43 protein-coding genes, 2 tRNA genes and 1 riboswitch are annotated in these 46,033 nt (G+C 70.8%); of the genes, 26 read left to right on the forward strand and 19 right to left on the reverse strand.

The features are described from left to right. From J7I94_RS18290 to J7I94_RS18300, 3 genes are all read left to right on the forward strand, one after another. Nucleotides 1–833 (forward strand): AIM24 family protein (locus tag J7I94_RS18290; protein ID WP_215168196.1); only part of this gene is annotated, 833 nt, incomplete at its 5' end. A gap of 13 nt (nt 834–846) precedes the next feature. Next, nucleotides 847–1,527: an AIM24 family protein gene (locus J7I94_RS18295; RefSeq protein ID WP_215168197.1), complete on the forward strand. Its 681-nt coding sequence runs from the start codon at nt 847–849 to the stop codon at nt 1,525–1,527. Nucleotides 1,528–1,544: 17 nt separating this feature from the next. Further along, the gene (locus J7I94_RS18300; protein WP_215168198.1) at nt 1,545–2,300 is read left to right on the forward strand and encodes an AIM24 family protein; all 756 of its coding nucleotides are present in this window, start codon (nt 1,545–1,547) and stop codon (nt 2,298–2,300) included. A 103-nt stretch (nt 2,301–2,403) separates the two neighbouring features. Here J7I94_RS18300 and J7I94_RS18305 read toward each other — a convergent pair whose 3' ends face one another. Both J7I94_RS18305 and J7I94_RS18310 read right to left on the reverse strand, forming a co-directional pair. Next, a complete protein-coding gene (locus tag J7I94_RS18305; RefSeq protein ID WP_215168199.1) occupies nt 2,404–2,931 on the reverse strand; it encodes an NUDIX hydrolase in 528 nt (175 codons plus the stop codon). Then, nucleotides 2,928–4,358: a zinc-dependent metalloprotease gene (locus tag J7I94_RS18310; RefSeq protein ID WP_215168200.1), complete on the reverse strand. Its 1,431-nt coding sequence runs from the start codon at nt 4,356–4,358 to the stop codon at nt 2,928–2,930. The genes J7I94_RS18305 and J7I94_RS18310 overlap by 4 nt, the downstream gene beginning before the upstream one ends. A gap of 193 nt (nt 4,359–4,551) precedes the next feature. On the opposite strand from J7I94_RS18310, the gene J7I94_RS18315 reads away from it, so the two are divergent. The 4 genes from J7I94_RS18315 (at nt 4,552) to J7I94_RS18330 (ending at nt 7,737) form a co-directional block, all read left to right on the forward strand. Then, a complete protein-coding gene (locus tag J7I94_RS18315; RefSeq protein WP_215168201.1) occupies nt 4,552–5,673 on the forward strand; it encodes an SDR family oxidoreductase in 1,122 nt (373 codons plus the stop codon). 131 nt (nt 5,674–5,804) lie between these two features. Continuing rightward, nucleotides 5,805–6,266, forward strand: coding sequence for a molybdenum cofactor biosynthesis protein MoaE (locus J7I94_RS18320; RefSeq protein WP_215168202.1), 462 nt, complete (start codon nt 5,805–5,807; stop codon nt 6,264–6,266). A 133-nt stretch (nt 6,267–6,399) separates the two neighbouring features. Further along, entirely contained in the window at nt 6,400–6,564 is a 165-nt protein-coding gene (locus J7I94_RS18325; RefSeq protein WP_215168203.1) for a hypothetical protein, read from the forward strand. Between the two features lie 78 nt (nt 6,565–6,642). After that, entirely contained in the window at nt 6,643–7,737 is a 1,095-nt protein-coding gene (locus tag J7I94_RS18330) for a PDZ domain-containing protein (RefSeq protein ID WP_215168204.1), read from the forward strand. Nucleotides 7,738–7,740: 3 nt separating this feature from the next. Here the strand turns inward: J7I94_RS18330 and J7I94_RS18335 are convergent, their stop codons facing one another. Continuing rightward, a complete protein-coding gene (locus J7I94_RS18335; protein ID WP_251075350.1) occupies nt 7,741–8,283 on the reverse strand; it encodes a PPA1309 family protein in 543 nt (180 codons plus the stop codon). A 167-nt stretch (nt 8,284–8,450) separates the two neighbouring features. On the opposite strand from J7I94_RS18335, the gene J7I94_RS18340 reads away from it, so the two are divergent. The 4 genes from J7I94_RS18340 (at nt 8,451) to J7I94_RS18355 (ending at nt 13,833) form a co-directional block, all read left to right on the forward strand. Next, nucleotides 8,451–11,417 carry a UPF0182 family protein gene (locus J7I94_RS18340; RefSeq protein ID WP_215168233.1) on the forward strand — a complete coding sequence of 989 codons (2,967 nt, stop codon included), beginning with the start codon at nt 8,451–8,453 and terminating at the stop codon, nt 11,415–11,417. Nucleotides 11,418–11,470: 53 nt separating this feature from the next. Further along, nucleotides 11,471–11,544 (forward strand) — tRNA-Met (locus J7I94_RS18345). Between the two features lie 226 nt (nt 11,545–11,770). Then, nucleotides 11,771–13,588, forward strand: a complete 1,818-nt coding sequence (locus J7I94_RS18350; protein WP_215168206.1) for a tetratricopeptide repeat protein — start codon at nt 11,771–11,773, stop codon at nt 13,586–13,588. Nucleotides 13,589–13,759: 171 nt separating this feature from the next. Then, nucleotides 13,760–13,833: transfer RNA gene (locus J7I94_RS18355), tRNA-Met, on the forward strand. 141 nt (nt 13,834–13,974) lie between these two features. Here the strand turns inward: J7I94_RS18355 and J7I94_RS18360 are convergent. Next, nucleotides 13,975–14,391: a Fur family transcriptional regulator gene (locus J7I94_RS18360; RefSeq protein ID WP_215168207.1), complete on the reverse strand. Its 417-nt coding sequence runs from the start codon at nt 14,389–14,391 to the stop codon at nt 13,975–13,977. A gap of 143 nt (nt 14,392–14,534) precedes the next feature. Between J7I94_RS18360 and J7I94_RS18365 the strand changes: the two genes are divergently transcribed. After that, nucleotides 14,535–15,986 (forward strand): catalase, encoded by a 1,452-nt coding sequence (locus J7I94_RS18365; protein ID WP_215168208.1) that lies wholly within the window; start codon nt 14,535–14,537, stop codon nt 15,984–15,986. A gap of 68 nt (nt 15,987–16,054) precedes the next feature. On the opposite strand, the gene J7I94_RS18370 is transcribed toward J7I94_RS18365, so the two are convergent. Together J7I94_RS18370 and hisN are read right to left on the reverse strand one after the other, a co-directional pair. Continuing rightward, nucleotides 16,055–16,441, reverse strand: coding sequence for a cyclic nucleotide-binding/CBS domain-containing protein (locus tag J7I94_RS18370; RefSeq protein WP_215168209.1), 387 nt, complete (start codon nt 16,439–16,441; stop codon nt 16,055–16,057). 147 nt (nt 16,442–16,588) lie between these two features. Beyond that, on the reverse strand, nt 16,589–17,389 hold the full coding sequence (gene hisN, locus J7I94_RS18375) for a histidinol-phosphatase (protein ID WP_215168210.1): 801 nt from the start codon (nt 17,387–17,389) through the stop codon (nt 16,589–16,591). A gap of 158 nt (nt 17,390–17,547) precedes the next feature. Here hisN and J7I94_RS18380 point away from each other — a divergent pair, with 158 nt between their 5' ends. Further along, nucleotides 17,548–18,162 (forward strand): TetR/AcrR family transcriptional regulator, encoded by a 615-nt coding sequence (locus J7I94_RS18380; RefSeq protein ID WP_215168211.1) that lies wholly within the window; start codon nt 17,548–17,550, stop codon nt 18,160–18,162. A gap of 21 nt (nt 18,163–18,183) precedes the next feature. Here J7I94_RS18380 and J7I94_RS18385 read toward each other — a convergent pair whose 3' ends face one another. The 4 genes from J7I94_RS18385 to J7I94_RS18400 form a co-directional block, all read right to left on the reverse strand. Beyond that, entirely contained in the window at nt 18,184–18,507 is a 324-nt protein-coding gene (locus J7I94_RS18385; RefSeq protein WP_215168212.1) for a multidrug efflux SMR transporter, read from the reverse strand. A gap of 128 nt (nt 18,508–18,635) precedes the next feature. Continuing rightward, complete coding sequence (gene rsgA / locus J7I94_RS18390; RefSeq protein WP_215168213.1) at nt 18,636–19,646, reverse strand: ribosome small subunit-dependent GTPase A; 1,011 nt, start codon at nt 19,644–19,646, stop codon at nt 18,636–18,638. A 17-nt stretch (nt 19,647–19,663) separates the two neighbouring features. Continuing rightward, entirely contained in the window at nt 19,664–20,980 is a 1,317-nt protein-coding gene (gene aroA, locus J7I94_RS18395; protein ID WP_215168214.1) for a 3-phosphoshikimate 1-carboxyvinyltransferase, read from the reverse strand. A 134-nt stretch (nt 20,981–21,114) separates the two neighbouring features. Beyond that, a complete protein-coding gene (locus J7I94_RS18400) occupies nt 21,115–21,828 on the reverse strand; it encodes a M50 family metallopeptidase (protein ID WP_215168215.1) in 714 nt (237 codons plus the stop codon). A 49-nt stretch (nt 21,829–21,877) separates the two neighbouring features. On the opposite strand from J7I94_RS18400, the gene J7I94_RS18405 reads away from it, so the two are divergent. From J7I94_RS18405 to J7I94_RS18440, 8 genes are all read left to right on the forward strand, one after another. Next, complete coding sequence (locus J7I94_RS18405) at nt 21,878–22,696, forward strand: SOS response-associated peptidase (RefSeq protein ID WP_215168216.1); 819 nt, start codon at nt 21,878–21,880, stop codon at nt 22,694–22,696. A 13-nt stretch (nt 22,697–22,709) separates the two neighbouring features. Next, nucleotides 22,710–23,345, forward strand: coding sequence for an alpha/beta family hydrolase (locus J7I94_RS18410; RefSeq protein WP_374198400.1), 636 nt, complete (start codon nt 22,710–22,712; stop codon nt 23,343–23,345). Between the two features lie 311 nt (nt 23,346–23,656). Further along, the gene (gene sigR / locus J7I94_RS18415) at nt 23,657–24,343 is read left to right on the forward strand and encodes an RNA polymerase sigma factor SigR (protein ID WP_215168234.1); all 687 of its coding nucleotides are present in this window, start codon (nt 23,657–23,659) and stop codon (nt 24,341–24,343) included. Beyond that, nucleotides 24,340–24,651 (forward strand): mycothiol system anti-sigma-R factor, encoded by a 312-nt coding sequence (gene rsrA / locus J7I94_RS18420; protein ID WP_215168218.1) that lies wholly within the window; start codon nt 24,340–24,342, stop codon nt 24,649–24,651. The genes sigR and rsrA overlap by 4 nt, the downstream gene beginning before the upstream one ends. A gap of 210 nt (nt 24,652–24,861) precedes the next feature. After that, entirely contained in the window at nt 24,862–25,842 is a 981-nt protein-coding gene (locus J7I94_RS18425) for a hypothetical protein (protein WP_215168219.1), read from the forward strand. A gap of 141 nt (nt 25,843–25,983) precedes the next feature. Beyond that, nucleotides 25,984–26,634: a peptide deformylase gene (gene def / locus J7I94_RS18430; RefSeq protein WP_215168220.1), complete on the forward strand. Its 651-nt coding sequence runs from the start codon at nt 25,984–25,986 to the stop codon at nt 26,632–26,634. Between the two features lie 311 nt (nt 26,635–26,945). Next, nucleotides 26,946–28,076: an epi-isozizaene synthase gene (gene cyc1, locus J7I94_RS18435; RefSeq protein WP_215168221.1), complete on the forward strand. Its 1,131-nt coding sequence runs from the start codon at nt 26,946–26,948 to the stop codon at nt 28,074–28,076. Continuing rightward, the gene (locus tag J7I94_RS18440; protein WP_215168222.1) at nt 28,073–29,437 is read left to right on the forward strand and encodes a cytochrome P450; all 1,365 of its coding nucleotides are present in this window, start codon (nt 28,073–28,075) and stop codon (nt 29,435–29,437) included. The genes cyc1 and J7I94_RS18440 overlap by 4 nt, the downstream gene beginning before the upstream one ends. A 110-nt stretch (nt 29,438–29,547) precedes the next feature. Here J7I94_RS18440 and J7I94_RS18445 read toward each other — a convergent pair whose 3' ends face one another. From J7I94_RS18445 to J7I94_RS18470, 6 genes are all read right to left on the reverse strand, one after another. After that, nucleotides 29,548–30,504 (reverse strand): ribonucleotide-diphosphate reductase subunit beta, encoded by a 957-nt coding sequence (locus J7I94_RS18445; RefSeq protein WP_251075353.1) that lies wholly within the window; start codon nt 30,502–30,504, stop codon nt 29,548–29,550. A gap of 65 nt (nt 30,505–30,569) precedes the next feature. Then, nucleotides 30,570–32,927 carry a ribonucleoside-diphosphate reductase subunit alpha gene (locus J7I94_RS18450; RefSeq protein ID WP_215168223.1) on the reverse strand — a complete coding sequence of 786 codons (2,358 nt, stop codon included), beginning with the start codon at nt 32,925–32,927 and terminating at the stop codon, nt 30,570–30,572. Between the two features lie 143 nt (nt 32,928–33,070). After that, a riboswitch (cobalamin riboswitch) is annotated at nt 33,071–33,146 on the reverse strand. 75 nt (nt 33,147–33,221) lie between these two features. Continuing rightward, nucleotides 33,222–33,728 (reverse strand): GNAT family N-acetyltransferase, encoded by a 507-nt coding sequence (locus tag J7I94_RS18455; protein WP_215168224.1) that lies wholly within the window; start codon nt 33,726–33,728, stop codon nt 33,222–33,224. 132 nt (nt 33,729–33,860) lie between these two features. Continuing rightward, complete coding sequence (mctP, locus tag J7I94_RS18460; protein ID WP_215168225.1) at nt 33,861–35,471, reverse strand: monocarboxylate uptake permease MctP; 1,611 nt, start codon at nt 35,469–35,471, stop codon at nt 33,861–33,863. After that, the gene (locus tag J7I94_RS18465; protein ID WP_215168226.1) at nt 35,468–35,734 is read right to left on the reverse strand and encodes a DUF3311 domain-containing protein; all 267 of its coding nucleotides are present in this window, start codon (nt 35,732–35,734) and stop codon (nt 35,468–35,470) included. The genes mctP and J7I94_RS18465 overlap by 4 nt, the downstream gene beginning before the upstream one ends. A 209-nt stretch (nt 35,735–35,943) precedes the next feature. After that, nucleotides 35,944–36,708 carry a GntR family transcriptional regulator gene (locus tag J7I94_RS18470; RefSeq protein ID WP_215168227.1) on the reverse strand — a complete coding sequence of 255 codons (765 nt, stop codon included), beginning with the start codon at nt 36,706–36,708 and terminating at the stop codon, nt 35,944–35,946. A 450-nt stretch (nt 36,709–37,158) separates the two neighbouring features. On the opposite strand from J7I94_RS18470, the gene J7I94_RS18475 reads away from it, so the two are divergent. From J7I94_RS18475 to J7I94_RS18490, 4 genes are all read left to right on the forward strand, one after another. Continuing rightward, nucleotides 37,159–38,424, forward strand: a complete 1,266-nt coding sequence (locus tag J7I94_RS18475) for an extracellular solute-binding protein (protein WP_215168228.1) — start codon at nt 37,159–37,161, stop codon at nt 38,422–38,424. A 104-nt stretch (nt 38,425–38,528) separates the two neighbouring features. Beyond that, a complete protein-coding gene (locus J7I94_RS18480; RefSeq protein ID WP_215168229.1) occupies nt 38,529–39,515 on the forward strand; it encodes a carbohydrate ABC transporter permease in 987 nt (328 codons plus the stop codon). Continuing rightward, the gene (locus J7I94_RS18485) at nt 39,512–40,342 is read left to right on the forward strand and encodes a carbohydrate ABC transporter permease (RefSeq protein WP_215168230.1); all 831 of its coding nucleotides are present in this window, start codon (nt 39,512–39,514) and stop codon (nt 40,340–40,342) included. Before J7I94_RS18480 ends, J7I94_RS18485 begins: the two co-directional genes overlap by 4 nt. 8 nt (nt 40,343–40,350) lie before the next feature. After that, entirely contained in the window at nt 40,351–41,844 is a 1,494-nt protein-coding gene (locus J7I94_RS18490) for a glycoside hydrolase family 3 protein (RefSeq protein ID WP_215168231.1), read from the forward strand. Between the two features lie 52 nt (nt 41,845–41,896). Here J7I94_RS18490 and nagB read toward each other — a convergent pair whose 3' ends face one another. After that, on the reverse strand, nt 41,897–42,682 hold the full coding sequence (gene nagB / locus J7I94_RS18495) for a glucosamine-6-phosphate deaminase (protein ID WP_215168232.1): 786 nt from the start codon (nt 42,680–42,682) through the stop codon (nt 41,897–41,899). A gap of 530 nt (nt 42,683–43,212) precedes the next feature. Here nagB and J7I94_RS18500 point away from each other — a divergent pair. Then, entirely contained in the window at nt 43,213–44,679 is a 1,467-nt protein-coding gene (locus tag J7I94_RS18500) for a sensor histidine kinase (RefSeq protein ID WP_215168236.1), read from the forward strand. A 151-nt stretch (nt 44,680–44,830) separates the two neighbouring features. On the opposite strand, the gene J7I94_RS18505 is transcribed toward J7I94_RS18500, so the two are convergent. Together J7I94_RS18505 and J7I94_RS18510 are read right to left on the reverse strand one after the other, a co-directional pair. Continuing rightward, nucleotides 44,831–45,088 carry a WhiB family transcriptional regulator gene (locus J7I94_RS18505; protein ID WP_003973730.1) on the reverse strand — a complete coding sequence of 86 codons (258 nt, stop codon included), beginning with the start codon at nt 45,086–45,088 and terminating at the stop codon, nt 44,831–44,833. A 318-nt stretch (nt 45,089–45,406) separates the two neighbouring features. After that, the coding region (locus J7I94_RS18510) for a diacylglycerol kinase family protein (RefSeq protein WP_374198401.1) at nt 45,407–46,033 on the reverse strand (627 nt) is incomplete at its 5' end.

The following is a 46,033-nucleotide window of genomic DNA, read 5'->3' on the forward strand; positions in this document are numbered from 1 at the left end:
CGCAGGCCCCGCAGGCCCCGCCTCCGCCGCCCGGGTACGGTCAGCAGGCCTCCTACGGCGCTCCGGGCGCCCCCCAAGGCGTACCGCCGCAGGGCGGCATGCAGCCGCCCCCGGGTGTGCCGCCCCAGGGTGTCCCCCAGACCCAGGGCATCCCCCAGAACCCGTCCCAGCCCGCCGGTGTGGCCGCCGCGCTGCAGAAGTTCCGGGAGACACCCACCGGTCAGCGCTGGACGCAGCAGAACGAGAAGCTCGTCCGGGTCGACCTCGGCCTCGGCGACCAGCCCGTACTGGCCCGGCAGGGCAGCATGGTGCTCTACCAGGGCAAGGTCGACTTCAGCTACAAGGGCGCCGGATTCACCGGCCGCATCGTCGGCAACGCCACCGGCCAGGAGATGCAGCTGATGCGCTGCACCGGAAAGGGGCAGGTCTTCTTCGCCGACCAGTCCACGATGCTGCACCCCATCGAGCTCCAGGGCGACGCGGTCTGCGTCTCCGCCGAGAACGTCCTGGCGTTCGACGAGGGCCTGCAGTACGAGATCCGCCGCATCGAGGGCCACGGCATTCCGGGCGGCGCGCTGTTCACGATGCAGTTCCGAGGCACCGGCACGATCGTCGTCAAGACGCACGGCACGCCCGTGGTCCTGCCGGTCACGCCCACCACGTTCGCGGACTGCAACGCGGTCGTCGCCTGGTCGGCCGCCGCCCAGGTCATCGTCTCCAGCCAGGTGCGGATGCGGCGCAACAGCTACCCCGGCGACACCGGCGAGAGCGTGAACCTCCAGTTCCGGGGAGCGCCCGGCAACTTCATCGTCGTCCAGCCGTACGAGATCTGAGGGAGAGCCCGACATGGACCAGCCGCTCGCGGGCTACGCCCCCGCCCCGGTCACCGCCCGTATGGAGAACCACGGCGACCACATGCTGAAGGTCGCCGTGCAGACCGGCAACGACCTCTTCGCGCGCGTGGGCTCGATGGTCGCCTACGAGGGCTTCGTGCAGTACGAGCCCAACCCGCCCGCGGTCCGCCAGATCGCCAAGGACTGGATGACCGGCGAGGGCGCGCCCCTGATGAAGTGCTCCGGCGACGGCCTGCTCTATCTCGCCGACTACGGCGCGGACGTCGTCGTCATCAACCTCGACGGTGAGGGGATCTCCGTCAACGCCACCAACCTGCTGGCCTTCGACGCGCATCTCACCTGGGGCGTGGAGCGGGTCAAGGGGCTGGCGAAGTTCGCCGGCCAGGGGCTGTGGAACACCAGGATCTCCGGACAGGGGTGGGTGGCGCTCACCTCGCGGGGCAAGCCGATCGTCGTCGACTGCGGTGGCGGCGAGGACGAGACCTACGTCGACCCGGACGCGCTCGTCGCCTGGTCGCCGAACCTGAAGGTGAAGGGCAAGCGCAGCTTCAAGGCGGGGTCGCTGATCGGCCGCGGCAGCGGCGAGGCCTACCAGATGGCCTTCTCCGGTCAGGGCATCGTCGTCGTCCAGCCCAGTGAGGACAGCACCGACCGCCTCCGGGTCCGGGGCTGAGGGGGAGCAGAAACACCATGCAGAGCCCGCTTTTCGCCTACAACGACCAGCAGACCCAGGAACGCTGGAGCCTGCAGAACCCGCAGATGCTCCGCGTCGCCCTGGAGGGACACGACGACATCCTCGCCCGCAAGGGCACGATGGTCGCCTACCAGGGGCTCGTCGAGTTCGACGCCGAGTTCCAGAGCCGCGGCCAGGCACGCGCGCGTGCGCACACGGGCGAGGGAGTGGACCTGATGCGCTGCCACGGACAGGGCACGGTCTACCTCGCCAACCTCGCCCAGCGGATCCACGTGATGGACGTCGAGCAGGAGGGGCTCACCGTCGACAGCTCCTACGTGCTGGCGATGGACTCCTCCCTGCACCACGAGGTCATCGCCGTGGACAGCCTCTACGGCATCTCCGGCTCGGGGAAGTACCAGCTCAACATCACCGGGCGCGGCCGGGTCGCGCTGATGACCTCCGGCGCCCCGCTGCTGATGCGGGTGACGCCCGACACGTACGTCAACTGCGACGCCGACGCGATCGTGGCCTGGTCCACGGGGCTGCGGGTGCAGATGCAGGCCCAGACGCACTCCTCGGGGGTGTTCCGGCGCCGCGGCAACACCGGTGAGGGCTGGGAGCTGAGCTTCATGGGCAACGGCTTCGCCCTCGTACAGCCCAGTGAGCTGCTGCCGCCACAGAACGCGGCGATCGGGTCGGGCCTGGGCGCGCAGTACGGCGTGGGCCAGCAGGGGGCGCGTGGTCAGAACCAGGGCAACGTCTGGAGTTGACCCCAGGCGCAGGCGCAGGCGTAAGGGGCGATCACCGTGGGTGCTCGCCCCTTACCTGTACGCCGTGCAGAGCACTCAGGAGCACTCGGAGTCCTCAAAGCCCTCAGAGCCTGGCCCGGGTGGCGGCCACCAGCCGGACGACCGACTCGTCCGCCACCTCCGCGACCTCGTCGTAGCCGAACCAGCGCAGGTCCAGGGACTCGTCGCTGATCGCCTCGACCGCGTCCGGCGGGGCCAGGGCCGCGTACTGGACGTCCAGGTGCCAGGCGCACGGCGTGTGGTGGCGGTCCAGCCGCACCGGGCCCCCGGGCAGTAGGGCGAGGCCGGCGATGCCGGACTCCTCGGTGCCCTCGCGCAGCGCGGACGCGGCGAGCGTGACGTCCTCGGGCTCGCAGTGGCCGCCCATCTGCAGCCACATGCGCAGCTTGCGGTGGAGGGTCAGCAGGACCCGGCCCCGCGACGGGTCGGCCACCAGGGCGCTCGCCGTGACGTGCCCGTCCGCGCAGGACTTCCACAGGCCGTCCGGGTGGGCCGCCAGATGGTCCAGATACCGCCCGCGCAGCTCGTCCTGGGCCTCGTCCTGGCCCTCGTACCCCTTGAGCACGAGGACCGCGTCGTCGTGAAGGCTCACTCGGCTCCGTCGCCCTCGTCCCGCTGGTCCCGCTTCTTCAGGTCCGGCTTGTCGGCGGCCTCGCCGAGCATCTTGTCCAGCTCGGAGAAGTCCAGCTGCTCGCGGTGGACGAAGCCGTCCGGGTCGTCCAGGTCGGTGGCGGTCGGCAGCATGTCCGGGTGGGCCCACAGGCCGTCCCGGCCGTCGACACCGCGCGCGTCCGTCAGCGACGCCCACAGCCGGGAGGCGTCCCGCAGCCGGCGGGGGCGCAGCTCCAGGCCGATCAGCGTGGCGAAGGTCTGCTCCGCCGGGCCACCGGAGGCACGGCGGCGGCGCAGCGTCTCGCGCAGCGCGTCGGCGGACGACAGCCGCGGCTTGGCGGCGGCGTGCACCACCGCGTCCACCCAGCCCTCGACGAGCGCCAGAGCCGTCTCCAGCCGGGCCAGGGCCGCCTTCTGCTCCGGGGTGTCCTCCGGCTGGAACATGCCCTGCTGGAGAGCCTCCTGCAGCTGCTCCGGGTTCTGCGGGTCGAACTGGCCGACCACGTCCTCCAGCTTCGCCGTGTCGACCTTGATGCCGCGCGCGTAGCCGTCGACCGCGCCGAACAGGTGCGAGCGCAGCCACGGGACGTGCGCGAAGAGACGCTGGTGGGCGGCCTCGCGCAGGGCGATGTACAGCCGCACCTCCTCCTGGGGCACGCCCAGGTCCTTGCCGAACCGCTCGACGTTGGCCGGCAGCAGGGCGGCCTTGCCGGCCGGGCCCAGCGGCAGGCCGATGTCGGACGAGCCGACGACCTCACCGGCGAGCACACCCACGGCCTGCCCGATCTGCGTGCCGAACATGGCGCCGCCCATGGAGCGCATCATGCCGATCAGCGGGCCGGCCATGGCCTGCATCTCCTCCGGCAGGACGTCGCCCATGGCGTTGCCGACGCGCTCGGCGACCGGGTCGACCAGCTCCTTCCAGGCGGGCAGGGTCGCCTCGACCCACTCCGCGCGGCTCCAGGCCACCGCGGTGCCCGCGCCGGAGGGCAGGGCGGTGGCGTCGTCGAGCCACAGGTCCGCCAGCCGCACGGCCTCCTGGACGGCACTGCGCTCGGCGGGGCCGACACTCGCGTCCTTGGTGCCGTCCGGGGCGCCCTGGGCGACCGTCTGGCGGGCGATCTGCTTGGCCATGTCCCAGTTCACCGGGCCGCCCTCGTAGGAGAGCATCTGGCCCAGCTGCTGGAAGGCGGCGCCCAGGTCGTTGGGGTTCATGGAACCGAACATGGCCGCGAACGGATTGTCCGCGCCGGGGCCGCCAAGGCCTCCGGCCCCGGGCAGGCCGCCGAAACCGAACGGGTTGGCCGGTCCCTGACCACCACCGCTCTGCTGGTCCTTCTTCTTGCCCTTGTCGCCGTCGTCCGGCTCCTCCGGCGGAAGGCCGAATCCGAATGGGGTGTCACTCACGGGGTTCCTCGGCTGGTAGGGCCGCCGGTTCTCTCCGGCGGCACGGCTGCCCGACATTCACCACCCAGCGTAGACACCCGGGGCGGATCGGGCCTCGGTGCTTCGCCGACTGACGGCCTGCGGCAGGATGGATGCCACCTGGTACGTACGCGTCACACGCGTCCGTACTGAAGACAACCGCTGGAGACGCCCGGTGAGTTCCCCAGATCCACAGGTTCGCGCAGCGCGAAACCAGTCAACCAGTCCCGCCGGCCCCGTGGCGCGGGGGCCCGTCGTCGCGGTGACCGGCGCCGCGTCCGGGACCGGCGCGCTGCTCACCGCGCGGCTCGCCGCGTCCGACGAGGTCAAGCGGGTCGTGGCGATCGACGAGCGGCGCGGCGAGTGCGCCGAGGCGCACTGGCACGTCCTGGACGTACGGGACCCGGCCATCGCCGACAAGCTGCGCGGCGCGGACGTCGTGGTGCACCTCGCGCTCGACCTCGACCTGGAGACCGATGCCGCCGCCCGGACGGCCTACAACGTCCGGGGGACGCAGACCGTCCTGACCGCCGCCGCGGCGGCCGGTGTGCACCGGGTGGTGCTGTGCACGTCCGCGATGGTCTACGGCGCGCTGCCGGACAACGAGCTGCCGCTGTCGGAGGACGCCGAGCTGCGCGCCACCGCCGAGGCCACCGGCGTCGGCGACCTGCTGGAGATCGAGCGCCTCGCCCGCCGCGCGCCCCGCGCGCACCCCGGTCTGAACGTCACCGTGGTCCGCCCCGCCGTCCTGGTCGGCGGCACCGACACCGCGCTGACCAGGTACTTCGAGTCGCCCCGGCTGCTCGTGGTGGCCGGGTCGCGGCCCGCCTGGCAGTTCTGCCACGTGGACGACCTGTGCGGGGCGCTGGAGTACGCCGCCCTGGAGAAGGTCGACGGCGAGCTGGCCGTCGGCTGCGACGGCTGGCTGGAGCAGGAGGAGGTCGAGGAGCTGAGCGGCATCCGGCGCATGGAGCTGCCCTCCGCGGTCGCCCTGGGCGCGGCGGCCCGGCTGCACCGCATCGGGCTCACCCCCTCCCCGGCCGGGGACCTCGCCTACACGATGTACCCGTGGGTGGTGAGCGGGAGCCGGCTGCACGACGCGGGGTGGCGGCCGAAGTACACGAACGAGGAGGTCCTCGCCGAGCTGCTGGACGAGGTGTCCGGCCGGCACACCGTCGCCGGCCGGCGGCTCGGCCGCAAGGACGCCACGGCGGCGGGCGCCGCGGGCGCGACGGTGGCCCTGCTGGGCGCCGCGGCGGTGGTACGGCGGGCCCGCAAGGCCCGTCGGCGGATCTGACCGCCGTAAGCCCTCTTCGGCTCCCGAGAGCCATCCTCGCCCCCGCATTCCCGGCCGCTCGGGCCGCCACGCGCGCGTACCGGCCGGCGGCACGGTTCCGCGCCGCCCGCGCCGTGCGGCACGATGGAGCCATGGCACCCATGAACGATCACCCCGGCGAGCAGGCCGCGCCGGACCCCGTGAAGCTGATCGCGATCAGGGACACCCCGCTCTCCGTGGACGAGGTCTTCCGGGCCGTCGGGGACACCTCGGCCGGCGGGACCGCCCTGTTCGTGGGCACCGTGCGCGACCACGACGGGGGAGCGGACGTCGACCGGCTCGGCTACTCCTGCCACCCCAGCGCCGAGGCCGAGATGCGGCGGATCGCCGAGAAGGTCGTCGCCGAGTACCCGGTGCGCGCCCTGGCCGCCGTGCACCGCGTGGGCGACCTCCAGGTCGGTGACCTCGCCGTCGTCGTGGCCGTCTCCTGCCCGCACCGGGGAGAGGCGTTCGACGCCTGCCGCAAGCTGATCGACGACCTCAAGCACGAGGTGCCCATCTGGAAGCACCAGACGTTCGCCGACGGCACGGAGGAGTGGGTGGGCGCCTGCTGAACCTCCTGAGCCGTCTGCCGAGGCTGCCGGGGGCCCGTCCGGTTGCGTAACCGCACCCCCGGCACGACCGTTGACACTGCGGATGGTTAATCTGCTGATCAGTCAGTCGCGTACATGGGGTCGGGAGGTCGGCATGGCTGCGCTCGCCTGGTTGCTCATTCCGCTGGTGGCCGCGATCGTCGCGGGGCTGTGGGGCAGTTGGGCCAACCGGACCCGCAAGATCCGCGGTGACGGCCCCGAGCTCGACGGGTACGCGCGCTTCCGTGAGGCCATGGAGAAGCAGCACTCACGCTCGTAGGCGACCCGCTCGCGGGCGGTGTGCCCTGCCCGGCTGCCCTGACGGTGCGCTGACAGGACCGTCCCGTACTGTCGTTCCATGCCACGCCGCACCGCGACGATGCTCGCCTCGACCCTGATGCTGATCGCACTCCTGTGCGCGGGGGTGTTCATCCCCGTGCCGTACTCGGAGATGTCCCCGGGGCCGACGGTGAACACGCTGGGTGACCACGACGGCGAGCCGGTGCTGCAGATCTCCGGGCGCAAGACGTACGAGGCGAGCGGGCACCTCAACATGACGACCGTCCGCGTCACCAGCGCCGACTACAAGATGAACCTCGTCGAGGCCGTCTACGGCTGGCTCGCCCACGACAACAAGGTCGTGCCGCACGACACGCTCTACCCGGACGGCAAGACGGAGGAGGAGTCCACGCAGGAGAACGCCGAGGAGTTCAGCCAGTCCCAGGAGAGCGCCAAGGTCGCGGCGCTGAAGGAGCTGGACATCCCGGTGCGGTCCTGGGTGGTGGTCTCCACCGTCGTCAAGGACTCCCCGGCCGAGGGCAAGCTGCACGCCGGTGACGTGATCAAGTCGGTCGACGGTACGACGGTGAAGCAGCCCGCCGACGTCGCCGAGCTGGTGACCGAGCACAAGCCCGGTGAGGACGTCGTCTTCACGGTGGTGCCCGCCAAGGAGCAGGCCGCCGCCGAGAAGGAGAACCGGACGGCGACCACCACCGAGAAGGTCACCATCACCACCACCTCCTCCGACGACACCGGCGAGAAGCGCGCCATCGTCGGCATCTCGGCGGGGACCGACCACACCTTCCCGTTCAGCATCGACATCAAGCTCGCGGACGTCGGCGGCCCCAGCGCCGGCCTGATGTTCGCGCTCGGCATCTACGACAAGCTGACGCCCGGCGACCTCACCGGCGGCGAGTTCGTCGCGGGCACCGGCACCATCGACGACGACGGCACGGTCGGCCCGATCGGCGGCATCGAGATGAAGACCGTCGGCGCCCGCGACAAGGGCGCCCGGTACTTCCTGACGCCCGCCGACAACTGCGCCGCCGCGGCCGAGGACACCCCCGACGGGCTCACCCTGGTCAAGGTGAAGACCATCGACGACGCCCTGGACGCGCTGAAGGACATCCGCTCGGGGGACACGGACGCCCTGCCCTCCTGCACCGCCGGATAGCGCCTACTCGGCGAAGGTCGCCGCCAGCGCCTCGGCCAGCCCCGGCACCAGGTCGGACCCGGTGAGCACCTCCGTCGGCGTGTCCTTCTCGCGCAGCCTGAGGGCCGACTCGCGGGCCCCGTCGCGCAGCACGGCCACCGTCATCCGCACCTCCTGCCGGTCCGGGTGGTCCGCCACCCACTTGGTCAGCTCGGCCTCGCCCAGCCCCTCCGGCACCTGCGCCTCGGCGGACGGCGGCAGCATCAGCCGCTCCACGGAGAGCGCGCAGCCGGCCACCGCGTCCGGCCAGGCGATGGTGCCCAGGAACTCGTCCAGCGGCCGGTCCGTTGGTACTTCGTCCTGCTCGATCGGAGTGAGGCCGGCCGACTCGCCCTCGTCCCCGAGACCGAGCCGGTCCGCGAGCGAGGGCTGTTCGGCCTGGAGCCGTGCGGTGTCTACGAGTGCGAAGAGGCGGGCGGGCTGGTCCCAGCCGAGACCGGCGACGTACTCGTCGATCTCGAGTACGGACCGGGTCAGCGGGCTGGCCGCCATGGGGGTGTTGGACATGGTCACAATCCTGCCTCGTTCGGGGCCGGAATCGGGAACCGAGTAAACGATGAGTAAGTTGCATAAGTGTGGGCCCACGGGCACGGGGGCGCACGAGGGGCCCGCGAACCCGAGGGCCTGACGGACCTACAACAGCGAACTTCGAGGTGCTCACCTTGGCTTTCCAGATGCCGGACCGCGGCGGAGGAGGCCCGACAGGGCCACGGATGAGAGTGGGACGCCCCTCCCGGCGTGTCCGGACCCTGCTGCTGACGCTGGGCGTCCTGGCCGTACTGGCCATGGCGTTCACCATGTTCGCGGGCTTCTGGACGGACTGGCTGTGGTACCGGTCGGTCGACTACTCGTCGGTGTTCACCACCACCCTGTGGACGAAGATCGGGCTCTTCTTCGTCTTCGGCCTGCTGATGGCGCTCGCCGTCGGGTTCAACATCTGGCTCGCCCACCGCATGCGCCCGCCGCTGAGCGCCATGTCGATGGAGCAGCAGAACCTCGACCGCTACCGGATGGGCATCGCGCCCTACAAGAAGTGGCTGCTGTTCGGCATCACCGCCCTGGTGGGCCTGATCGCCGGGGCCTCGGCGGCCGGCCAGTGGCGCACCTGGCTGATGTGGGTCAACGGCGTGCCGTTCGGCCAGAAGGACCCCCAGTTCAAGCTGGACGTCGCCTTCTACGCCTTCGACCTGCCCTGGTACCGGTTCCTGCTCGGCTTCGGCTTCGCCGCCGTGATCATCTCCGTGATCGCCGCCGCGCTCACCCACTACCTGTACGGCGGCCTGCGCGTCACCAGCCCGGGCGCCCGCGCCACGGGAGCGGCCACCGGCCACCTCTCCGTGCTGATCGGCATCTTCGTCGCCCTGAAGGCGGTCGCGTACTGGCTGGACCGGTACGGGCTGGCGGTGAAGTCCAGTGACTTCAAGGCCACGGACAACTGGACGGGCCTCAGGTACGTCGACGCCAACGCCTACCTGCCGGCCAAGACGATCCTGTTCTGCATCGCCGTCATCTGCGCCCTGCTGTTCTTCGCCACCCTGTGGCGGCGCACCTGGCAGCTCCCCGTCATCGGCTTCGGCCTGATGGTGCTCTCCGCGATCCTGATCGGCGGTCTCTACCCGGCGATCGTGCAGAAGTTCCAGGTCCAGCCGAACGAGCAGGCCAAGGAGGCGCCGTACGTCGAGAAGAACCTCGCGGCGACCCGCGACGCCTACGGCATCGACGGCACCCAGGTCACCGAGTACGACGGCAAGAGCGACACCGAGGACCTGACCCAGCTGCGCGACGACGTCTCCGACGCCGCCAGCATCCGGATCATGGACCCGAACATCGTCTCGCCGACGTTCCAGCAGCTCCAGCAGATGCGGAAGTACTACGCCTTCCCGACCAACCTGGACGTCGACCGCTACAGCACCGAGGACGGCGCCGACCAGGACACGGTGATCGGCCTGCGCGAGCTGAACCTGGCCGGCGTGGACAAGCAGAACTGGATCAACAACCACTTCCGCTACACCCACGGCTTCGGTGTGGTCGCCGCCAAGGGAACCGAGGTCGACGCCGAGGGGCGTCCGGTCTTCACCGAGTCCAACCTGCCCTCCGAGGGCGACCTCCCGGAGTACGAACAGCGGATCTACTACGGCGAGAAGACCGACACGTACTCCATCGTCGGCGGTCCCCAGAAGGAGATCGACTACTCCGACGACAGCGGTGAGAAGACCACCAGTTACAAGGGCGACGGCGGGGTCAACCTCTCCAACCCGGTCAACCGGGCCGCGTACGCGGTGGCGTTCAACGAGCCGCAGATCCTGTACTCGGGCGCGATCGGCGACGGTTCGCGCATCCTGTACAACCGCACGCCCAAGGACCGCGTCGAGGCCGTCGCGCCCTGGCTGACCATCGACGGCGACGCCTACCCGGCTGTGGTGGACGGCCGTATCCAGTGGATCGTGGACGCCTACACGACCACCAACGGCTATCCGTACGCCTCCCGCACCACGCTCGGCGACACCACGGCCGACTCGCTGACCGCGGCCAACGACAACCGCGCGGTGGTCGCCCAGCAGAACCAGGTCAACTACATCCGCAACTCGGTGAAGGCGACCGTCGACGCGTACACCGGCGACGTGAAGCTCTACCAGTGGGACACCCAGGACCCGGTCCTGAAGACCTGGATGAAGGCGTTCCCGGACACGGTGCAGCCCAAGGCGGAGATCTCCGACGCCCTGATGGCCCATCTGCGCTACCCGCAGGACCTGTTCAAGGTCCAGCGCGAGCTGCTCAGCCGCTACCACGTCGACGACGCGGAGACGTTCCTCAGCGGCAGCGAGGTGTGGCAGGTGCCGGAGGACCCGACCAACAAGTCGGGTGACGCGGTGCCGCCGTACTACCTGAGCATGAAGATGCCCGACCAGGACCAGCAGGCGTTCTCGCTGACGACCACGTTCACGCCCAACGGGCGGGACAACCTCAGCGCGTTCATGGCGGTCGACGCCGAGGCCGGCACCAGCGGCTACGGCAAGATCAGAATTTTGAAGCTGCCGACGAGCACGACCGTCGACGGTCCCAAACAGGTGCAGAGCCAGTTCAACTCCGAACAGGACATCGCCGAGTCCATCAGGCTGCTCAGAGGCGGCGACTCGGAAGTGGAGTACGGCAACCTGCTGACGGTGCCGCTGGACGGCGGACTGCTCTACGTGGAGCCGGTCTACGTACGCGGCGGCGGCCTCAAGTACCCGCTGCTGCGCAAGGTGCTGGTGACCTACGGAGGCCAGACCGCCTTCGAGGACACCCTGGAGGAGGCGCTCGACAAGGTCTTCGGTGACGGAGGCACGACGGCCGAGCCACCGGACGAGGGCGACGACGACAGCACCGATCCGCCGCCGACGTCGAGCGACCCCACGGTTCAGGAGGCGCTGAACGACGCCCAGGAAGCCTTCGAGGCCGGCCAGAAGGCCCTGAAGGAGAACGACTGGACGGCGTACGGCGAGGCCCAGAAGGACCTGGAGGAAGCGCTGACCCGGGCCGAGGAGGCCCAGGCGGAGGCCGACAAGAGCGGCAGCGGCGGCGCCGGCAAGAACGGGGACGAGGACAAGACCAGTCCGTCCCCGACCGCGAGCGACACCGCTTCCGCGGACAGCGGCTGACCGGCCGCTGGTCGGGCTCCCTCCCGCGCCGTGATAGGTTGAGAACACAACGGCGCGGGGTGGAGCAGCTCGGTAGCTCGCTGGGCTCATAACCCAGAGGTCGCAGGTTCAAATCCTGTCCCCGCTACTGACGGCGAAGGCCCGGATCCCATCAGGGATCCGGGCCTTCGTCATGTGCGGACACAGATCGACGCAGGCGGACGCGGGTAACGGTCCCGGTGACGGCCGTGTCTGCGGCGGGAGTTGAGTGATCTGTGTTTGACTTGTCTCTCTGTGGGCATGTCGACAAAACGCTGAAGTGACCTCACTGACTGCGGTATACCGGGTGTACGCAGGTTGCAGGTGGTGCGACGATGGACGTTATGGGGGACATGGCAACTCTGTTCGAGACGGGGCGATTTGCGCAGTCTTCCGGTCCCGATGGGGTCCGGGACGAGACCGTTGAGGCCGCCGACGAGGCGGCCGAGGAAGTGCGCCGGCGGTTCGCCGCCGAGGCCGGCGATGTCGAAGCGATGAGCGTTCTGGGGTCCATGCTGCTGCGCCGCGGTGATCTCGACGGGGCCGAGCCGCACCTGCGTGCCGCCACCGCGGCCGGTGACCGCGCCGCCGCCAACAACCTGGGCGTCCTGCTGCACCAGCGCGGGTACGCCGACGAGGCCGCCGGGTGGTGGCGGATCGCCGCCGTCGCCGGATCCGCCGCGGCGGCGCACGCGCTGGGCCGCCACTTCCGCGAGCGCGGCGACGAGCCCGCCGCCGAGTACTGGCTGCGCCAGTCCGCCGAACAGGGGCACGTCCTCGGTGCCTACGCCCTCGCCGACCTGCTGGAGCACCGCGGCGACACCGCGACCGAGCGCTGGATGCGGGTGGCCGCCGAGCGGGGGCACCGGGAGGCCGCGTACCGGCTGGCCCGGACCCTGGACCGGCGCAGCGCCGAGGAGCCCGGGGGTGAGGATGCCGCGCGGGCGGCCGAGGAGGCCGAGCAGTGGTACCGGCAGGCGGCGGCCCGCGGGCACCGGCGGGCCGCGCTGCACCTCGGGACGATCCTGGAGCGGCGGGGCGAGCTGAAGGAGGCCGGGCGCTGGTACCTGACCTCCGCCAAGGACGGTGAGGCGCGCGCCGCCTGCGCGCTGGGCTTCCTGCTGCGGGACGCCGGGGACACCGAGAGCGCCGCCGTGTGGTGGCTGCGGGCCGCGCAGGAGGGCGACGGCAACGCCGCCAACGCGCTGGGCGCGCTGCACGCCGAGCGGGGCGAGCCGCAGACCGCCGAGCGCTGGTACCGGGCGGCGCTGGACGCGGGCGACGACAACGGCGCCTACAACCTCGGCCTGCTCTGTGCCGAGCAGGGGCGCACCCAGCAGGCCGAGCAGTGGTACCGGCGCGCGGCCTACGCCGGACACCGGGAGGCCGCCAACGCGCTGGCCATTCTGCTGCTCCAGGGCGGCGACCGGACCGGGGCCGAGCCCTGGTTCTCCAAGGCGGCCGAGGCCGGCAGCGTCGACGCCGCCTTCAACCTCGGCATCCTGTACGCCGGCCGCGGGGCGGACGAGGAGGCGCTGCGCTGGTACGAGCGGGCCGCCTCCGCCGGGCACGCCGAGGCCGCCCTCCAGGTCGGGATGGCCCGGCTGCGGGACGGGGACGAGCAGGAGGCCGAGCGGCACCTGCGGTGCGCGGCCGGGGGCGGCAGCGCGGAGGCCGCGTACCGGCTGGCCACGCTGCTCGACGCCCGCCGGCCGCCGGAGCCCGCGCACGAGCTGGGCGAGCCGGCGCACGAGAAGACCGAGTGCGAGGAGTGGTACGAGCGGGCGGCCGGCCAGGGCCACCGCCGGGCCCAGGTCCGGGTCGGGATGCTGGCCGCGGCGCGCGGCGACGTCGTGGAGGCCGCCCGCTGGTACCGGGCGGCGGCCGAGGCGGGCTCCCGCAACGGCGCCTTCAACCTCGGGCTGCTGCTGGCCCGCGAGGGCAGCGAGCCGGAGGCGGCTCTGTGGTGGACCCGGGCGGCCGACGCGGGCCACGGCCGGGCGGCGCTGCGTCTCGCCCTGGTCTACGCCCGCCGCGGGGAGCTCTCCGAAGGCCAGCGCTGGGCCGACCGCGCGGTCACCCTGGGCCCCAGGGAAGTCGCCCAGCGGGCGGCACGGCTGCGGGACGCGCTGCGGGAGGAGCTGTCGGCGTGAGGCCGGGGGCCTGCGGTGTGCGTGAACAGTGGGACGTAGGGGTGAGGGATGGGGTGTGGGGCGTGAGGCGGGCGCGTGGTGAGGCGTGAGGCGCGGGCCTGTGCGCCGTCCGCGCCCACGTCACCCGATTTGCTTCCGTCCGCGACCTTGACGTAATGTTTCATTCATCGCCGCGGGGTGGAGCAGCTCGGTAGCTCGCTGGGCTCATAACCCAGAGGTCGCAGGTTCAAATCCTGTCCCCGCTACTGATCATCGAGGGTCGGAATCCGAAAAGGGTTCCGGCCCTCGATGCGTTTCCCCGCTCCGCTCCGCCCCGCCCTACCCCGGGCCGGACGTACGGACGTGAAAAACCCCGGCACCGAACAGGTGCCGGGGACAGCGGAGGGTCAGGCTGCCGCGCAGTTCGGGCAGATGCCGCGGTAGGTCACCTCGACGTCCGACACCGTGAAGCCGAAGCGCTCCGAGTCGGGGAGGTCGGCCAGCGGGTTGCCCGCCGGGTGGACGTCGCGTATCGCGCCGCACTGGGCGCAGACCAGGTGGTGGTGGGGCTGGTGGGCGTTCGGGTCGTAGCGCTTGGCGCGTTTGTCCGTCGCGACTTCCAGCACCTCGCCGAGCGTGACCAGCTCGCCGAGGGTGTTGTACACGGTGGCTCTGGAGATCTCCGGGAGTTTCGTGACGGCACGGGCGTGCACCTCGTCGGCCGTCAGGTGGACGTGCTCGCCGTCCAGGACCTCGGCCACCACGCGCCGCTGGGCGGTCATACGCCATCCGCGTCCACGCAGCCGTTCCAGTAGGTCACTCATGCGAACCAGCCTAACAGCCAGGGGGACAAGATCCCGAACCAGTGTGACTTTGGAGTCTTACTTGACTTAGACATTGTCCATTGTAGGATCGGCAACGGCTTCGGCCAAGGGACAGGAACAGCAAGAATGGCCAGGAGGCCCACGTGACTCAGGGACCGCTTACTACGGAGGCCGGCGCTCCGGTCGCCGACAACCAGAACAGCGAGACGGCCGGTGTCGGTGGCCCGGTGCTCGTCCAGGACCAGCTCCTTCTGGAGAAGCTGGCCCACTTCAACCGCGAGCGCATCCCGGAGCGTGTCGTGCACGCCCGCGGCGCCGGTGCCTACGGCACCTTCAAGGTCACCGCGGACGTCACCAAGTACACCCGCGCCGCCTTCCTCTCCGAGGTCGGCAAGGAGACGGAGGTCTTCCTCCGCTTCTCCACCGTGGCCGGCAACCTGGGTGCGGCGGACGCGGTGCGCGACCCGCGCGGCTTCGCGGTGAAGTTCTACACCGAAGAGGGCAACTACGACCTCGTCGGCAACAACACCCCGGTCTTCTTCATCCGGGACGCGATCAAGTTCCCCGACTTCATCCACACCCAGAAGCGCGACCCGTACACGGGCTCGCAGGAGGCGGACAACGTCTTCGACTTCTGGGGTCTGAGCCCGGAGAGCACCCACCAGGTGACCTGGCTGTTCGGCGACCGCGGCATCCCCGCCTCGTACCGCCACATGGACGGCTTCGGCTCGCACACCTACCAGTGGAACAATGAGGCCGGCGAGGCCTTCTGGGTCAAGTACCACTTCAAGACGGACCAGGGCATCAAGAACCTGACCGCCGAGGAGGCCGAGGTCCTCGCGGGCAAGGACCCCGACTCGCACCAGCGCGACCTGCGCGAGGCGATCGAGCGCGGTGACTTCCCGTCCTGGACCGTCGGCGTGCAGATCATGCCGGTGGCCGAGGCGGCGACCTACCGCTTCAACCCGTTCGACCTGACCAAGGTGTGGCCGCACGCGGACTACCCGATCGTCTGGTTCGGCAAGATGGAGCTCAACCGCAACCCGGAGAACATCTTCGCCGAGGTCGAGCAGTCGATCTTCTCCCCGGCGCACTTCGTGCCCGGCATCGGCCCGTCCCCGGACAAGATGCTCCAGGGCCGCCTCTTCGCCTACGGCGACGCCCACCGCTACCGCGTCGGCATCAACGCCGACCACCTGCCGGTGAACCGCCCGCACGCCACCGAGGCGCGCACCCACTCCCGTGACGGCTACCTGTACGACGGCCGCCACAAGGGCGCGAAGAACTACGAGCCGAACAGCTTCGGCGGCCCGTTCCAGACGGACCGCGCGCTGTGGCAGGGCGTGCAGGTCACCGGTGTCACCGGCGAGACCGTGACCCCGGTGCACGCCGAGGACAACGACTTCGTCCAGGCGGGCAACCTGTACCGCCTGATGTCGGAGGACGAGAAGGAGCGCCTGGTCAAGAACCTGGCGAACGCCATCTCAGGGGTCACGCGCGACGACATCGCCGAGCGCGCGATCAACAACTTCCGTCAGGCGGACGAGGACTTCGGCAAGCGGCTGGAGGCCGCGGTCCAGGCCCTGCGCGGCTGACAGCACTGGACCGCTTGTCGTGGCGGCGGGCCGGAACCCCTGCGGGGGGTCCGGCCCGTTTCGTCTGTTCAGGCGGGTACGTGGGCCGGTGTCCAGCAGCGGATGATGTCGCGGACCGAGACGATGCCGGCCGGCTCGCCGCGGTCCAGGACGATGAGGTGGCGGAAGCCGCCGCGCGTCATCGCCAGCGCCGCCTCCTCCAGCGTCCAGGACGGCGCGGCGAACACGACGTCGCCGGTGGTGTGGGCGTGGGTGCGCTCGGCGTCCGGGTCCTGGCCCCGGCCGACGGAGTTGAGGATGTCGCGCTCGGTGAGGATGCCGATGCCCTCGGCGTCGGGGTCGTGGACGACGGCCGCGCCCACGCGCCGGGCGGCCATCAGGGCGGCGGCCTGGCGCAGCGTGTGGTCGGGACCGATGGTGAGGACGACCGTGCTCATGGCGTCGCGGACGAGCATGGGCGGAGCCACCTCCTGGTGAGCCACTCCTGTGAAACCCATGAGGTAGTTCATGGATTCACAAATTCACAAATGGGGGGACCCTCAGAGTGGCAGGTAAAGCGAAGGTAAACAAGGGTGCGGCCCCGCTCCTGCTTCCCCCCTCGGTCAGTGCCGCCCCTCCAGGTGGCGCAGCAGCTCGTCGTGGAGCAGCCCGTTGGACGCCGCCGCGTTGCCGCTGTGCGGCCCCGGGCGGCCGTCGAGGCCGGTGAAGGTGCCGCCGGCCTCGGTGACGACGATCGCGGGGGCGGCCATGTCCCACAGCGACAGCTCCGGCTCCGCGCACAGGTCGACCGCCCCTTCCGCAACCATCATGTACGGCCAGAAGTCGCCGTACGCGCGCGTGCGCCACACCTTGCGGGTCAGGTCCAGGAAGCCGTCGAGGCGGCCCTGCTCCTCCCAGCCGCTGAGCGAGGAGTACGCGAAGGAGGCGTCGGAGAGCCCGGACACCTTGGAGACGTGCAGCCGGGTGGCCGAGGTCAGGCTGCGGCCGGTGAAGGCGCCGTGGTCCTTCACCGCCCACCAGCGGCGGCCCAGGGCGGGCGCGGAGACGACGCCGACGACGGGCTGGTAGCCGCCCTCACCCGCCTCCATCAGGGAGATCAGCGTGGCCCAGACCGGGACGCCGCGGACGTAGTTCTTGGTGCCGTCGATCGGGTCGATCACCCAGCGGCGGGGACCGGTGCCCTCCACGCCGTACTCCTCGCCGAGCACCGCGTCCCGCGGGCGGGCCCGCTGGAGGTGGCCGCGCAGCAGCTCCTCGGCGGCCTTGTCCGCCTCGCTGACCGGCGTCATGTCCGGCTTGGTCTCGACCTTGAGGTCGAGGGCCTTGAAGCGGTCCATGGTCGTCGCGTCGGCGGCGTCCGCGAGGACGTGGGCCAGGCGGAGGTCGTCCAGGTAGTCGGGCATGCGGCAACCGTATCGGCCGAGGGCCGGGACGGGCCAACAGGGCCGCCGGTCCACCGGGTGGCCCGGGGTGTCCCGAGGGCGGGCGCGCGGACCCTTGACAGTGCCCGGGGGCGCGTCGAACCTGTGCCGCAGAGCCGCTCGCTCCTGGGGAGGCGACGATGCCCGCAGCGCGGGAGTCCCTGCTCGACGCCGCCGGCGCGGCGCTGGCCCGCCGGCCCTGGTCCGCGGTGCGCATGGTGGACGTGGCCGCCTCGGCCGGGGTGTCCCGGCAGACGCTCTACAACGAGTTCGGCGGCAAGGAGGGGCTCGCGCGGGCGCTGGTGCGCAGGGAGGCGGACGGCTTCCTGGCCGGGGTGGACCGCGCCCTCGCCTGCCCCGGCGGTCCCGACGCGCGGCTCACCGCCGCCGCCGAGTGGACCACCGCGGCCGCCCGCCGCAACGCGCTGGTACGGGCCCTGCTCACCGGCTGCTGGGAGGCGCGGCTGCCGTCGCCGGCGCCGGCGACGGTGGCCTCCACCGCCCCGGTCCCGGCCCAGCGCCGGGCGGACGGGCCGCTGCCCTCGCCCGGTGACCTCGTGGCGCTCGTGCGCGACCGGGCGGCGGCGACCCTGGCCGGGAGCACTCCCGCGAAGGCTCGGACAGACGCCGCCGACCTGTCCCGGGTCTGCGAACTCGTCGTCCGGCTCGCCCTGTCCTGCGTCGCCGCGCCGCCGGCCGAGGGCGGGGTGGCCGACCTCGTACGGACGGCGCTGCCGCGGCGGTTGACGGCGTGACGGCTCGCCGGGAGCCGGGGGTCAGTGCGAGGAACCCGACAGCTGGAGTCCGATGACGCCGAGGATGACCAGGCTGATCGAGACGATCTTCAGGGTCGACACCAGGTCGCCGAGGAAGACCATGCCGTAGATCGCGGTGCCCGCCGCGCCGATACCGGTCCACACGGCGTAGGCGGGGCCGACGTCGAGCTTCTTCAGGGAGAGGGTCAGCAGGCCGAAGCTGCCCAGCGCGAAGGCGGCGAAGGCGATGGTCGGCCACAGCCGCGTGAAGCCGTGGGACAGCTTCAGACACACGGCGAACCCGGTCTCCAGCAACCCGGCCACTATGACCAGCAGCCACGCCATGTGTCGTCCTCCAGTAGTCCCCGTCGTCCCGTGGTCCCAGGTACCGTGACCGCTTTGCCCGTGCTTGGTTCCGGCTTGGGTGCGATTATGCACTTACCGGCACCACGCCCCCGCAAACAACGTGAAGGTCAGTCGCCTTCCTTCCGCTCCCGCGTCGCCAGCAGCCGGCGCAGCGAGTACAGCCGCGCCGGGTCCGCGTGGCCCTCGGCCACCCAGGCGTCCAGGGCGCAGTCCGGCTCGTCGTGACCGCACGCGCGCGGACAGCCCTCCGTCCCCGGCTCCAGGTCCGGGAAGGCGTGGATCACGCGCGACGGGTCGACGTGGTTCAGGCCGAACGACCGTACGCCCGGGGTGTCGACGACCCAGCTGTCGGGGGCCGCGAGCGGCAGCGCCAGTGCCGAGGTGGTGGTGTGCCGGCCGCGTCCCGTCACCGCGTTCACATGGCCCGTGGAACGCCGCCGGTCATCCGGGACCAGCGCGTTGACCAACGTGGTCTTGCCGACGCCGGAGTGGCCGACGAACGCGGTGATCTTGCCGGTGAGATGGTCGCGGACCCGGTCGGCGGCGTCGCCGTCCGCCAGCTCCTCGCGGCTGGTGACGACGTAGGGGATGTCCAGGGCGCCGTACAGCTCCAACAGGTCGTCCGGCGGGGCCAGGTCCGACTTGGTCAGCACCAGGAGCGGGGTGAGGCCGCCGTCGAACGCCGCGACCAGGCAGCGGTCGATGAGGCGGGGGCGGGGCTCGGGGTCGGCGAGGGCGGTCACGATCGCGAGCTGGTCGGCGTTGGCGACCACCACCCGCTCGAAGGGGTCGTCGTCGTCCGCGGTGCGGCGCAGCACCGAGGTGCGCTCCTCGATGCGGACGATGCGGGCCAGGGTGTCCTTGGCTCCGGACATGTCGCCGACCAGGGCGACCCGGTCGCCGACCACCGCCGCCTTGCGGCCCAGTTCGCGGGCCTTCATCGCCATGACCGTACGGCCCTCGACGAGGCAGGTCAGCCGACCCCGGTCGACGGTGAGGACCATGCCCTCGGCGGCGTCCTCGTGCTTGGGGCGGATGTTGGTCCTCGGCCGGGTGTTGCGTCGGCCCGGCCGGGTGCGGATGTCGTCCTCGTCGGTGTGCTTGCCGTAACGGCGCATGGCTTTTCCCGCGTCCCTTACGCCCCGAGCATCCCGGTCCACAGGTCGGGGAAGTCCGGCAGGGTCTTCGCCGTCGTCGCCACGTTCTCGATCACCACGTCCTTCACCGCCAGGCCGAGGATCGCGCCGGCGGTGGCCATGCGGTGGTCCTCGTAGGTGTGGAAGGTCCCGCCGTGCAGCGGGCGGGGGCGGATGTGCAGGCCGTCGGCGGTCTCGGTGACGTCGCCGCCCAGCTCGTTGATCTCCTTGGTGAGCGCGGCCAGCCGGTCCGTCTCGTGCAGGCGCAGGTGGGCGACGCCGCGCAGGGTCGAGGGGGAGTCGGCGAGGGCGGCGACGGCCGCGATGCCCGGGGTCAGCTCGCCGACCTCGGAGAGGTCCACGTCGATGCCGTGCACGGCACCCGATCCGGTGAAGACCAGGCCGTAGTCGGTCAGTTCGCAGGAACCGCCCATCTCGGTGAAGATCTCGCGCAGCCGGTCGCCGGGCTGGGTGGTACGGGCCGGCCAGTCCGGGATCGTGACCTTGCCGCCGGTCACCAGCGCCGCCGCGAGGAACGGCTGGGCGTTGGACAGATCCGGCTCGACGGTCAGGTCACGGCCGAGCAGCGCGCCCGGCGTCACCCGCCAGACGTTCGGCTCGCCGCCCGACTCGGGGGTGTCGACCTGGGCGCCGACCGAGCGCAGCATGTCGACGGTCATCCGGATGTGCGGCATCGAGGGCAGCGCGGAGCCCGTGTGCCGGACCTCGACGCCCTGGTTGAACCGGGGGCCGGAGAGCAGCAGGGCGCTGACGAACTGCGACGACGAGGAGGCGTCGATCGCCACCGGGCCGCCCTCCAGGGCACCGCTGCCGTGCACGGTCAGCGGCAGGGCGCCGCGGCCGTCGTCGTCGATGCGGGCGCCGAGGGCACGCAGCGCGTCGATCACGCCGTGCAGCGGACGCTCGTAGGAACGCGGGTCGCCGTCGAAGCGGACCGGGCCGTCGGCGAGGGTGGCGACGGGGGGCAGGAAGCGCATCACGGTGCCGGCGTTGCCGACGTCGACGGTGGCCGGGCCGCGCAGGCCCGCCGGGATGACCCGCCAGAACTCTCCGGTGCCGTCCGGTCCGACGCCCTCCTCGATGCCCACGCCCAGCTCGCGCAGCGCGCCCGCCATCAACAGGGTGTCCCGGGAGCGCAGCGGGCGGCGCAGCCAGCCGGGCTCGGAGGCGAGGGCGGCGAGCACCAGGGCGCGGTTGGTGACCGATTTGGACCCGGGCACGTGGACGGTCGCGTCGACGGCTCCGCTCGCGTGCGGGGCGGGCCAGAGGGCGGTGTGCGCGGGGTTCAGCGTCATGGGGCCCACTTTAGTGGCTGAGAGCGATCGGAGATCTTGATCAAAAGTGGCGAAACCAGACCGAAACACCGTCATGGTACGTGCCATGCATATATGCATCCGGTCTCACCGCGTCAGGCACGTCAGGCGCCGTCTCACAGCTCCAGCAGCCAGCGGCCCCCGCCGAGCAGCGAGCACAGGGACACCATATGGAACAGGAAGAACCACACCCCCGCCGGGGCGTGCGTGAGCCGGGCCAGCTGGTCCGCGTCCGAGTCCCCGGCGCCGCCCCGGGACCGCTTCGCCTGCAGCTCGAACGCCGGGCGCACCCCGCCGAGCAGCAGGAACCACACCACCGCGTACGCGAACGCCGCCTGCACCTGCGGACCGGCCAGCCACGACACCACGACGAAGAGCCCGCCGGTGACGACCACGGTCAGCGCCCCGTAGGCGTTGCGGATCATCACCAGCAGGGCCAGCAGCAGCGCGGTCGCCAGCCACAGCAGCAGCGTGATGCGCCCCGCGCCCAGCAGCGCGGCGCCGCCCAGGCCCAGCAGCGGGGGAGCGGTGTAGCCGGACGCCGCGGTCAGGATCATGCCGAGCCCGGTCGGCTTGCCGCGGCTGACGGTGAGGCCGCTGGTGTCCGAGTGCAGGCGGATGCCGGTGAGCTGCCGGCCGGTGAGCAGCGCCACCAGCCCGTGCCCGCCCTCGTGCGCGATGGTGATGGCGTTGCGCGCTATCCGCCACGGCCGGTGGGGCACGACGACCACCAGCGCGGCGACCAGGGTGGCGATCACCACCCACAGGTCGGGGTCGGGCTGGGTACCGGTGATCTCGTCCCAGAGCGAGGTGGCTGTGGTGCTGTCCATGTGCGGTGAGGGCCCCTCCGGTCCGGCGGAATCTGGCAGTGTTGCACGTATGTGCGGACGGTATGCGGCGAGTCGTGGACCCGAGGATCTCGCAGGAGTCTTTGAGATCGAGAAGTGGGAGCCGGAAGAGACGGTTCTGGAGCCGGATTACAACGTGGCCCCTACAAAAGAGGTCTACGCCGTCCTCGACCGCCCCCTCAAAGACGCCGCCGACCCCCGGCCGGTTCGCCAGATGCGGAAGCTGCGGTGGGGGCTGGTCCCCTCCTGGTCCAGGACGCCCGAGGGCGCCGCCCGGATGATCAACGCCCGCGCGGAGACCGTGCACGAGAAGCCGTCCTTCCGCCGTGCCTTCGCCACCCGCCGCTGCGTCCTGCCCGCCGACGGCTACTACGAGTGGGTCACCGGCAAGCAGGAGCGGGACCTGGAGGTCGAGGGCAAGAAGAAGCGGCCCCGCAAGCAGCCCTACTTCGTGACCCCGGCCGACGGGTCCGTCTTCGCGATGGCCGGGCTGTACGAGTTCTGGCGGGACCGTACGCTGCCGGACGACCACCCGTCGGCCTGGTGGGTGACCTGCTCGGTGATCACCACGGAGGCCGAGACGGCCCCGCTGGCCGTCGCGCCCGCCGAGGGCCCGCACGCGCTGGCCGAGATCCACCCCCGGATGCCGCTGATGCTGACCCCGGACCGCTGGGACGCCTGGCTCGACCCGGCCCGCACCGACCCGGACGACCTGCGCGCGCTGCTCGCCCCGCCACCCGAGGGCCTGATGCGCGCCTACCCGGTCACCACCGCCGTCAGCAACGTCCGCAACAACGGACCGGAGCTGCTGAAGGAGCTGGAGGGACCGGAGGAGGGCACACTCTTCTGATGTGACTCCTGATGTGACGGTTACGGAAGAGACCACCGAGACGGAAGCGGGAACCGCCCGCATCACCTGGCACCCCGCGCGCGACGCCCGGCTGGTCCTCGCCCTGGGCCACGGCGCCGGCGGCGGCGTCGAGGCCCGCGACCTGGCGGCCCTCGCCGCCGCCCTCCCCGCGCACGGCGTCACCGTCGCCCTCGTCGAGCAGCCCTGGCGGGTGGCCGGCAGGAAGCTGGCGCCCGCGCCGAAGTCCCTGGACACCGGCTGGCGGGGCCTGTGGCCCGCGCTCACCGCCCCCGGTCTGCCGGTGATCGCCGGGGGCCGCAGCGCCGGCGCCCGCGTCGCCTGCCGCACCGCCACCGAACTGGGCGCCCGCGCGGTCCTCGCGCTCGGCTTCCCGCTGCACCCGCCGGGCAAGCCGGAGAAGTCCCGCGCCGGCGAACTGCTCGGCGCCGGCGTGCCCACCCTCGTCGTACAGGGCGGCAACGACCCGTTCGGCAGGCCGGCGGAGTTCCCGGACGGCCCGTACGAACTGACCGAGGTCCCCTACGGCGATCACGGCTTCGCGGTCCCCAAGCGGGCCCCGCTCACCCAGGACGAGGCACTCGCGGTGATCACGGACGCGGTCGTGAAGTGGACCGGCTCACTGGAGTGAACTCCAGGGAATGACCGGCGGCCGGCGGCTGTTGTGAGGGTCGTACGTGCTGGTGCCCCAGCACCGCAGCCGTAGGAGAGGAAGTCCGCCGCATGGGTTCGACCTTCTGCCCGCCCGTCTCCCACCACCACCCCGTGGACGGGCTGCGCCCGGCAGAATCGATTTCCGCCCGTGGCAGCCGCCCCGACCTGGAGTGGTCGGTGCTGCACGCGGCGAAGACCGCCCCCGTCCGGGCGGCGGGCGGACCGGGAAGTCGTCTATCCTCCGATTCGAGCGGGACCGGATTCGGTTCCGTGACGGCAGTGGAGGAGGTGGGTCCGGTCACCGGTACCGACGCAGGGACCGACAACGGCCAGGCGGAGCAGCCCGAGGGCCGGGGTGGTGCGAGCACGGAGACGACCGCCGAGCGCAGCGCGCGCTTCGAGCGGGACGCGCTCGAGTTCCTCGACCAGATGTACTCGGCCGCGCTGCGCATGACGCGCAACCCGGCCGACGCGGAGGACCTGGTGCAGGAGACGTACGCCAAGGCGTACGCGTCCTTCCACCAGTTCCGCGAGGGCACCAATCTCAAGGCATGGCTCTACCGGATCCTCACCAACACCTTCATCAACTCCTACCGCAAGAAGCAGCGCGAACCTCAGCGCAGTGCGGCCGAGGAGATCGAGGACTGGCAGCTCGCCCGCGCCGAGTCGCACATGTCGACCGGTCTGCGCTCCGCCGAGTCGCAGGCGCTCGACCACCTGCCCGACTCGGACGTGAAGTCGGCGCTCCAGGCGATCCCCGAGGAATTCCGCATCGCCGTGTATCTGGCGGATGTCGAGGGCTTTGCCTACAAGGAGATCGCGGACATCATGGGGACACCCATCGGGACCGTGATGTCACGGCTGCACCGGGGGCGCCGCCAGCTGCGCGGCATGCTGGAGGACTACGCCCGTGACCGCGGACTGGTCCCGGCCGGCGCCGGAGAGTCGAACGAAGCGAAAGGCTCGGGGTCATGAGCTGCGGAGAGCCGCACGAGACGGATTGCAGCGAAATCCTCGATCATCTCTACGAGTTCCTCGACAAAGAGATGCCGGACACGGAGTGCACCAAGTTCGAGACGCACTTCGAGGAATGCTCGCCGTGCCTGGAGAAGTACGGTCTGGAGCAGGCCGTCAAGAAGCTGGTCAAGCGGTGCTGCGGGCAGGACGACGTCCCCGGTGACCTGCGCTCCAAGGTCATGGGACGGATCGAGCTGATCCGGTCCGGGGAGTCCGTCCCCGAGCACGACGTGGCGGTCGCACGGCCCCAGGAGCAGGAAACCTGATCGACGCACGCGTCACTCGATGGAGTTAAGCGGCGGGACATGGCGAGGTCGCTCGCCGTGTCCCGCCGCGGTCTTACCTCCCGCGCGGCTGGGTAACCCATGGGTAATGAGCGCCTCTCCAGCCGTACGTGGTTTGATGCGCAGGAGAGGGTGTCCGGGGGGCGGAAAAGGCACAGCCAGCCCACAGAACGGAACTGGCAGGCGGGAATCGTGAGGATCTTCGGCAAGGGACGGCACCGGCCCTCCGCCTCCTGGCGGCAGGCCACCGACCGCGCGTTCACCCTGATCGGTGACGGCAGGTACGAGGACGCGGGGGCGCTGCTGACGCGGGCCGCCGACCTGGAGCCGTGGCTGTCGGAGTCGTGGTTCAACCTCGCCCTGCTGCACAAGTTCCGGCACGACTGGGAGCAGGCCCGGACGGCCGGCCTCAGGGCCGTCGCCCTCCTGGACCGGGACGCCGGGGCTCCCGACTGGTGGAACGTCGGCATCGCCGCGACCGCCCTGCAGGACTGGCCGCTGGCCCGCCGGGCCTGGCAGGCGTACGGACTGCGGCTCCCCGGCGACGCGACCGACGCCGGTGAACCGCTCGGCATGGAGCTGGGCAGCGCCGCCGTACGGCTCTCTCCCGAGGGCGAGGCCGAGGTGGTGTGGGGCCGGCGGCTGGATCCCGCCCGCATCGAGGTGCTGTCGATCCCGCTGCCGTCGTCCGGGCGGCGCTGGGGCGAGGTCGTGCTGCACGACGGAGTCCCGCACGGCGAGCGGACCACCGCCGCCGGGCACGCCTACCCGGTCTTCGACGAGATCGAGCTGTGGGCGCCGTCGCCCGTGCCGACCTGGGTGGTGCTCCTGGAGGCGGCCACCGAGGCCGACCGGGACGCGCTGGAGCAGCTCGCCGCCGACGCGGGCTTCGCGGCCGAGGACTGGTCGTCGTCGGTGCGGCTGCTGTGCCGGATGTGCTCGGAGTCCCGGATGCCGTCCGACGAGGGCGACGGGGAGCACCTCGACCCGCACGACCACAGCGAGCCGGGGCATCCGGGGCCGCTCGGGCACCGGACGGACGGGCAGCTGTGGGTTCCCGAGCGGGAGTGCGGGGTGGCGGCGCCGGCTTCTTTGGTGCGGGGGTTGTTGGACGGGTGGGTTGCCGACAGTCCGGATTCTCGGGACTGGCGGGATCTCGAGGAAGTCTGTTAGCCGCGGGTGCGTCGTGGCTTGTCGCGCCCGCGCGGCGGAGCCGCATACGGACACAGTCCCGCGCCCCTGTCGGGGCGCGCTGCCCTTTACCCTGTATCGAGCATCGAACCCGGGTTTCACTGAGGAAGGCGTACGTCCGTCATGGCGCAGCAGGACACCGATCAGCAGCACGTGGGCGTGCTTCCCGTGGATGACGAGGGGTACGTCGTCGACACGGAGGACTGCGAGGAGCGTGAGGCCGCCTGGCGGGAGCGCGGGACCTCGCGGCCGATCACGGTGGTCGGTAACCCGGTGCTGCACAAGGAGTGCCGGGACGTCACCGACTTCGGCGAGGAGTTCCAGCAGCTGGTCGCGGACATGTTCGCCAGCCAGCGCACCGCCGAGGGCGTCGGCCTCGCCGCCAACCAGATCGGTGTCGACCTCAAGGTCTTCGTCTACGACTGCCCCGACGACGAGGGCGTCCGGCACGTCGGCGTCGTCTGCAACCCCGAGCTGGTCGAGCTGCCCGCCGAGCGGCGCCGCCTGGACGACAGCAACGAGGGCTGCCTGTCGGTGCCGACCGCGTACGCGCCGCTGGCCCGCCCCGACTACGCCGAGGTGACCGGGCAGGACGAGAAGGGCAACCCGGTCAAGGTGCGCGGCACCGGCTACTTCGCACGGTGTTTGCAGCACGAGACCGACCACCTGTACGGGTACCTGTACATCGACCGGCTGTCCAAGCGGGAGCGCAAGGACGCGCTGCGGCAGATGGCCGAGAACGAGCCGCGCTACCCCGTGGTCGCGAACGACTGAAACGGACCACCATCCGTCCCGGTCCGCCCATCCGAGCCTTCTGATCCCTCCGGTTCTTGCGAACCTTTCGGACCTGCCGGACCTTTCGAACGGCGTCTGTTCGGGAACATCCCCCGGAACAGGCGCCGTTCGCGCGCGTGTTCCCTGAAGCCGCCACACACCAGGAGAATTCCGGCGCCGCGGGTGGCGAATGAGGCAAATCCGTTCCCAACCCGGTCAGTTCTAGGGCTGAATGGTAGTGCGGTGATACGCAAGGGCGCGCGCTCGGCATGCGGAGGCGCGCGTCTCCGGCGGCTGAGAGGGGCTAGTTCGTGCTTGCTTTCCCAACCGGCACCACATCGACACCGACCGAGGTGGCGGTCCCACCCTCACTCTCCCTTCCCCTGGTCGAAGCGGCATTTCCCCGGCGCCTCCACGAGTATTGGCCAAAGCTTCAGGAGAACACCCGTGGGTGGCTCCTGGAAAAGCGGCTGATGCCCGCGGACAAGGTCGCGGAATATGCCGATGGCCTGTGCTACACCGACCTCATGGCCGGGTACTACCTGGGCGCGCCCGACGAGGTGCTCCAGGCGATAGCGGACTACAGCGCCTGGTTCTTCGTCTGGGACGACCGGCACGACCGCGACATCGTCCACGGGCGCGCGCCCGCCTGGCGGCGGCTGCGCGACCGGCTGCACACGGCACTCGACTCCCCCCGGGACCACCTGCACCACGAGGACGCTCTGGTGGCCGGGTTCGCGGACAGCGTGGAGCGGCTGTACTCGTTCCTGCCGGGGACGTGGAACGCCCGGTTCGCCCGGCACTTCCACGCGGTGATCGACGCCTACGACCGCGAGTTCCACAACCGGACGCACGGCGTGGTGCCGCGCGTCGACGCGTACCTGGAGCTGCGCCGGCTCACCTTCGCGCACTGGATCTGGACGGATCTGCTGGAGCCGAGCGCGGGCCTCGAACTCCCGGACGCCGTGCGGAAACACCCGGCATACCGGCGGGCGGCGCTGCTGAGCCAGGAATTCGCCGCCTGGTACAACGACCTTTGCTCATTGCCGAAGGAATTGGCCGGAGCCGAGGTGCACAATCTCGGAATCAGTCTCATCATCCATGAGGGGCTGACTCTCGAAGAGGCGATGGAGGAGCTGAGGCGGCGCGTGCGGGAATGCGTCGTGGAATTCATCGCGGCCGAGCGGGACGCGCTGCGGTTCGCCGACGGACTCGCCGACGGGACCGTACGCGGAAAAGAACTCAGTAATGCCGTGCACGCCTGTGTGGGCAATATGCGGAACTGGTTCAGTTCCGTCTACTGGTTCCACCACGAGTCCGGCCGGTACGCCGTCGACAACTGGGACGACCGGTCCACACCCCCGTACGTCACCAATGGAGACGTGCACAGCGCAGACGTGCACAGCGAAGACGTCCTCAACACAGCGGCAGGTGAGAAATGACCGTCGAGTCAGTGAACCCCCGCACCACCACGGCGGCGACCGAACCGCCCCTGGCCGGCGGCGGCCTGCCGCTGCTCGGCCACGGCCTCAAGCTCGTCCGGGACCCGCTGGCCTTCATGGACCAGCTCCGCGACCACGGCGACGTGGTCCGCATCCGCCTCGGCCCCAAGACGGTGTACGCCGTCACCGCCCCGCACCTCACCGGGGCCCTGGCGCTCAGCCCCGACTACGTCATCGCCGGCCCGCTCTGGGAATCTCTGGAGAGCCTGCTCGGCAAGAAGGGGGTGGCCACCGCCAACGGTCCGACGCACCGGCGTCAGCGGCGCACCATCCAGCCCGCGTTCCGGCTCGACGCGATCCCCGCCTACGGGCCGGTCATGGCCGAGGAGGCGTACGCGCTGGTGCGGCGCTGGAGTTCCGGCCAGGTCCTCGACATCACCTCGGAGTCCTTCCGGGTGGCCGTCCGGATTTCCGCCCGCTGCCTGATGCGCGGCACTTACATGGATGACCGTGCCGAACGGATATGCACCGACCTCGCGACCCTGTTCAGCGGCATGTACCAGCGTATGGTCGTCCCCCTCGGGCCGCTTTACCGGATACCCGTGCCGAGCAACCGCGAATTCAACCGGGCGTTGGCCGATCTGCATCTCCTGGTGGACGAGATCGTCGCCGACCGCCGGGCCAGTGGTCAGAAACCGGACGATTTGCTGACGGCTTTGCTGGACGCGACGGATGAGAATGGCGAGCCCATCGGGGAACAGGAGATCCACGACCAGGTCATCGCGATCCTCACCCCCGGCAGCGAAACCGTCGGCTCCGTGCTGATGTCGTTGCTCCTGGTGCTCACCGAGCACCCGGAACTGGGCGACAGGATCCGCGACGAGGTGAAGGACGTCGTCGGTGACCGGCCGGTCGCGTTCGAGGACGTCCGGCAGCTGACGCACACCGCCAACATGGTTCTCGAAACCATGCGGCTGTATCCCGCCGTGTGGATCCTGACCCGCCGGACGGTGGCCGAGACCGAGCTGGGCGGTTACCGCATCCCGGCCGGGGCGGACGTCATCTACAGCCCCTACGCGGTCCAGCGCGACCGGCGCTCCTTCGAGCGGCACGCGGAGTTCGACCCCGACCGGTGGCTCGACGGGCGGGGCGGGGAGGTGCCCAAGTACGCGATGGCCCCGTTCAGCGTGGGCAACCGCAAGTGCCCCAGCGACCACTTCTCCATGGCCGAGCTGACGCTGGTCACCGCCGTGATCGCCGCCGCCTTCCGGTTCGAGCACGCGCCGGGGTCGGACACCCGGCCCCGGATCGGCATCACGCTCCGGCCACGCCGGCTGCGGCTGCGGGCGCTGCCCCGCTGACGGACGCGGCGCGCACGTTCAGGCGGCCCGAGGGCCCCTGAACGTGCGCCGGCGGGTGTGCGGGGCGGTGCCTCGTACCCGGGTGAACCGGCGACGGTGACGCAGCGGACTCAGAAGTCCTCGTCCAGGTCGACGGAACCCTCCACCGCCACCTGGTACGCCGACGGGCGCCGCTCGAAGAAGTTGGTCAGCTCCTGGACCCCCTGCAGCTCCATGAAGGAGAAGGGGTTCTCGGAGCCGTACACCGGGGCGAAGCCGAGGCGGGTGAGCCGCTGGTCGGCGACGCACTCCAGGTACTGCCGCATGGAGTCGGTGTTCATCCCCGGGAGGCCGTCACCGCACAGGTCGCGCGCGAACTGCAGCTCGGCCTCGACGGCCTCCCGCAGCATGTCGGTGACCTGGTGGCGGAGGTCGTCGTCGAAGAGGTCGGGTTCCTCCTGGCGGACGGTGTCGACCACGTCGAAGGCGAAGGACATGTGCATGGTCTCGTCGCGGAAGACCCAGTTGGTGCCGGTGGCCAGGCCGTGCAGCAGGCCCCGGCCGCGGAACCAGTAGACGTAGGCGAAGGCCCCGTAGAAGAACAGGCCCTCGATGCAGGCGGCGAAGCAGATGAGGTTGAGGAGGAAACGGCGTCGGTCGGACTTGGTCTCCAAGCGGTCGATCGACTCCACCGAGTCGATCCACTTGAAGCAGAACTCGGCCTTCTCGCGGATCGAGGGGATGTTCTCGACGGCCGCGAAGGCGGCGGCGCGGTCGTCCGGGTCGGGGAGGTAGGTGTCCAGCAGGGTCAGGTAGAACTGGACGTGGACGGCCTCCTCGAAGAGCTGGCGGGAGAGGTAGAGCCGGGCCTCGGGGGAGTTGATGTGCTTGTAGAGGGTCAGGACGAGGTTGTTCGCCACGATCGAGTCGCCGGTGGCGAAGAAGGCGACCAGGCGGCCGATCAGGTGCTGCTCGGCGGGGGTGAGCTTGGCGAGGTCGGTGACGTCCGAGTGGAGGTCGACCTCCTCCACGGTCCAGGTGTTCTTGATGGCGTCCCGGTAGCGCTCGTAGAAGTCGGGGTAGCGCATGGGGCGCAGGGTCAGCTCGAAGCCGGGGTCGAGCAGGTTCTTGGTCTGGTTCTTCGTCCGGGTCTTCACTGGCAGGCCTCGCAGGACTCGGGGTTCTCCAGGGAGCAGGCGACGGCCGCCTGTGCTGGTGCTTGTGCTTGTGCGGCGCGGGCGATGCGGGTCGCCGGGCGGGAGCGCAGGTAGTACGTGGTCTTCAGGCCCCGCTTCCAGGCGTACGCGTACATCGAGGAGAGCTTGCCGATGGTCGGCGTCTGGAGGAACAGGTTCAGGGACTGGCCCTGGTCGAGGTACGGGGTGCGGGCGGCGGCCAGGTCGATCAGGGCGCGCTGCGGGAGTTCCCAGGCGGTGCGGTAGAGGCGGCGGACGTCCTCGGGGAGCCGGTCGAGGTCCTGGACCGAGCCGTTCGCCTCGCGCAGGGCCTCGCGGGTGCGGGCGTCCCAGACGCCGAGCCGCTTGAGGTCGGCCACCAGGTAGGGGTTGACCTGGAGGAACTCGCCGGACAGCGTCTCGCGCTTGAACAGGTTGGACACCTGCGGCTCGACGCACTCGTAGACGCCCGCGATGGAGGCGATGGTGGCGGTCGGGGCGATGGCGAGGAGCAGGGCGTTGCGCAGGCCGGTGCGGGCGACGCGCTCGCGCAGGGCGGTCCAGCGGTCGGGCCAGGCCGGCTCCACGTCGTAGTGGTCGGGGTGCAGGACCCCGCGTGCGGTACGGGTCTTCTCCCAGGCGGGCAGCGGGCCGCCGCGCTCGGCGAGGTCCGCGGAGGTCTCGTACGCGGCCAGCATGATCCGTTCGGCGATACGGGTGGACAGGGCCCTGGCCTCGGGGGAGTCGAAGGGCAGGCGGAGCTTGAAGAAGACGTCCTGGAGGCCCATCACGCCGAGGCCGACGGGGCGCCAGCGGGTGTTGGAGCGGGCCGCCTGTCCGGTCGGGTAGTAGTTGATGTCGACGACCCGGTCGAGGAAGGTGACGGCGGTGCGGACGGCCGCGTCCAGGCGGTCCCAGTCCATCGCCTCGCCGGTCACGAAGGCGGCCAGGTTGACGGAGCCCAGGTTGCACACCGCCGTCTCCCCGTCGTCCGTGACCTCCAGGATCTCCGTGCAGAGGTTGGACGAGTGGATGACGTGGCCCGGCTCGGCGGTTTGGTTGGCGGTGCGGTTGGCGGTGTCCTTGAAGGTCATCCAGCCGTTGCCGGTCTGCGCGAGGGTGCGCATCATACGGCCGTACAGCTCGCGCGCGGGGAGCGTCCTGCGGGCCAGGCCGTTCGCCTCGGCCGCCCGGTAGGCCGCGTCGAACTCCTCGCCGTGGAGGTCGGTCAGTCCGGGGACGTCGGCGGGGGAGAAGAGGGACCAGCCCGCGTCCGCCTCGACACGGCGCATGAACTCGTCGGGGATCCAGTGCGCCAGGTTCAGGTTGTGGGTGCGGCGGGCGTCCTCGCCGGTGTTGTCCCGCAGTTCGAGGAACTCCTCGATGTCCGCGTGCCAGGTCTCCAGGTAGACCGCCGCCGCTCCCTTGCGCCGGCCGCCCTGGTTGACGGCGGCGACCGAGGCGTCGAGCGTCTTGAGGAACGGGACGATGCCGTTGGAGTGCCCGTTGGTGCCGCGGATCAGTGAACCCCGGGCGCGGACGCGGGAGTAGGCGATGCCGATGCCGCCGGCGTGCTTGGAGAGGCGGGCGACCTGGAGGTAGCGCTCGTAGACCGAGTCCAGCTCGTCCCTGGGGGAGTCCAGGAGGTAGCAGGACGACATCTGGGGGTGCCGGGTGCCGGAGTTGAAGAGGGTGGGGGAGGAGGGGAGGTAGTCGAGGCGGCTCATCAGGCCGTAGAGCGCGGCCACCTCGTCGACGGACCCGGGGGTGTCGTCCTCGGCGAGGCCGGCGGCGACGCGGAGCAGGAAGTGCTGCGGCGTCTCGATCACCTTGCGGGTGTGCGGGTGCCGGAGCAGATGGCGGCTGTGCAGGGTGCGCAGTCCGAAGTAGCCGAAGCGGTCGTCGGCGGCGGGGTCGAGCAGCGCGTCCAGGCGGTCCGCGTGCCGGCGTACGAACCCTGCCGTACGGTCGGCGATCAGGCCCTCACGGTGGCCGGTGGCGACGGACTCGGTGAAGGTGGTCACGCCCTGGGAGGCGGCCTCGGCGCGCAGGGTGAGCGTCAGCAGCCGGGCGGCCAGCCGCGAGTACGCCGGGTCCTCGGAGATCAGGCTGGCCGCGGCCTCCGTGGCCAGTTCCCGCAGCTCCGGCTCGTCGGCATGCGCGGACCGGCCGCGCAGCGCGGCGGCGGCGACCCGGCCGGGGTCGGCGTCGGGGAGGTCGGCGGTCAGTTCGGTCAGGGTCCGCAGCAGTGCGGCGCCGGGCCTGTCCTCGGGCACCGGGGGCGTTGCTGGAGCGGGGCCGACCGGTGATACCGGGTCGGCTGGCGCGATGGTCATGTGGGGCACTCCCTCGCTCGGCACGGGGCCTTGCGGAGGGCAGGAGGCAGCTCACGAGCGCGCGCGGCGTCGCGTCCACCGGCCCATTCCACGAGGCCCGGACGTCAGGCGCCCGGACCGGACGGCCGGGCGCACTGTCGGCAGGTACTCGGACTGGACTGGCGTGCGGACACGCGAGTACACCGTTGCGGGACAGTTCCGGATTCGCACCGGATTCCCCTGCGGCGACAGCGAGCATGAGCATACATGTTGTGCCGCGTGAGGAAAGTGACCCCAGATGTTGTGTCTGTCGGGTCAGAGGGACAGCTCGTACGTGAGGAGCGTGATGTCGTCCGGCTCCGGGAGCGGGTTCCAGTCGCGGTCCGGGGTGCGGACGAAGCCGAGGCGTTCGTAGACGCGGTGGGCCGCGCGCATGGTCCTCTGCGTGGACAGGATCAGGCGTTCGCAGCCGTCGACGCCGCGGGCGCGGTCGACGCAGGCGCGGACGAGGGCCTCGCCGACGCCGCGGCCGCGGGCCGCGTGGGCCACCGCGAGCATGCGGATCTCGGCCTCTCCCTCGCGGGCGAGGTCGGCCATGGGGCCGCCGGACGGGACGAAGGTGACTCCGCCGAGGACGGTGTCGTCCCTCAGGGCCACCAGTACCTCCGCGGCGGCGGCGCGTTTCGCCACGTCGCGGAGTTCTTCGAGGTAGGCGTCGGACGCACCGAAGTCGAGGAGGCCGTCGTGGAGGTAGGCGGTGGCGGTGATCTCCCCGAGGGCGGTGTATTCGGTGGGGAGGGCCGGGCGGATCTGAAAGTCCATGCGGGGAGTGTGTACGGTTGCGGGCCGCCGTTGTGCGTCTTTTCGGCGGCCCGCCGCGGGGCGTGTCCGGTCGCTCGCGCCCACGCGGCGGAGCCGCGCACCGATACAGCCCCACGCCCCGCACGGGGCGCTTCAGTGGGCGGAACCCGCAGTCGCCGGCGGCAGCTCCACCTCCACGCCCGGGTCGCCCGCGTCCGCCGTGTAGTCCTCCGGGCTGGTCTGGTCGATGCCGTCGGGGGCCTTGGCCGCGCGGAGGACGAAGGTCAGGACCACCGTCACCAGCACGTTGAGCACGAACGCCGTCAGACCGATGTACCCGATCTCCCCGATGCCCGGGATCTCCTTCGACGAGCCGCCGAAGTGCGCCTGCGTCGGCGAGGAGACGCCGTACGCCGCGAGCGTGCCGTAGACCATGCCGACCGCCCAGCCGGCCAGCAGCGCCCAGCGGTGGAACCAGCGGGTGAACAGGCCGCCGACCAGCGCCGGGAAGGTCTGCAGGATCCAGATGCCGCCAAGGAGCTGGAAGTTGATCGCGACCGTCTTGTCCATGCCGAGCACGAAGACCAGCGCGCCCACCTTCACCAGCAGCGACACCAGCTTGGAGACCTTGGTCTCCTGTTCCGGCGTGGCGTCGGGCTTGATGAAGTCCTTGTAGATGTTGCGGGTGAAGAGGTTGGCCGCCGCGATCGACATGATGGCCGCCGGGACCAGCGCGCCGATGCCGATCGCCGCGAAGGCCACGCCCGCGAACCAGTCCGGGAACATGTCCTCGAAGAGCTGCGGGATGGCGAGCTGGCCGTTGCTCACCTTGATGCCGGCCGCGATCGCCATGAAGCCCAGCAGGGCCAGCAGCCCCAGCATCAGGGAGTACAGCGGCAGGATCGTGGTGTTGCGGCGGATCACCTCACGGCTGCGCGAGGACAGCGTGGCGGTGATCGAGTGCGGGTACATGAACAGCGCCAGCGCCGAGCCGAGGGCCAGGGTGGCGTACGTCCACTGGCCGGTGTCGGGTGGGGTCACGCCGCCCGCTCCCGCCGCCTCGAACTTGTCACCGGCCGCGGCGAAGATGTCGTCGAAGCCGCCCAGCTTGATCGGGATGTAGATGATGGCGACCGCGATCACGATGTAGATCAGCGTGTCCTTCACGAACGCGATCAGCGCGGGCGCCCGCAGCCCGGACGAGTACGTGTACGCCGCGAGCACGCCGAAGGCGATCAGCAGGGGCAGGTCCTTGATGAACCAGTTGGTGTCCTCGCCGCCGCCGACGCCCATCACGTCCAGCACGGCCTGGATGCCGACCAGCTGGAGCGCGATGTACGGCATCGTGGCGAGGATGCCGGTGACGGCGACCGCCAGCGACAGTCCCTTCGAGCCGAACCGGCCGCGCACGAAGTCCGAGGTCGTCACGTACCCGTGCTTGTGCGAGACCGACCACAGGCGCGGCAGGAACGTGAAGATCAGCGGGTAGACCAGGATCGTGTACGGCACCGCGAAGAAGCCGGAGGCGCCCGCCGCGTAGATCGCCGCGGGGACGGCGACGAAGGTGTACGCCGTGTAGAGGTCGCCGCCCAGCAGGAACCAGGTGATCCAGGTGCCGAACGAGCGTCCGCCCAGGCCCCATTCGTCGAGGCTGGCCTCGTTCTCGGCCCGGCGCCAGCGCGCGGCCAGGAAGCCCATCGCGGTGACCAGGACGAAGAAGAAGATGAAGACGGCGAGTGCCACGCCGTTGACGCCGTCGTTCACTTGCCCGCACCCCCCTCAGGAGCGCGCCGGGCCCGCTGGTCACGCTGCCACAGCTTGTACGCGATCATCGTCAGCGCCGTCGAGATCAGCACCCAGGCCATCTGGTACCAGTAGAAGAACGGGATGCCGATGAACGCCGGGTCGGTCTTCGCGTACGACCCGACCCAGAGCATGGCCACGAACGGTGCGACGAGGCAGAGGCCGATGATCACGCGCACCGGCGTCACCACCGGCCCCGAGCTCGTTCCTGAGGCTTGCGACATGCGGCGGCTCCGTCCCCTAGGTGGTCAGCCCTGTAATGCGGAGGCAATCTAGGTGACGGTTACACGACAGCGGAAGACCCCGTCCGTATATCGGTCCCGAAGACCGGCATGTCCCCGCGAAAGCCGCTCAGCGGCGGCGAAGACCCGTACGCGGGTCCGGCTCCCGCCGGTCCGTCCGGGTCGCGCCGCGCGCCGCGCGGGAGGGAACGTCAGTCCCGCGGCCGCTTCAGCCGCGCCACGAACTTGTACCGGTCCCCCCGGTACACCGACCGCACCCACTCCACCGGCTGTCCGTCCCGGTCCCGAGAGTGCCGGGAGAGCATCAGCATCGGCAGGCCCACGTCGGTGCCGAGCAGACCGGCCTCGCGCGGGGTGGCCAGCGAGGTCTCGATGGTCTCCTCCGCCTCGGCGAGATGGACGTCGTAGACCTCGGCGAGGGCGGTGTAGAGGGACGTGTACTTGACCAGGGAGCGGCGCAGGGCCGGGAAGCGCTTGGCGCTCAGGTGGGTGGTCTCGATGGCCATCGGCTCCCCGTTGGCCATGCGCAGCCGCTCGATGCGCAGCACCCGGCCGCCGGCGGCGATGTCCAGGAGCGCGGCGATCCGGTCGTCGGCGGTGATGTAGCCGACGTCCAGCAACTGGGACGTGGGTTCCAGCCCCTGGGCACGCATGTCCTCGGTGTACGAGGTGAGTTGGAGCGCCTGCGAGACCTTGGGCTTGGCGACGAAGGTGCCCTTGCCCTGGATGCGCTCCAGGCGGCCCTCGACGACGAGTTCCTGGAGGGCCTGGCGGACGGTGGTGCGGGAGGTGTCGAACTCGGCGGCCAGCGTGCGCTCCGGCGGGACCGGTGTGCCGGGCGCCTGGGTCCGCGTCATGTCGAGCAGATGCTTCTTCAGGCGGTAGTACTTGGGCACACGCGCGGTACGGACGGTCGCCCCACCCTCGTTCTCCGCACTGCTGACGTCGGTGCTCATCGCTGCCTTCCCGGCTCCGGATGCCGAAGCGGCCGACGTCCCCGGCCGGCCGCGGCTCACATCGTGGCACGGCTCACCGCGGGGTGGTCCCGCACGCTCCGTGACCCCCTCTGTATACCTCTGGGGCCACCGTTGGTCTAGTCCACCGCGCCGTCAAGCCCGCGTGGTACGCACCGGCCGAGTCCCCTCCCGCCGGTGCCGGCGGGTGTCTGGTACAGGCACCGGACGGGGGTCCGATCCACCCCTCCCGGAATGAAAGGTCCCTGCATATCTCGGTCGCATCACGGAGGCCGGGCGGCCGGTTGCACACCCTTGACAGTCTTATTGGTCTGGGCCAGTCTCCCCGTACTGGTCTACACCATTGGTCCAGTCCCGGCCCCAAGGGCGGTCACGCGTCGGCGAGTTACCGCGGGGAGGCAGGGGGGTTGTGGCATCCCTGAGGAGGGTGGCGTGAAGCGCAAGCTGATATCCGCGATCGGTGTCGCGGGCATGATGGTCTCCATCGCGGCGTGCGGGGGCGACGACGGCGGCGACAGTGAGGCCGGGACGAAGGGCCAGACCCTCACCGTGTGGGTGATGGACGGATCGTCCCCCGACCAGTGGCAGAAGGACCTGGGCGCCGCCTTCGAGAAGCAGACCGGTTCGAAGGTCAAGTTCGAGATCCAGCAGTGGAACGGCATCCAGCAGAAGCTCACCACCGCCCTCTCCGAGGAGAACCCGCCGGACGTCTTCGAGATCGGCAACACCCAGACCCCCGCCTACGCCAAGACCGGCGGCCTCGCCGACCTCGGCGACCTCAAGAAGGAGATCGGCGGCGAGTGGACCGAGTCCCTCAACGCCTCCTCCGTCTACGAGGGCAAGCAGTACGCGACGCCCTGGTACTTCGCCAACCGCGTCGTCGTCTACAACAAGAAGGTCTGGGCGGACGCGGGCATCAAGGACACCCCCAAGACCCGGGAGGAGTTCTACGACGCCCTGAAGACGATCGGCGAGAAGACCGACGCCGAGCCGATCTACCTGCCCGGTCAGAACTGGTACCACTTCGTCGGCCTGGTGATCGGCGAGGGTGCCGAACTGGTCAAGAAGGACGGCGACACGTACGTCTCCAACCTGGCCGACCCCAAGGTCACCGCGGCGATGGAGACCTACAAGAAGTTCCAGGACCTCTCCGAGGCGCCCAAGGACAAGGACGAGGCCACCCCCCAGCAGGCCGAGGTGTTCGCCAAGGGCGACGTCGGCGCCTTCATCGGCATGGGCTGGGAGGCCGCCACCGCCATCGAGGCCAACCCGAAGATCGAGCAGGACATCGGCTACTTCACCATCCCCGGCGCCACGGCCGACAAGCCCGAGGGCGTCTTCCTCGGCGGCTCCAACCTCGCCGTCGCCGCCGGCTCCACCAAGCAGGACCTGGCCAAGGAGTTCCTGAAGCTCGCCCTGTCCGACAAGTTCGAGGGGCAGCTCGCCAAGGAGAACGGCGTCATCCCGAACAAGGAGTCCCTCCAGACCAACCTGAAGGGCAACGCCCCGGCCGAGGCCGCCGCCCCGGCCGCCGCCGTCGGCGGCACCACGCCGCTGATCCCGGAGTGGGCCGCGGTGGAGAACGCCCCCAACCCGATCAAGACGTACATGACCGCCGTACTGAACGGTAAGTCGCCCGCGGAGGCGGCCAAGCAGGTCGAGGGCGAGTTCAACAAGCGCCTGGCGCAGCAGCAGTAGGAGCCGCCGGCTTCAGCGGACACGGGGACCGGTCGGCGTACCGGCCCCGTGCCCGGCGCCGTTCAGGCCGACAGTCGTTCAGGCCGAGGAGAGAGATCGCGAGCATGACCGTGCAGACCGAACGGCCGCCCTCCGGCCCGGCGGACGTCAGCAAGACGGCCGGCGGGGCGTCCGGCGGGCCGCAACCGAGAGCCGCGTCGCGCACCGGCGCGCTCGTCCCGTACCTGTTGCTGCTGCCCGCCGTCGCGGCCACCGTGCTGCTGCTCGGCTGGCCGCTGGTGAAGGACCTGCTGCTGTCGTTCCAGAACCTCAACATGGCGCAGCTGATCCAGCACGTCACCGAGTGGAACGGCATCGAGAACTACAAACAGGTCCTCACCGGCGAGGACTTCTGGCGGGTCACCCTGCGCTCGATCCTGTTCACGGCGGTCAACGTCGCCCTGATCATGGTCCTGGGCACCCTGGTCGGCCTCCTCCTCGCCCGCCTCGGCAAGCGGATGCGGGTCACCCTGCTGATCGGCCTGGTGCTGGCCTGGGCCATGCCGGTGGTCGCCGCGACCACCGTCTACCAGTGGCTGTTCGCCCAGCGCTTCGGCGTCGTCAACTGGGTCCTCGACAAGCTCGGCTGGCACTCGATGGCCGACTACAGCTGGACCAGCAGCCAGATGTCGACGTTCTTCGTCGTCACCCTGCTGATCGTCTGGATGTCCATCCCGTTCGTCGCGATCAACCTCTACGCGGCGACCACCACCATCCCCGGCGAGCTGTACGAGGCCGCGGCCCTCGACGGCGCCGGCGCCTGGCGGAGTTTCACCACCGTGACCATGCCGTTCCTGCGGCCGTTCCTCTACGCGACGACGTTCCTGGAGATCATCTGGGTCTTCAAGGCGTTCGTCCAGGTCTTCAGCTTCAACGGCGGCGGCCCGGACCGGCTCACCGAGATCCTGCCGGTCTACGCCTACGTCGAGGGCGTCGGCAACCAGCACTACGGCATGGGCGCGGCGATCGCCGTCCTGACCATCCTGATCATGCTCGGCCTGACCGCGTACTACCTCAGGATCGTGCTCAAGCAAGAGGAGGACGAGGCGTGAAGCGCTCGCTCTTCGGCCGGCTGTGGCCCAACGTCACGGCCGTCGTGTTGTTCATCGGCTTCGTCTTCCCCGTGTACTGGATGTTCGCCACGGCGTTCAAGCCGACCGGCGACATCATCTCGGAGAACCCGGTCTGGTTCCCGACCGACGTCACCTTCGAGCACTTCAAGACGGCGGTCGACGCCGACAACTTCTGGACGATGGTCGCCAACTCGCTGATCGTCACCGTCCTCGCGGTCGTCTTCTCGCTGGTCGTCGCGCTGCTCGGCTCCTTCGCCCTGGCGCGGATGCGGTTCAAGGGACGGCGCGGTTTCATCATCGCCTTCATGTGCGCCCAGATGGCGCCCTGGGAAGTCATAATCATCGCGATCTACATGATCGTCCGGGACGCCTCGATGCTGAACAGCCTGGTCCCGCTGACGCTCTTCTACACGATGATGATCCTCCCCTTCACCATCCTGACGCTGCGCGGCTTCGTCGCCGCCGTGCCCAAGGAACTGGAGGAGTCCGCGATGGTCGACGGCTGCACCCGCGTCCAGGCGTTCCGCCGGGTCATCCTGCCGCTGCTCGCGCCGGGTCTGATGTCCACCTCGATGTTCGGCTTCATCACGGCCTGGAACGAGTTCCCGCTGGTCCTGGTGGTCAACAAGGAGGCCGAGGCGCAGACCCTGCCGCTGTGGCTGTCCAGCTTCCAGACCGTCTTCGGCAACGACTGGGGCGCGACCATGGCCGCCTCCTCCCTCTTCGCCGTCCCGATCCTGATCCTGTTCGTCTTCCTCCAGCGCAGGGCCGTCAGCGGCCTGACCGCCGGTGCCGTGAAGGGCTGAGGCCACCGATGACGACACTCACCAGCGGTACCGACACCCTCACCCGCGACGCCCTCGCCGTCCTCCAGCCCGGCTTCACCGGCACCACCGCCCCCGACTGGCTGCTGCGCCGCCTCGGCGAGGGGCTGGCCTCCGTCGCCCTGTTCGGCCGCAACATCGCCACCGCCGAGCAGGTCGCCGCGCTCACCGCCCAGGTGCGCGCCGAGCGGGACGACGTACTGATCGCCATCGACGAGGAGGGCGGCGACGTCACGCGCCTGGAGGTGCGCACCGGCTCCTCCTTCCCGGGCAACAACGCCCTCGGCGCGGTCGACGACCCCGACCTGACCCGGGCGGTCGCCGCCGAACTGGGCCGCCGCCTCGCGGCCTGCGGCGTCGACTTCGACTGGGCCCCCTCGGCCGACGTCAACGCCAACCCCGACAACCCGGTGATCGGCGTACGCTCCTTCGGCGCCGACCCCGCCCTGGTCGCCCGGCACACCGCCGCCTACGTCACCGGCCTCCAGTCGGCCGGTGTGGCAGCGTGCACGAAGCACTTCCCCGGGCACGGCGACACCGCCGTCGACTCCCACCACGCGGTGCCCCGCATCGACGCGGACGCCACGGTGCTGGCCGAACGCGACCTGGTCCCGTTCCGCGCCGCCATCGCCGCCGGCACCCGCGCGGTCATGAGCGCCCACATCCTCGCCCCGGCCCTGGACCCGGACCTCCCCGGCACCCTCTCCCGCCGCGTCCTGACCGGACTCCTGCGCGAGGAACTGGGCTACGACGGCCTGATCGTCACCGACGGCATCGAGATGCGGGCCATCGCCGGCACCTACGGCATCGAACGCGGCACCGCCCTCGCCATCGCGGCCGGCGCCGACGCGATCTGCGTGGGCGGCGGCCTCTCCGACGAGGACACCGTACGGCGGCTGCGGGACGCCCTGGTCGCCGCCGTGCGCGCCGGTGAACTGCCCGAGGAACGCCTCGCCGACGCGGCCGAGCGGGTCCGCGCCCTGGCCCGCTGGACGACGGCCGCCCGAGCCGCCGGGCCGTCGACCGCGCCCGACGAGGAGGTCGGCCTGCGCGCCGCCCGCCGCGCCCTGCGCGTCACCGGCGCCGCCTCCTTCGCCCCCCTCACCGCACCGCCCTACGTCGCGCAGCTCACCCCCGCCCCGAACATCGCGGTCGGCGACGAGACCCCGTGGGGCGTCGCCGCCGAGCTGTGCCGGCTGCTGCCCGGCACGGAGACGGGCGGCTTCACCGGCCCGGACGCCGGCGCCGAGGTGCTGCGGGCGGCCGGGGAGCGCCGGGTGGTGGCCGTGGTCCGCGACGAGCACCGCCACCCCTGGATGGCGGCGGCCCTGGACACCCTGCTGGCCGCCCGCCCCGACACCGTCGTGGTCGAGATGGGCGTCCCCCAGGCCCCGCCCCGCGGCGCCCTCCACCTGGCCACTCACGGCGCGGCCCGGGTCTGCGGCCGGGCGGCGGCGGAGGCCATCGCGGGCGTGCGGACATGAGAAAGGCGCCGGTCCCCTCTCGTGGGGGACCGGCGCCTTTCCCGTACGTGTCTCAGATGCCCTGCCACTCCGGCTTGTTGGCGTACGTGTGCCGGAAGTAGCCGGCCAGCTTCAGCTTCGACGCGGCGGCCTCGTCGACGACGACCGTGGCGTGCGGGTGGAGCTGGAGCGCCGAGGCCGGGCACACCGCCGCGACCGGTCCCTCGACCGTCGCGGCGACCGCGTCCGCCTTGCCCTCGCCGGTGGCCAGCAGCACCAGGTGCCGGGCCTCCAGGATGGTGCCGATGCCCTGCGTGATCACGTGGTGCGGCACCTGGGCGATGTCACCGTCGAAGAAGCGCGCGTTGTCCACCCGGGTCTGCTCGGTCAGCGTCTTGATCCGGGTCCGGGAGGCCAGCGAGGAGCACGGCTCGTTGAACCCGATGTGCCCGTCGGTCCCGATCCCCAGCAGTTGCAGGTCGACCCCGCCGGCCCCGGCCAGCGCCCGGTCGTACGCTTCACAGGCCGCCTGCACGTCCGCCGCCGTGCCGTCGGGCCCCAGGAACGCGTCCATGCCGATGCCCAGCGGCTGGAGCACCTCACGCCGCAGCACCGACCGGTACGACTCCGGGTGCTCCGCCGGCAGCCCCACGTACTCGTCGAGCTGGGCTATCCGCGCCCGCGAGGTGTCCACGGAACCCGCGCGCACCTTCGCCGCCAGCGCCTCGTACACCGGCAGCGGCGTCGAGCCGGTGGCCACCCCGAGCAGGGCGTCGGGCTTGCGCTTGAGCAGCTGTGCCATGGCCCCGGCGATCAGCTCGCCGCCCGCCCTGGCGTCCGGAACGATGACAACTTCCACGCTGGCCTGCCGTTTCGAAGAGGGGACTCGAGAACGCCCGGGAAGGGCTGTGTGGTGGTCCGGTGTGGTGCCCTGTGGTTTAGACCAATCCTCAGAACAATTTAACAGAGCGCCTCCTTACCGGCCCCACACATGACCCGTCCGGGCTAGGCTGCTGCCGACTGCTCGGACGTCCGAGCAGTCGTGGGGAAGCGACAACGCGAACCCGTTCCTGTGCATGGACACCGATAGTGGTCTAGTCCACAATGGGCGTCATACTTCCGCTCTCCCCGCACAGGAGGGCGGACCGAGGAACCGGAGCTCTCTGCCCTGACTGCCCCGGCTCCTCGGCCATCGGCCGACCGGGACCGCACACCCCACGGCCGTTGTTGCTCCGGGCTGCGGTGCCGGGAGGGTTGAGGGTCCCTCCCAGGCGCCGCGGCCCGCGGGTGTTTCCGGGGGGCCTGCGGGCCCTCGGGGGTCCGCGGCCGTGGAACGGCTCGTTCCGGGCGCTGTCGGGGCCGCCAGGTACGCTCGACCACGTGCCCTCCATGAACGAACTCGTACGCCAGCACACCGCCCTCGACAGGTCCGACCTGGAATGGCTGCACCTGCTGGTCTCGGAGTGGCAGCTCCTCTCCGACCTCTCCTTCGCCGACCTGGTCCTGTGGGTCCCCACCCGCGACGGCACCCGGTACGTCTCCGTCGCCCAGATGCGGCCGAACACCGGCCCCACCTCCTACCAGGACGACATGGTCGGCCACCTGGTCCCGCGCGGCCGGCGCCCCATGCTGGACATCGCGCTGGACGAGGGCCGGATCGTGCGCGAGGGCGACCCGGAGTGGCGCGAGGAGGTCCCGGTCCGCATCGAGTCGATCCCGGTACGGCGCCAGGGCCGCGTCCTCGGCGTGATCGCCCGCAACACCAACCTGCTCACCGTGCGCACCCCGAGCCGCCTGGAGCTGACCTACCTCCAGAGCGCCTCCGACCTCGCCCAGATGATCGCGGCCGGCGCCTTCCCGTTCGAGAACCAGCAGGTCGACATGGACGCCTCCCCGCGCGTCGGCGACGGCCTGATCCGGGTCGACGGGGACGGGATCGTGCAGTACGCCTCCCCGAACGCCCTGTCGGCCTACCATCGCATGGGGCTCGCCGCCGACCTGGTCGGCCACCACCTGGGCCGTACCACCGCCGAACTCGCCCCGACCCACGGGCCGGTGGACGAGGCGCTCGCCAAGGTGGCCAGCGGCTGGGCGCCGCGCGAGTTCGAGATCGAGGCCGCCGACGGCGTGATCCAGTTCCGCGCCATCCCGCTCAAGCCCAAGGGCACTCGCATCGGTTCGCTGGTGCTGCTGCGGGACGTCACGGAACTGCGCCGCCGCGAGCGCGAGTTGATCACCAAGGACGCCACCATCCGGGAGATCCACCACCGGGTGAAGAACAACCTCCAGACGGTGGCCGCCCTGCTCCGCCTCCAGGCCCGCCGCATCGAGTCCGAGCGCGGGCGCGAGGCCCTGGAGGAGGCCGTGCGCCGGGTCGGCTCGATCGCCATCGTGCATGAGACGCTGTCCCAGAACCTGGACGAGCGGGTGGAGTTCGACGAGATCGCCGACCGGGTGCTCGCGATGGTCGCCGAGATCTCGCCGGGCAAGGTCGCCGGCCGGCGCACCGGTCACTTCGGCATCCTGGACGCGGAGGTGGCGACCCCGCTGTCCATGGTGCTGACCGAGGTGCTGCAGAACGCCCTGGAGCACGGCTTCCGCGAGGGCGACACCGGCACGGTGGAGGTCTCCGCGGTCCGCGGCGGCACCTCGAAGGAGTCACGGCTGCTGGTCACCGTCCAGGACGACGGCGTCGGTCTGCCCGCGGACTTCGACCCGCACCGCTCCGGGAACCTGGGCCTCCAGATCGTCCGCACGCTGGTGGAGGGCGAGTTGAGCGGCTCCTTCGACATGGTCCCGGCCCCGGAGGGCGGCACCCGGGTGATCTTCGACATCCCGGTGCGCTCGCAGAAGTAGCGCGACGGAGGCGGGCACAGCAAAAAGCCCCGGATCGACGGTGATCCGGGGCCAGTGCTCGCTGCGGGGTACTGCGCGCTGCGGCTCGGGGGCGGGGGATGCGTACTCGCTGCACGCGCCGCCAAGCTCAGGCTGTCGCGGGGCGGGTGTGTCAGGCGGAGGCCTGACGGGCCCGGTTGCGGGCGGCGCGGCGCTTCATGGCACGGCGCTCGTCCTCGCTGAGACCACCCCAGACGCCGGAGTCCTGACCGGACTCGAGCGCCCACTGCAGGCACTGCTCCATGACGGGGCAGCGGCGGCAGACGGCCTTGGCTTCCTCGATCTGCAGCAGCGCAGGACCGGTGTTGCCGATGGGGAAGAAGAGCTCGGGGTCTTCCTCGCGGCAAACGGCGCGGTGACGCCAGTCCATGGCTGCTACCTCTCCTTGGTATTACATGCAGATTGCTTGTGAATGTGAACGCTTTCACGAATCCCTCAACAAGGGAAGGGCCGACCGTCAGGTTCCCTGGCGGGGTCCTTGGATTGAAGAGGGGTTCCGGTGATCTGTGGAGGCCGATGTTGCGGGCCGTCCCGATCGCCACGTAGAGACTCGCAAACCTCAGCGGCGGATACAACCCCTTCCGGAAAGTTTTTTTTGATTCTTCGGTGTCGACTAGGTCACAGCCGTACTTCCAGGGGGTGGACCCTGGTCTAAACGTTCGAGTGAAAGGACTTTCGCTGCTTCTGCTCACACAATCACACGCAGTGCACGGCGTACGCCTGTGAACGTCACGCTCGTCCGCAGCCCCAGGTGGTCACCGTCCATCTGGAGGGGCAGCGGCACCTTCGAATGCAAGGTGAACTCGGACATGTCGTGCAGCGAGACCGCGTGTCTGCCGTGGGGTCCGCGCTCGGGGGACGAAGTGAGCAACTGGGTGCCATACCGGGCAACCGCGGTCGTCGTCATCCGGCTGAGGCCGAGCACGTCGAGGCCCTTGTCGAACGAAGCTTTAGGCGACGCGTACATCGGGTGATTGCCCAGGAACGTCCACGGCGAGGTGTTCGAGACTATGGACAGCACCAGACCGGTCACCGGTTCCGCGTCCGGCCGGGTCAGCGTGATCGTGCCCTGGCGGCGGTGCGCCTCGCCGAAGAACTGACGCAGCACCTGACGGACGTAGAGCGCGTGGGTGGACTTCTTGCCGCGCTCGCGGTGCTGCTCGACCCGGCCGACCACGCCGGCGTCGAAGCCGAGGCCGGCGTTGAAGGTGAACCAGCGGGCCGGTACCGCCTCGTCCTCCGTCCCCGGGGTGCCGGAGGCCATGCCGAGCCCGACGGTCCGCTCGCCGCCCTCGCGCAGGGCGTCCAGCAGGGC

Source organism: Streptomyces sp. ISL-12, from assembly GCF_018614415.1.
Lineage (GTDB): Bacteria > Actinomycetota > Actinomycetes > Streptomycetales > Streptomycetaceae > Streptomyces.

What these genes read in the sequence shown, in the direction of transcription:
- J7I94_RS18350 (WP_215168206.1), top strand. Translation starts at nt 11,771, where the DNA reads ATGGACGTTATGGGGGACATGGCAACTCTGTTCGAGACGGGGCGATTT.
- J7I94_RS18340 (WP_215168233.1), top strand. Translation starts at nt 8,451, where the DNA reads ATGCCGGACCGCGGCGGAGGAGGCCCGACAGGGCCACGGATGAGAGTG.
- J7I94_RS18385 (WP_215168212.1), bottom strand. Translation starts at nt 18,507, where the DNA reads ATGGCGTGGCTGCTGGTCATAGTGGCCGGGTTGCTGGAGACCGGGTTC.
- J7I94_RS18500 (WP_215168236.1), top strand. Translation starts at nt 43,213, where the DNA reads ATGAACGAACTCGTACGCCAGCACACCGCCCTCGACAGGTCCGACCTG.
- J7I94_RS18470 (WP_215168227.1), bottom strand. Translation starts at nt 36,708, where the DNA reads ATGAGCACCGACGTCAGCAGTGCGGAGAACGAGGGTGGGGCGACCGTC.
- J7I94_RS18445 (WP_251075353.1), bottom strand. Translation starts at nt 30,504, where the DNA reads ATGCGCTACCCCGACTTCTACGAGCGCTACCGGGACGCCATCAAGAAC.
- J7I94_RS18330 (WP_215168204.1), top strand. Translation starts at nt 6,643, where the DNA reads ATGCCACGCCGCACCGCGACGATGCTCGCCTCGACCCTGATGCTGATC.
- aroA (WP_215168214.1), bottom strand. Translation starts at nt 20,980, where the DNA reads ATGACGCTGAACCCCGCGCACACCGCCCTCTGGCCCGCCCCGCACGCG.
- J7I94_RS18465 (WP_215168226.1), bottom strand. Translation starts at nt 35,734, where the DNA reads ATGTCGCAAGCCTCAGGAACGAGCTCGGGGCCGGTGGTGACGCCGGTG.
- J7I94_RS18325 (WP_215168203.1), top strand. Translation starts at nt 6,400, where the DNA reads ATGGCTGCGCTCGCCTGGTTGCTCATTCCGCTGGTGGCCGCGATCGTC.
- J7I94_RS18455 (WP_215168224.1), bottom strand. Translation starts at nt 33,728, where the DNA reads ATGGACTTTCAGATCCGCCCGGCCCTCCCCACCGAATACACCGCCCTC.
- J7I94_RS18405 (WP_215168216.1), top strand. Translation starts at nt 21,878, where the DNA reads ATGTGCGGACGGTATGCGGCGAGTCGTGGACCCGAGGATCTCGCAGGA.
- J7I94_RS18335 (WP_251075350.1), bottom strand. Translation starts at nt 8,283, where the DNA reads ATGTCCAACACCCCCATGGCGGCCAGCCCGCTGACCCGGTCCGTACTC.
- rsgA (WP_215168213.1), bottom strand. Translation starts at nt 19,646, where the DNA reads ATGCGCCGTTACGGCAAGCACACCGACGAGGACGACATCCGCACCCGG.
- rsrA (WP_215168218.1), top strand. Translation starts at nt 24,340, where the DNA reads ATGAGCTGCGGAGAGCCGCACGAGACGGATTGCAGCGAAATCCTCGAT.
- J7I94_RS18295 (WP_215168197.1), top strand. Translation starts at nt 847, where the DNA reads ATGGACCAGCCGCTCGCGGGCTACGCCCCCGCCCCGGTCACCGCCCGT.
- J7I94_RS18400 (WP_215168215.1), bottom strand. Translation starts at nt 21,828, where the DNA reads ATGGACAGCACCACAGCCACCTCGCTCTGGGACGAGATCACCGGTACC.
- J7I94_RS18300 (WP_215168198.1), top strand. Translation starts at nt 1,545, where the DNA reads ATGCAGAGCCCGCTTTTCGCCTACAACGACCAGCAGACCCAGGAACGC.
- J7I94_RS18370 (WP_215168209.1), bottom strand. Translation starts at nt 16,441, where the DNA reads ATGCTCGTCCGCGACGCCATGAGCACGGTCGTCCTCACCATCGGTCCC.
- J7I94_RS18480 (WP_215168229.1), top strand. Translation starts at nt 38,529, where the DNA reads ATGACCGTGCAGACCGAACGGCCGCCCTCCGGCCCGGCGGACGTCAGC.
- def (WP_215168220.1), top strand. Translation starts at nt 25,984, where the DNA reads ATGGCGCAGCAGGACACCGATCAGCAGCACGTGGGCGTGCTTCCCGTG.
- J7I94_RS18440 (WP_215168222.1), top strand. Translation starts at nt 28,073, where the DNA reads ATGACCGTCGAGTCAGTGAACCCCCGCACCACCACGGCGGCGACCGAA.
- J7I94_RS18505 (WP_003973730.1), bottom strand. Translation starts at nt 45,088, where the DNA reads ATGGACTGGCGTCACCGCGCCGTTTGCCGCGAGGAAGACCCCGAGCTC.
- J7I94_RS18320 (WP_215168202.1), top strand. Translation starts at nt 5,805, where the DNA reads ATGGCACCCATGAACGATCACCCCGGCGAGCAGGCCGCGCCGGACCCC.
- J7I94_RS18380 (WP_215168211.1), top strand. Translation starts at nt 17,548, where the DNA reads ATGCCCGCAGCGCGGGAGTCCCTGCTCGACGCCGCCGGCGCGGCGCTG.
- J7I94_RS18360 (WP_215168207.1), bottom strand. Translation starts at nt 14,391, where the DNA reads ATGAGTGACCTACTGGAACGGCTGCGTGGACGCGGATGGCGTATGACC.
- J7I94_RS18490 (WP_215168231.1), top strand. Translation starts at nt 40,351, where the DNA reads ATGACGACACTCACCAGCGGTACCGACACCCTCACCCGCGACGCCCTC.
- hisN (WP_215168210.1), bottom strand. Translation starts at nt 17,389, where the DNA reads ATGCCCGACTACCTGGACGACCTCCGCCTGGCCCACGTCCTCGCGGAC.
- J7I94_RS18450 (WP_215168223.1), bottom strand. Translation starts at nt 32,927, where the DNA reads ATGACCATCGCGCCAGCCGACCCGGTATCACCGGTCGGCCCCGCTCCA.